Origin of the sequence: Delftia sp. HK171, assembly GCF_001886655.1 — a bacterium.
In the GTDB taxonomy this organism is placed as follows: domain Bacteria; phylum Pseudomonadota; class Gammaproteobacteria; order Burkholderiales; family Burkholderiaceae_C; genus Comamonas; species Comamonas acidovorans.
This window is the reverse complement of record NZ_CP018101.1, coordinates 4158113-4213084: the sequence shown is the minus strand read 5'-3', so window position 1 is coordinate 4213084 and position 54972 is coordinate 4158113. Positions and strand designations below refer to the sequence as shown.

Genomic DNA, 54972 nt, shown 5'->3' with positions numbered 1-54972 from the left:
CCCGGCCTGCGATCCAATCTCGCGCATGGGGCTGAGCCTTCTCGTCAAATTGCTCTCATTTATGAAGATCTGCTGTCGCCACCCGGATGCGCCTGCGGCATTGCCTTTCGGCTTGCCCGTGGGCCATGCCGTGTGGTGCATGCCGCGCTGCGGAGGGCGGGCGTGAGCGAACAGGCGCTGTACGATCTGGCCCCCGTTCTGGAGCTGATGCTGCTGGGCCTGTTGCTGGCGCTGGGCCCCCTGGCCTGGGTGTGGCTGCGCAACCGCAGCAGCGGCTCGCTCAAGCGACTGCAGGCGCTGTCGGTGCTCACGCTGTTCCTGACCTTCGATCTGGTGCTGTTCGGCGCCTTCACCCGCCTGACCGATTCCGGCCTGGGCTGCCCCGATTGGCCGGGCTGCTATGGCAGTGCCAGCCCCATGGGCGCCCGCGCGCAGATTGCCGAGGCGCAGGCCGCCATGCCCACCGGGCCGGTGACGCATGGCAAGGCATGGATAGAGATGGTCCACCGCTATCTGGCAACCACCGTGGGCGTGCTCATCATCGCCATGACCATCATGGCCTGGCGGCGCGCGCGGCGCCTGGGCAGGGCGGGTGGCGCAGGGGCCGAGCGTACAGGGGCGGAGGGCACAGGCGGTGCCCTGAGTCCGTGGTGGCCCACGCTGGCGCTGTTCTGGGTCTGCCTGCAGGGCGCCTTTGGCGCCTGGACCGTGACCATGAAGCTTTTTCCGGCCATCGTGACCCTGCACCTGCTGGGCGGCACGGGGCTGCTGGCCTTGCTGTGCGTGCCCGCCGTGGGGCTGAGCCGTGCTGCGCGTCAGCAAGGGGCGACCGTGATTTCACCCGCGCTGCGCGCGGGGCTGTGGCTGGGTCTTGCGCTGCTAGTGCTGCAGGTGGCGCTGGGCGGCTGGGTCAGCACCAACTATGCGGTGCTGGCCTGCAGCAGTTTCCCGACCTGCCAGGGCAGCTGGTGGCCGGCCATGGATTTTTCGCAGGCGCTGCAGATCTGGCGTCCGTTGGGCATGCTGCAGGACGGCAGCAACATCAGCTTTGCGGGCCTCACGGCCATCCACTATCTGCACCGCCTGGCGGCCTATGTGGTGGTGGCTGCGCTGGCCGGGCTGTGGTGGCGTTTGGGTGAAGTGCCCGCACTGGCGTCGCAGCGCCGCGTGCTGGGTGCGTTTTTGGTGCTGCAGGTGCTGACAGGCCTGTCGAACGTGGTGCTCGATTGGCCGCTGGTGGCCGCGGTGCTGCATACGGGCGGCGCAGCTGCGCTGGTGACCGTGATTGTTTGGTGCCTGGCGGCCAGCCGCCCGGGCGCACTGCGGGACGGTCTGCCGGTTGCCCGTGGAGAGATTGCATGAGTAAACAAGCTTCCCTGAGTGTCGAGCCCTCGCGCTGGACACAGTTCTATGCCCTGACCAAGCCGCGTGTGGTGCAGCTGATCGTGTTCTGCGCACTGATCGGCATGGTGCTGGCCGTGCCCGGCTGGCCCAACGCCGACCAGTGGCTGCACATGGCGCTGGCCTGCCTGGGCATCTGGCTGGTGGCGGGCGCGGCGGCCGCCTTCAACTGCCTGGTGGAGCGCCATATCGATGCGCGCATGAAGCGCACCTCCTGGCGGCCCACGGCGCGCGGCGAGCTGAGCAGCCAGCAGGCGCTGGCCTTCTCGGCCATCCTGTGCACGCTGGGCGCGCTGGTGCTGCTGCTGTGCACCAACCCGCTGACCATGTGGCTGACGCTGGCCACCTTCGTGGGCTATGCCGTGATCTACACGGTGATCCTTAAGCCTGCCACGCCGCAGAACATCGTGATCGGCGGTGCCTCCGGTGCCATGCCGCCCGTGCTGGGCTGGGCCGCGATGACGGGCCAGGTCGGTCCCGAGGCGCTGATCCTGTTCCTCATCATCTTCCTGTGGACACCACCCCATTTCTGGGCGCTAGCGCTGTACCGCGTGGAAGACTACCGCCAGTCCGGCCTGCCCATGCTGCCCGTGACGCATGGCAGCGAGTACACGCGGCTGCAGATCCTGCTGTACACGGTGATCCTGTTTGCGGCCTGCATGCTGCCCTTCATGTACGGCATGAGTTCCTGGCTGTACCTGGTGGTGGCCGTGGTGCTGAGCGTGGGCTTCTGTGCCTATGCCTTTGCACTGTGGCGCAATTACTCGGACCAGCTGTCGCGCAAGACCTTCCGCTTCTCGCTGATCCACCTGAGCGTGCTGTTCCTGGCGCTGCTGATCGATCACTACCTCTGGCTGGGCTGATGGGGCTGATGGCCTGAGGGCCATGGCCGCGCAACGAAAAACCGGGCCCTTGAGGCCCGGTTTGTCTTGGTGCTTGCCGCCTTACTTGATCTGCCGCTTTTCCAGCTTGCGCGCCAGCGTGCGCCGGTGCATGCCCAGGCGACGGGCAGCTTCGGAGATGTTGAAATCGCTCTCGGCCAGGGTTTCGTGGATGTGTTCCCACTCCAGCGTCTTGATGGAGGTGGGGTTGCGTGACAGTTCCACGTCGGTGCGGCCTTCGAGGCGGCCGAAGGCGGCCTCGATATCGTCGGTGTTGGAGGGCTTGGCCAGATAGTGGCATGCGCCTAGCTTGACCGCCTCCACGGCCGTGGCAATGCTGGCATAGCCTGTGAGCACGACGATCAGCGCCTCGGGGCTGTGCTGGTGCAGCATCTGCACGCAGCTCAGGCCCGACGCGTTGCCCGCCAGCTTGAGGTCCATGACGGCGTATTGCGGCGAGTGCGTCTGCAGCAGCTCGCGCACTTCCTCGGCGCTGGCGGCCTGCAGCACGCGGTAGCCGCGCCGCTCGAACGAGCGCGTCAGCGTGCGCGCAAAGGTCGCATCGTCTTCAACCAGCAGCAGGAGGCGGGAGCTGTCCATGGGCGATTCGGGTTCCTGTGGGCGCCGCTTCAGGCGCCGGGTTCAATGGCAATCGATGACAGGGGCAGGCGGATCTCCACCTCACTGCCCCGCGGCGGGGTGTTCCTCACCTGAACGCGTCCGCCCAGCGAGCGCGCCACGTTGAGCACCAGGAAGAGGCCCAGCCCCCGGCCCGGGCGCTCCGTCTTGGTGGAGATATGGCGCTGGCCCAGCTGTTCCAGCACGGCGGGTGCAAAGCCCGGTCCCTTGTCGCGCACGGTGATGCACAGCATGCCGGTGCGCACGGCCAGGTGCAGCGCCACATGGCGGGGGGAGGCTTCGGCCGCATTGTCGAGCACATTGCAAACCATTTGCTGCAACGCGGTATCGGAAAGAATGGGGAAGTCCTCGTCGGCCTGGACATAGTCGAAATGCTCCACGGCGTGGCGTGACTGCCAGTGCGCGACCACGCCGTCCATGAAGGCGCGCAGCGTGGTGGCCTGTGGCGCATCGGCGCGGGTCTCGCCGGCCGACATGAGCACACTGGAGACGATGGACTTGCAGCGCAGCAGCTGCTGCTGCATTTCCTGCAGGTCGGCCAGCAGGTCGGGGTCTTGCGTGATGGCGGGCATGCGCTGCCAGTCGCCCAGGATGACGGACATGGTGGACAGCGGCGTGCCCAGCTCGTGCGCCGCGCCCGTGGCCAGCAGGCCCATGCGCACGATGTGCTCCTCTTCGCTGGCACGCTGGCGCATGTTGGCCAGCCGTGCGTCACGCCGGCGCAGGTTGGAGACGATGCGGCGCAGGAAGACCACCAGCAGCACCGTGGTCAGCCCGAAGCTGATCAGAATGCCGCTCACGTACAGGCCGGGCAGCCCGTCGGGACCTGCAGCGCCAATGGGCAGGGGCCAGTGCACGATGGCCAGCACCAGGGTGCACAGCGAGGTGCTGGCAACAATGATCCAGGCGTGCACGGGCCTGAGCAGCACGGCGCCCAGAATGCCCTGCAGCAGGAACAGATAGATGAAGGGATTGCTGGCGCCGCCGCTCAAATACAGCTGTATGGCCAGTGCCAGCACGTCGGCCAGCAGGGCCAGGAACAGGTTGCGCGCCGAGATCTGGCGGCGGTGGCTGCGGTACCAGTAGATGTAGCCAAGATTGGTGAAGACGCTGGCCATCAGCACCAGGGCCATGGCCGGCAGCGGCAGGGTGATGCCGAAGCCGTAGTGCACCAGGGAGATGGTGATCACCTGCCCGACCACGGCGAACCAGCGCAGCTGTATCAGCAGCTGCATGTTCTGGCGTTCGGTGGTGCGCTCGACGCGGAACAGGGACTCTGAAGGCGAATTCACGCGGGCGATTGTGCGCTACCGCAGGCAGCCGTGGCGCGGCAGGGTCTTGTAGAGTACTGGCGTAAAAAAGGCCACCGATGTCATCGGTGGCCTTGTTGCCTGCAGCGACGGCTTTACGGCTTTACGGCTCTACGGCTTTACGGCTTGCTGCTTGCCTGCCGGTCATTGCGCCTGACCAGCCAGGCCGCGCCGACCACCATCAGCGCCAGCCCGTACCAGGTCAGCGCATAGACCAGATGGCTGTTGGGGAAGCGGATCACGGTCATGCCTGGGCGCGGCCAGGTGCCGTCTGCCACGGGCTGGCCCGGCAGGCCTGCGTCGATGAAGTAGGGGGCTGCATGGTCCAGGCCCTGGGCCTGAGCAATGGCCGCCACATCGCGCGAGAACCAGCGCTGCTGCGCGGGATCGTTCTCGCGCAGGAAGCCGCCGCGCGGCTCGCTGATGCGCAGCAGGCCGGCCACCGTCACCGGGTCCTGGGGCGCCTGTGCGGGCTGATCCTGCCAGCGCGCGCGCTGCGCTGTGGGAATGAAGCCCCGGTTCACCAGCACCTGGTTGCCGTCCTCCATCTGCAGCGGCGTCAGCACCCAGAAGCCGGCGCCCAATTCGGTCACGGCCTGGGTCAGCACGGTCTTGCCGGCCAGCCAGTGGCCGCTGGCCTGCACGGCGCGGTACTCGTGGTCGGCGGCCGTGATCTGCGGCCATTCGGCGGGCGGGGGCAGGGCAGCGGGCGCGGCGTGCACGCGCTGGTCCACGCGCTCTATCAAGTCCAGCTTCCAGGCACGGCGCTGGACCTGCCAGCTGCCCAGGAAGATGAAACCCAAAAACAAGGCGATGCCCACCGAGATGAGCATCGCCTGAGCGAGTGGGCCACGCCGGCGCGATGCGCCGGCGTGGCTGGAGGGCCCGGAGTTTCCGGATGCGGTCAAGGCGTGACCGAGGCCGGAGCCGTCTGCGCGGCAGGGTCGGCCGGCATGGTGTGCTGGGGCATCATGTTGGTGTTCATGTGGAACATGACCCACAGGGTGCCCGCAATGCCGATGGCCACGAAGACCACGGTGAAGATGGTGGACAGCAGGGTCCAGCCGCCTTCGATCTTGCCGTTCATGTGCAGGAAGAAGACCATGTGGACCAGGATCTGCACCACGGCGAAGCCGCCGAGCACCATCACGGCCGTTGCACGGTCCGAGATGACATTGCTCATCACCAGCCAGAACGGGATGGCCGTCAGGATGATCGAGAGCACGAAGCCCCACATATAGCCCGAGAACGTGCTGTGCGGGCCTGCGTCGTGGTGGTGATCGTCATGGCCGTGATGGTCGTGGTGACCGTGGCCATGGCCGGCGTGGATGTCGTGTGCAGCCATTTACAGCACCCCCATCAGGTAAACAAAAGTGAAGACGCCGATCCAGACCACGTCCAAGAAGTGCCAGAACATCGACAGGCACATCAGGCGGCGGTTGTTCTCGTGCGTCAGGCCGTGCTTGTTGATCTGGATCATCAGCGTGACCAGCCAGATCAGGCCGAAGCTCACGTGCAGGCCGTGGGTGCCCACCAGCGTGAAGAACGAGGACAGGAAGGCGCTGCGCTGCGGGCCTGCGCCCTCGTGCAGCAGGTGGGAGAACTCATAGAGTTCCAGGCCCAGGAAGCACAGGCCGAACAGGCCGGTGATGGCCAGCCACAGCTGGGTGCCGCCCAGCTTGCCCTGCTGCTTTTGCAGCATGGCGAAGCCGAAGGTGATGGACGACAGCAGCAGGAAGGCCGTGTTCATCGCCACCAGGGGCAGGTCGAACAGCTGGGCGCCCGTGGGGCCTGCAGCGTAGTTGCGGCCCAGCACGCCATAGGTGGCGAACAGCGCTGCAAAGATCAGGCAGTCGCTCATCAGGTAGAGCCAGAAGCCCAGAGCGGTGCCGTTTTCGGGATGGGGCTCCTCGGCGAGGTGGTACTCGCGCGGGGCCAGGGCGGCAGCGCCGCCTGCGGTGTAACGGGTATCAGACATGACGTGCCAGCTGTTGTGTGCGCAGTTCTTCCGTGGCCGCGACTTCTGCGGCGGGGATGTAGTAGTCGCGCTTGTAGTTGAACGTGTGGATGATCGACGCCAGCACGGTGGCGGCGAACGACGCAATGGCCAGGGGCCACATGTGCCAGATCATCGCGAAGCCGAAGACCGTGGACAGCGCTGCGATCACGACGCCGGCGCCGGTGTTGGACGGCATGTGGAGGGGCTTGAAGCCGGTCAGCGGACGCTGGTAGCCGTGCTTCTTCATGTCCCACCAGGCATCGATCTCATGCACCACGGGCGTGAAGGCGAAGTTGTACTGGGGAGGGGGCGAGGAGGTGGCCCACTCCAGCGTGCGGCCTTCCCATGGGTCGCCGGTCACGTCACGCAGCTGGTCGCGCTTGAAGTAGCTGACCACCAGCTGGATCAGGAAGCTGCCGATGCCCAGTGCCACCAGACCGGCGCCCAGGGCGGCGATCACGAACCAGATCTGCAGCGAGGGGTCCTCGAAGTGGTTGGCACGGCGTGTCACGCCCATCAGGCCCAGCACGTACAGCGGTGTGAAGGCGACCCAGAAGCCGACCAGCCAGAACCAGAACGAGCACTTGCCCCAGAACTCGTCGAGCTTGTAGCCGAAGGCCTTGGGGAACCAGAAGTTGATGCCGGCGAACACACCGAACACCACGCCGCCGATGATCACGTTGTGGAAGTGGGCGATCAGGAACAGGCTGTTGTGCAGCACGAAGTCGGCCGGGGGAACGGCCAGCAGCACGCCGGTCATGCCGCCGATGGCGAACGTGCACATGAAGCCCACGGTCCACAGCATCGGCACCGTGAAGCGGATGCGGCCGCGATACATGGTGAACAGCCAGTTGAAGATCTTGGCGCCCGTCGGGATCGAGATGATCATCGTCGTGATGCCGAAGAAGGTGTTCACGCTGGCGCCGGAGCCCATGGTGAAGAAGTGGTGCAGCCAGACCAGGTAGGACAGGATGGTGATACACACCGTCGCGTACACCATGGAGGTGTAGCCGAACAGGCGCTTGCGGCTGAAGGTGGAGACGATCTCCGAGAAGATGCCGAAGCAGGGCAGGATCAGGATGTAGACCTCGGGGTGGCCCCAGATCCAGATCAGGTTCACGTACAGCATGGGGTTGCCGCCCAGCTCGTTCGTGAAGAAGTTCGTGCCGACGTAGCGGTCCAGCGACATCAGCACCAGGGCTGCGGTCAGGATGGGGAACGAGGCCACGATCAGCGCGTTGGTGCACAGGGCGGTCCAGGTGAAGACGGGCATCTTCATCAGGTTCATGCCGGGTGCGCGCATCTTGATGATGGTCACGATCAGGTTGATGCCTGACAGCGTGGTGCCGACGCCGGCCACCTGCAATCCCCAGATGTAGTAGTCAAGCCCGACCCCGGGGTTCTGCGCCCCCAGGTTGGACAGTGCCAGCCAGCCGGAGGTGGAGAACTCGCCCAGGAACAGCGAGATCATCACCAGCACGGCGCCGCCTGTGGTCATCCAGAAGCTGAAGTTGTTCAGGAACGGGAAGGACACGTCGCGGGCGCCGATCTGCAGCGGCACCAGATAGTTCATCAGGCCGGTCACGAAGGGCATGGCCACGAAGAAGATCATGATCACGCCGTGGGCCGTGAAGATCTGGTCGTAGTGGTGCGGAGGCAGGTAGCCCAGGTTGTCGCCGAAGGCCATGGCCTGCTGCAGGCGCATCATCAGCGCGTCGGCAAAGCCGCGCAGCAGCATGACCAGACCGAGGATCATGTACATGATGCCGATCTTCTTGTGGTCGATGCTGCACAGCCAGTCGCGCCACAGCGGGCCCCACAGGCGGAACTTGGTGAGCAGGCCCAGCACGGCAAGGCCGCCGAGCACCACGGCGATGAAGGTCGCCAGCACGATGGGCTCATGCGCCATCGGGATGGAGTCCCAAGTGATGCGTCCCAGCAGCCAGTGGGCCTGTGCCGGGGAGGTATGTTCAGACATATCGAGTCTCTTAGGTCGTGATGGGAGCGGGCGGCGGTCTGGCCGTCGTCCGCGTCCGCTAACTGCTTATTGCTGCGCAGCGGCTGCGGAGCCGTCGCGCTGGTCCAGGAAGGCCACGACGCGGTCGGCGTTTTGCACCGTGCACACATCCTGGGGCAGGTTCATGCCCACGGCCTTGAGATAGGCTTCGCCGCCGGCAGCGTCGATGGCCATCATGTGATGCATGCACATCTTGCCTTCTTCGACACAGCGGTTGAGCACCTTGTCGTACAGGCCTTCGTCCACCGTGGCGAAGCGCTCGACCGGGTTGCGCTCGCTGGGCTTGACCAGGTTCAGGTAGGTATCGCGCGTCAGGGCCTTGCCTTCGGACTTGGCCTTGGCAACCCACTGATCGAACTCTTCGTTGCTCAGGCCATGGAACTTGAACGTCATGCCCGAGAAGCCGGCGCCGCTGTAGTGCGATGCCAGGCCGTGGAACACGCCGGGCTTGTTGATCACGGCGTTCAGCTCGGTCTGCATGCCGGGCATGGCATAGATCATGCCGGCCAGGTCAGGCACGTAGAAGGAGTTCATCGTCGAGGTGGCGGTCAGCTTGAAGTGGATGGGACGATCCACGGGAGCGGCCAGCTCGTTGACGGTGGCGATGCCTTTTTCAGGGATGAAGAACAGCCACTTCCAGTCCATGGCCACGACCTGCACCTCCAGCGGCTTGACATCGGTGCTCAGCGGCTTGGTGGCCGAGACGCGGTCCAGCGGACGGTAGGGGTCCAGCTTGTGGGTGCTGATCCAGGTGATGGCGCCCAGCGCGATGATGATCATCAGCGGCACGGACCAGATCACCAGCTCCAGCGTGGTGGAGTGGTGCCATTCGGGGTCGTAGTGGGCCTCGGTGTTCGACTGGCGGTATTTCCAGGCGAAAAGCAGCGTGAGGATGATCACCGGGATGATGATGATCAGCATCAGCAAGGTGGCCGTGACCACCAAGTTGCCTTGCTGCGCGGCGATGTCGCCGGCGGGGTTGAGCACGACGGCTTTGCTGCAGCCAGTGAGACTGGCTGTCAAAGCGGCCGCGGTGAGCCACGCAGGCCCACGGAGTTCCTTGATTTTTAGCATGCTAGGGGCGCAACAAGAGCGCGTTTACATAGAAACGCGGATTACAAGATCCGGGCAAATGTATTACGAAGTATAAATTTGTCCATTGGACATTTTGTCCAACGTCAAGGAGAAGCCGGGAACTTTCTGCTACCTGGGCGGGTGCACGGCAGGCGCCTGGCGGTCCGGAGGCCGCATTTTCGCGTCGCGCGCAGCAGGACAAACACCGAGGCCGGTCGAGGTGGAAACCGCCTTGCGCCAGATCAAGCGAGGGCGTAGAACAGAGCTGTCAGTGAGACGAGACAAGGAGCATCCATCTATGAGCGGCCTCGACACAACTGCAAGCTTCCCCGGCGGAAGCTATGAGAGCAAAGAATCTCTGTCCCGCGCCGACACCCACGAAGATGTCACGCCCAACGAAATCGCCGTCGGCGTGATCATCGGGCGATCCTCGGAGTACTTCGACTTCTTCGTGTTCGGCATCGCCTGCGTGCTGGTCTTCCCGGCACTGCTGTTTCCCTACCTTTCCAAGCTCGACGGCACGCTGATGTCGTTCGCCATCTTCTCGCTGGCTTTCGTAGCCCGGCCGCTGGGCACGGCGCTGTCCATGGCGGTGCAGCGGCGCTGGGGGCGGGCGACCAAGCTGACGCTGGCGCTGTTTCTGCTGGGCGTGTGCACCGTGGGCATGGCCTTCCTGCCCAGCTACCAGCAGGCGGGGGTGAATGCCATCATCGTGCTGGCGCTGCTGCGCATAGGCCAGGGCATTGCGCTGGGCGGCTCGTGGGACGGCCTGCCGTCGCTGCTGGCCATGTCGGCGCCCAAGAACCGGCGGGGCTGGTATTCGATGATGGGCCAGTTGGGCGCGCCGCTGGGCTTCGTGCTCGCGGCAGGGCTGTTTGCCTTCATCTACGCCCATGTGGGAGCCGACGAGTTCCTCAGCTGGGGCTGGCGCTATCCCTTCTGCGTGGCCTTTGCCATCAACGTCGTGGCACTGTTTGCCCGGCTGCGCCTGGTCGTGGGGCAGTCCTACACCGAACTGCTGCAGCAGCGTGAGCTGGAGCCCATGGGCGTGCTGCCGCTGATGCGCGACGAGGGACGCAACGTGGTGATCGGCGCGTTTGCCGCCCTGGCCAGCTTTGCGCTGTTCCACCTGGTGACCATCTTCCCGCTTTCCTGGATCTCGCTGTATTCGGACCAGTCGGTGACCCATGTGCTCGGGGTGCAGATCGTGGGCGCCTTCTGTGCGGCTGCCGCCATCATGGTCTCGGGTTGGCTGGCCGACCGTGTGGGCCGGCGCAACACGCTGGGCACAATGGCCTGCCTGATCGGCATCTTCAGCTTCCTTGCGCCCTGGCTGTTGGGCAGCGGAACGATGGGGAACAACGTGTTCATCATCGTCGGCTTCATCCTGCTGGGCCTGTCCTATGGCCAGGCGGCCGGCACGGTGACGTCCAACTTCCCCTCACGCTATCGCTACACGGGTGCCGCGTTGTCCTCGGACATGGCCTGGCTGGTGGGCGCGGCATTCGCTCCGCTGGTGGCCCTGGGCGTGTCCTCGCGCTTCGGACTGGTGGCGCTGGGGATCTATCTGCTGTCGGGTGCGCTGTGCACGCTGGCGGCGCTGGGCATCAACCGCGCCATCGAGACGCGCGACTGAACGGGTTCTTGCAAGCCAAAGGCCGGCTCTGCCGGCCTTTTTCGTTGTGACTTCGCCTCAGGGGTTTTCACCGTAGCGCTGCTTGAAGTCGAATTCGAGCCTGTCGCAGTCCTGCACCGATTCAAACTGCTGCGTCTTGCGCTCGGCCTCTGGCCGCGCGGTTTCCTTGCGGCAGATCTTGATGGTTTCGCGCTCCACCCAGCGCGCCTCGCCTTCGGGCGTGGATAGCAACTGGCCAGCCAGCATGAGCACAGCGAAGAAGGCCACGGGCAGGCCGATGAGCCAGGGCACGATGCGGCTTTTTGGCGGCTTGGGCGATTTCGGCGGTGTTGGCGGTTTGGCCGGATCGGATCCGTTGGCGCTGGCAGCGGGGGGCGGTTCGCTGGAATGGGGCTCGGGTGTCTGTGGTTGCGCCATGGTGTGCTTGCTGTGGTTCCGGCTGGCGATTATCCAGGGCGCCCATCGCGCGCTGTCTGAGCGGGATCAGGGAACGGCGAGATCGCCTGTGCTAGCCATCTCCCCCATCTCCTGCACCAGCCATTTCTCCAGCGCAAGAATGTCGGCCCTGCGGCCCGGATGGGGCGCCACCCACAGCTGCAGGCGCCGCGGACCGGCCAGTCGCGCGCCGCTGTTGCGCGCGCATGTCAGCGATCCGGTCAGTGACGGGTTGGAGATCGTGCTCAAGGGCGGGCAGATGGGAGGAGACGCCTTCTTTGGCCAGGTGCGTGATGGAGGCCAGGCAGGGCTCGCTGCCGCAACCATGGGGCAAACCTATAATGCGCGTTGGTCCCGACGGGACACCCTCCCACCAGGGACAGCGCCCCGCGTGCGCGCTCCGAACTCCTAGACACCATGAGCACACCCACTTTCACCGTTGCCGACATTCGCAAGAGCTTTCTGGACTTTTTCGCATCCAAGGGCCACACCATCGTGGAGTCGAGCCCCCTGGTGCCCGGCAACGATCCGACGCTGATGTTCACCAACTCGGGCATGGTCCAGTTCAAGGACGTGTTCCTGGGCACCGACAAGCGCCCCTACAAGCGCGCCACCTCGGTGCAGACCTGCCTGCGCGCAGGCGGCAAGCACAACGATCTGGAAAACGTGGGCTACACGGCCCGCCACCACACCTTCTTCGAGATGCTGGGCAACTGGTCCTTCGGCGACTACTTCAAGCGCGAGTCGCTCAAGTGGGCCTGGGAGCTGCTGACCGAGGTCTACAAGCTGCCCAAGGAACGCCTGCTGGCCACGGTCTACGCCGAGGACGACGAGGCCTACGACATCTGGACCAAGGAAATCGGCCTGCCGCCCGAGCGCGTGATCCGCATCGGCGACAACAAGGGCGGCCGCTACAAGAGCGACAACTTCTGGATGATGGCCGACACCGGCCCCTGCGGCCCCTGCTCGGAAATCTTCTACGACCACGGCGCGCACGTGGCCGGCGGCCCTCCGGGCAGCCCTGACGAAGACGGCGACCGCTTCATCGAAATCTGGAACAACGTGTTCATGCAGTTCGACATGGACGAGCAGGGCAACGTCAAGCCGCTGCCCGCGCCCTGCGTGGACACCGGCATGGGCCTGGAGCGCCTGGCCGCCATCCTGCAGCATGTGCACAGCAACTACGAGATCGACCTGTTCCAGGCGCTGATCAAGGCTGCTGCGCGCGAGACGCACATCGCCGACATCGAGACCCCCTCGCTCAAGGTGATCGCCGACCACATCCGCGCCACCGCCTTCCTGGTGGCTGACGGCGTGATCCCCTCCAACGAAGGCCGCGGCTACGTGCAGCGCCGCATCGTGCGCCGCGCCATCCGCCACGGCTACAAGCTGGGCCAGAAGACCCCGTTCTTCCACAAGCTGGTCAAGGACCTGGTTGCCGTGATGGGCGATGCCTATCCCAAGATCCGCGAGCAGGAAGCGCGCATCACCGAAGTGCTGCGGGTCGAGGAAGAGCGCTTCTTCGAGACCCTGGCCAACGGCATGGAAATCCTGGACGCGGCGCTGGCCGGTGGCGCCAAGGTGCTGCCCGGCGACGTGGCCTTCAAGCTGCACGACACCTACGGCTTCCCCCTGGACCTGACCAACGACGTCTGCCGCGAGCGCGGCCTGAGCGTGGACGAGGCGGGCTTCCAGACCGCCATGGAAGAGCAGAAGAACAAGGCCCGCGCAGCAGGCAAGTTCAAGATGGACCGCGCCCTGGAATACACGGGCGATGCCAACGCCTTCACGGGCTACCAGAAGCTGGCCGAGGCCGCCAAGGTGGTGGCACTGTATGCCGAAGGCAGCGCCGTGCAGGAACTCAAGGCCGGCCAGAGCGGCGTGGTCGTGCTCGACACCACGCCTTTCTACGCCGAGTCCGGCGGCCAGGTGGGCGACCAGGGTGTGATCAGCACCACGGGCGCACGCTTTGCGGTCGAGGACACGCTCAAGATCAAGGCCGATGTGTTCGGCCACCATGGCGTGCTGGAGTCCGGCAGCCTCAAGGTGGGCGATGCCGTGCAGGCCGAGGTGGACACGCAGCTGCGTGCCGCCACCATGCGCAACCACTCGGTCACGCACATCATGCACAAGGCCCTGCGCGAAGTGCTGGGTGACCACGTGCAGCAAAAGGGCTCGCTGGTCAACGCCGAGCGCACGCGCTTCGACTTTGCCCATAACCAGCCCGTGACCGCTGAAGAGATCCGCGAGATCGAACGCCGCGTGAACGCCGAAATCCTGGCCAACACGCCCACCGATGCGCGCGTGATGGACATCGAATCGGCCAAGGCCACGGGCGCCATGATGCTGTTCGGCGAGAAGTACGGCGACTCCGTGCGCGTGCTGGACATCGGCAGCAGCCGCGAGCTGTGCGGCGGCACCCACGTGCAGCGCACGGGCGACATCGGCCTGTTCAAGGTGGTGGGCGAAGGCGGCGTGGCCGCTGGCGTGCGCCGCATCGAGGCGGTGACCGGCGAGAACGCGCTGGCCTACCTGCAATCGCTGGAATCCACGGTGGACCAGGCCGCCGCCGCGCTGAAGGCGCCGACGGCCGAACTGAACACCCGCATCGGCGGTGCGCTGGAGCAGATCCGCGCGCTGGAGAAGGAAGTGGCTGCGCTCAAGGGCAAGCTCGCTTCCAGCCAGGGCGACGAGCTGGCCGGCCAGGCCGTCGACGTCAAGGGCATCAAGGTGCTGGCCGCCAGGCTGGAAGGCGCCGACGCCAAGACCCTGCGCGACACCATGGACAAGCTCAAGGACAAGCTGGGCGCCGCAGCCATCGTGCTGGCCGCCGTCGATGGCGACAAGGTGCAACTGGCCGCAGGCGTGACCAAGGCCGAGACCTCGCGCATCAAGGCTGGCGATCTGGTGAACTTCGTGGCCAGCCAGGTCGGCGGCAAGGGCGGCGGCAAGCCCGACATGGCCATGGCCGGCGGCACGGACGCTTCGGGCCTGCCCGCGGCGCTGGCCGGTGTGCAGGCCTGGGTGGCAGAGCGCGTCTGACCCAGCTGCGCGGCAGATGATTCCTGCTGCCCCTTCTTCGGGACGCCCCGGTGGACTCCACCGGGGCGTCTTGCCGTGGGCGCTGCGTATGACCTACATGGCCTGGGTGATGGGCGTGCTGGCGCAATCGGCCGCTGCCGCCGCGCAAAGCGTGGTCTTCATCAACCCCGGCCGTTCCGACGAGCGCTACTGGACCACGGTCAGCGAGGCCATGCAGGACGCGGCCAATAGCCTGGGTATGCAGCTGCAGGTCCGCTATGCCCAGCGCGACCACCTGCGCCCCATCGAGATTGCGCGCCAGATTGCCGCCTTGCCCAAGGCGCAGCGGCCCCGCTACGTGATGTTTACCAACGACTACAGCGTGGCGCCGGAAATCCTGCGCACGCTGGAGGCCGCAGGCATCGACAGCTTCATGGCCTTCAGCGGCGTGCCAGAGACATTGCGCGGCCAGACCGGCGTGGCGCGGGAGCGCTATCGCCACTGGCTGGGCAGCCTGGAGCCGGGCGCCGAGGAGGCCGGCTACCTGACCGCCAAGTCACTGTTCGCCGCTGCGCGGGCATCGGGCCAGGCGCGTGCGGCCGATGGCCGGCTGCACATGGTGGCCATTGCCGGGGACCGCTCCACGCCCTCCTCGGTGGAGCGCAATGCCGGCATGCGCCGCGCGGCGGCCGAGGCCAGCGACGTGGTGCTGCAGCAGGAAGTCTTTGGCGAATGGCGCCGCGAACGCGCCGAGCAGCAGGCGGCCGTGCTGTTCCAGCGCTATCCCGAGGTGCGCCTGGTCTGGGCGGGCAACGACGAGATGGCCTTTGGCGCCATGCAGGCCTGGCGCGCGCGGGGCGGCTCGCCGGGGCGTGACGCCTTCTTCAGCGCCATCAATTCATCGGCCGCCGCCATGACGGCGCTGCGCACGGGCGAGCTGTCGGCACTGGCGGGCGGCCATTTCCTGACCGGCGCCTGGGCCCTGGTCATGCTCTACGACCATGCGCACGGCACCGATTTCGCCTCCGAAGGGCTGGAGCAGGTGCGGCCCATGTTCACGCTGCTTGACAAGTCCCAGATCGACCGCTACGAGCACAGGATCAGCGCGCCGCTGGCCCCTCTGGACTTTCGCAGCTACAGCAAGCACCTCAATCCCCGGCTGCGGCGCTACGGATTCGAGCTCAAGCACCTGCTGCGCTGAGCGCCTCCCATGCCCCGCTTCCGCTCGATTGCCTCTTTGCTGATCCTGCGCATCATGCTGCTGGCCGTGGCCTGCATGCTGGTGTTTGGCGGCGCCCACGCCTGGTGGGAGTACCGCAAGGGGCAGCAGGAGTTTCGCCGCTCCATGGAGACGCTGGTGGCCAACAGCATGATCTCGCTGTCCGCCGCGCTGTGGGACATCGAGCCGGCCCTGGTGCGCGAGCAGGTGCAGTGGCTGGGCAAGCTGCCCCTGGTGGGACATGTGCAGCTGCGCGTCACCTCCACGGGCGAGATGTACGAGGCGGGCGAGCCCAGGGATGGCCGCGCGCCCGCCGTGTCCATGCTCATTCCGGCACCGCGTCACAGCCAGTCCAGCCTGCCGCTGGGCGAACTGCAGGTCTGGGAGAACCAGGGCCACTACCTGGAGGTGCTGCGCGACTCCACGCTGCGCGTGCTGCTGGGCTATGCGCTGTTCACGGCCCTGGTCTGCCTGATGGTGGCCTGGGTAATGCGCAGGGAGCTGCGCCAGCCGCTGCAGCAGATTGCGGGCTTTGCGGCCAGCCTCAAGCCCAATGAGTTGTCGAGGCCCTTGGTGCTGGAGCGGGCGCGGCGCGGGCAGCGCGACGAGATCGACATGGTGGTGCAGGGCTTTGGCCAGTTGCAGCATGACCTGCGCGGCCACATCGAGCATCTGGACCTGCTGGTGGCCCAGCGCACGGCCCAGCTGGAGGAGCTGGTGGAAGAGGTCAAGCGCATGTCGCTGACCGATGCGCTGACCGGATGCCTCAACCGCCGCGCCATGGACGAGCGCCTGGCCTCCGAGGTCGCCCAGGGCCAGCGCCTGGGTGCGGCCCTGAGCGTGATGTTCGTGGACGTGGACCGCTTCAAGCAGGTCAATGACAGGCACGGCCATGCCGCAGGCGATGCCGTGCTGCGCGAGGTGGCGCTGCGTTGCCGGCACGCACTGGAACGGGAGCCTTCGGCGCAATGGATGGCGCGCTATGGCGGGGAGGAGTTCCTGATCGTGATGCCCGGTGTGGCTGCGGCCCAGGCCTGGGCGCTGGCCGGGCAGCTGCGCGAGGCCATACGCTCCACGCCCATACAGGTCCATGGCCTGGAGCTGGCGGCGACGGCCAGCTTTGGCGTGGCGCAACTGCAGGGCGCCGAGAGCGCTCAGGAACTGCTGCAGCGCGCCGATGCCATGCTCTACGAGGCCAAGCACGCCGGGCGCGACTGCGTGCGCGTGGCCGGCCTCGCCTGAACGGCACGGCGTCAGGGCCGCCTCAGAACAGTTCGATGTCGTTGCTGTTCACCTGGGGTGCCAGCAGCCCCTGGGTGATCAGATCACCGTAGTACCAGGTCTGGTTGCGGCCGTGCTCCTTGGCGTGGTAGAGGGCCTGGTCGGCATGGCCCAGCACCTCCACGGGTGCGCCCGTGCCCATGGCGGCAAAGCCCGTGCTCACGGTGATGCGGCCGACCTGGGGGAACTCGTAGCTCTCCACGTCGTGGCGCAGGCGCTCCAGCGCCTTGCGGGCATTGACCAGGCTGACCGAGCGCAGAAGCACCACGAATTCCTCGCCGCCGAAGCGGAACACACGGTCCTTGGCGTCGAAGCAGCTGCGCAGGATGTTGGCCACCAGGATCAGCACCTCGTCGCCATACAGGTGGCCAAAGCGGTCGTTGATGCGCTTGAAATGGTCGATGTCGATGGCGGCCAGCCACTGGCCGGGAACGTCTTCCGTGGCCACGCCCGGCATGGCCATCGGCGTCTCCTGCAGCGACAGGCGCAGGAATTGCTCGTCGAAGGTCTTGCGGTTGAGCAGGCCGGTCAGCGCATCGCGTTCGCTGTAGTCCAGCAGGCTCTGGTAGTTGTGATAGACGCCGAAGATGCCCTGGATCACATCGAGCCGGCTGGGCGAGAAGGCCGTGGACTGCGTGATCTCCAGGCAGTGGTAGGCCGTCTCCTGGCGCCACAGCGGCAGCCACAGCACGTGCTGGCCATCGGGCTGCACGGCCGAGGCGATGAGGGCGCGCTGCTGCAGCGCCTGCTGCAGTGCGGGCATGGAGGCCAGCTCCACGCTTTGCGGGTCATACAGGGCCTCGGCATCGGTGGACATGACCTGATCGCCCTGGCTCCAGGTGCGCGCACGAACACAGTGCCTGCCGTCGGGCATGGCGAACAGCTCCAGCGCCCGCACCTGCACCACGCCATTGAGCTTGAACAGGGTGGACAGCACCGAGATTTCCAATCGCAGATGGTCCCTGTGGGCCGTCATCTCGACCAGATTCTGTAGCAATGGCTGCATGCGAGGCCTTGTATTGGAAGAGGGCGCGACCGGCTCAGCGGCGCTCAAACACCAGATCCCACACACCGTGGCCCAGGCGGATGCCACGGTTTTCGAACTTGGTCAGCGGCCGGTAGTCGGGCTTGGCGGCATAGCCTTCGGCCGTGTTGGCCAGCAGGGGCTCCGCGCCCAGCACCTCCAGCATCTGCACCGCATAGGGCTCCCAGTCGGTGGCGCAGTGGATGTAGCCACCGGGACGCAGCCGGCGCGCCAGCTTGGCCACCAGAGGCTCCTGGATCAGGCGGCGCTTGTTGTGCTTTTTCTTGTGCCAGGGATCGGGGAAGAAGATGTGTATGCCGTCCAGGCTGGCCTCGGGCAGCATGTTGTCGATGACTTCGACGGCGTCGTGCTGCAGGATGCGGATGTTGGTGATGTCCTGCTCGCCAATGCGCTTGAGCAGGGCGCCCACGCCGGGCTCGTGCACCTCGCAGCACAGGAAGTTGTCATCGGGGCGCACGCGCGCGATGTGCGCCGTGGCCTCGCCCATGCCGAAGCCGATCTCCAGGATCAGGGGGGCCTGGCGGCCATAGGTGGCCGAGGCGTCCAGCGGCGCGGCCTGGTAGTTCAGCACGAAGCGCGGACCCAGCTCCTCGAAGGCCTTGGCCTGGCCTGTCGTGGTGCGGCCGGCGCGGCGCACATAGCTCTTGATGGTCTTGGGATGGGCCACGCCCTCGGGCGGCTGGCCGGTACGGGCCGCCGCAGGTGTGGAGGGCGAAGAGGAATCGTGCGGCGCACCGGGGGCAGCGGACATGGTGTTCGGGGTATCGCCGTCCATGGACTGCTCGGCTTGGGGGAAGAAATTGGGTTCACGGGCTCAATTGTATGTATGGCGCCAGCCCCTGACCCAGAACTGCAGCGCTTCGCCCAATGCGGCCTGGGGTGATGGCTGGGGCAGTCCCAGGTGGGCGGCTGCGGTGCGCAGCGCGGTCACGGGGGCGCTCAGGTCCAGTGCGGGGGCGCCGTGCTGCTTGGAAAGCTTTTCGCCGTCGGGCATGAGTACCAGCGGCGTGTGCAGGTACTGCGGGTGACCTATGCCCAGGGCGCGCTGCAGCAGCATCTGGCGGGGCGTATTGTCGGCGAGGTCGGCGCCGCGCACCACATGGGTGATGCCCTGCAGGCCGTCATCGACGACCACGGCCAACTGGTAGGCCCACAGGCCGTCGGCCCGGCGCAGGACAAAGTCGCCCACGCCGTGGATCACATCCTGCTGCTGGGCGCCCAAGCGGCGGTCCTGCCAGTGCAGCACGGGGTCGTGGCGGGTGAAGCGGTCCAGCGCAAAGCGCCAGGCCCGGGCGCTCTTGCCGTGCAGGCCGTCGCGGCAGGTGCCGGGGTAGGGCCGCTCCACATGGCGCTCATGGGCCCAGCCCAGGTTTTCCCAGGCTGCCTCGATGTCCTTGCGCGTGCAGCCGCAGGGATAGGCCAGGCCGCCGGCCTTGAGCCGCTCCAGTGCGCTTTCGTAGAAGGTGTGGCGGCGGGACTGCCAGTCAGGCTCTTCATCCGGCAGCAGGCCGCAGGTGGCAAGCTGGTTCAGGATGGCGGTGTCGGCACCGGGCTGGCAGCGCGGAGGGTCTATGTCCTCGATGCGCACCAGCCAGCGGCCGCCATGGGCGCGTGCATCCAGCCAGCTGGCCAGCGCCGCCACCAGGGAGCCTGCATGCAGCAGGCCCGTGGGTGAGGGCGCAAAGCGGCCGACATACGGGGATGGGGCGGGTGCGGAGCCGGTTTCGGCGGATTCAGGGGCGGCGGGAATCATCGGGGCCGGATGTTAAGGCCTTGCGCCGCCCCCTGCCAGGACCTGGTGGCCTGGTTCAGTCCGCAACCAACGCCAGGGCCATTTCCAGTCCCGAGACAAAGGCATCCTCCACGCGGCGGCCAATGCACCAGTCGCCGCACAGGCCCAGGCCCGCATCCTTGTTGCGCAAATGGCTGCGGCCCAGCGGCGACAGGGTCTGCGCATGGGGCCAGAGGTAGACGCTGGCATGGCGGGGAGGGATGCGGATGCGCGTGATCTCGCCAAAGGCCTTCTGCATCTTGGCCAGCACGCGCGGGGCGTCGTCGGCGCGGTGCTCCTGCGACCATTGGGGGCTGGCCAGCACGGTCCAGCGTTCGCTTTGGGAGCGGCCCGGCTTGGAGGATTCTCGTGCCACCCAGACCGCGCGCTCATGCGTGGTGCGGGCCGCGTTCCACTGCGGCCCCAGGGTGGACAGGCCGGCCTCGGTGGCCATGGGGTAGGACAGCGTCAGCGCCCAGCAGGGCGCCATTTCCACGGCCGCCATGCCCTGCACCAGCGACAGGGCCAGGGGCGTGGTCTGCAGCAGCTGGCGCGCCTGTGGAGCGGGCAGGGCGAGTATCACTTCATCGAAGCCTGCGCGGATCTGCGTGGTCGGCTCGGTCGTCTCCACATGCAGGCTCCAGCCCTGCGATCCGGGCTGGCGTTCGAGCTTGGTCACGCGCTGGCCCAGGTGCAGGCGGTCGGCATCCCACAGCGGCGCGGCCCAGGCCAGCGGCAGGGCCTGCATGTCGGGCGTAGCCACCCAATGGGCTTCGGTGGGTGCGGGGGCGGCGCTGGACTGGCGGCCCTGCGCATCCAGCACGCGCAGCGTGCTCACGCTCCAGGGGCGGCACAGGCCGGGCACGGTCTGCAGGGCCAGCTCGAAGCGCTTGTCGCGCACGGTGAAATACTGCGCGCCGATGTCGAAGGCGCCATGCGCGGCGTTGACAGAGCGCATGCGCCCGCCCACCTGGGGCAGCCGCTCGTAGACATGGACATCGTGGCCGGCCTGCATCAGCGTGCGTGCGCAGGCCAGGCCCGCCATGCCGGCGCCAATCACGGCAATGCGGCGTGCGCCGGCCTTGGGGCGCGCCTTGGAGGCTTCGGGGGGCTTGGTGGCCTTTTTCTTGACCGTGGACTTGGAGGCAGCGCGGGAAGCGTTCATGGAGCAGACCTTTGCGGGCAGTGGCAGATTCCGGGAAGCATGTCCTTTCCGGCCTGTTGCACCGCAGCGGCGTGGCAGGCCGGGACCTGTAACCACTCTACACCCGCGAAGACCGCCCGGCGGCGTGCGCCAGCTCAATGTCGGTGATGATTTTCCATGAGAGCGCGGCGCGTGGCGGGGCTCTCCAACTGTTGCAGCCACCACTGCAGCGCGCGCGGCGGGACCTGCTGCGGCGGGCAGGACCATGCGTAGTGCATGCGCACATTGCGCGAGGGGCGGGCGACCTGGCGCGTCACCAGCAGGCCGGCCTGCACATACACATCGGCCATGAAATGGGGCAGGAAGCCGCAGCCTATGCCGCGCACCTGGGCCTCGATCTTGGCCTGCATGGAGTCCACGGTGAAGATGTCCTGGCCGCTGAGCAGGCCCATGCTGGCGCTGTCGCGCAGGCCTGAATCGGCCACGGCGATGATGCGGTGCTGCAGTAAGGTGGCGTCGGTGATGGGCTCGGGCGCCGTGGCCAGCGGATGGTGGGGCGCCACAGCAAAGACAAAGTCCAGCTCGCCCAGCTCGCAGGCCTGCAGGCCCGCCACGTTGCTGGAGTTGACCGCCACGCCGATGGCCAGGTCGGCCCGGCCCGAGGTCAGCGTCTCCAGCGTGCCGGTGAGGATGCCGTCGCGCAGCTTCAGCCGTGTGGGTGGCTGCATGGCGTAGAAGGCCTCGACCAGCTCCAGCATCGGCGTGCGTGCCACGGCACCATCGACCACGATGGTCAGGTGCGGCTCCCAGCCCGTGGCCACGCGGCGCACGCGGTGGGCCACGGTGTCGATCTCATGCAGCAGGCGCACCCCCTCGCGCAGCAGCTCCCGGCCGGCCTCGGTGGGCTGGGCGTGGCGCGAGCGGCGGTCGAACAGCAGCACGTCCAGCGCATCTTCGATCTGGCGCACACGGTAGGTCAGGGCACTGGGCACCAGGCCCAGCTGGCGTGCAGCGGCGGCAAAGCTGCCGGCCTCGGCAATGGCCTGGAGCATGGCCAGGCTGTCGGGGGTGAGCACGTCACGGGGGCTGGGCATGGGGCGTTATGGCTTCAAAAGCTTTGAATGATGCCATCAATCCTGCTGCGCCTTGCCTGCGGCAGCGGCTTCTACAGTGGAGCCATCGACGCAAGAGTTTCGAAGATCTGACACGTTGGAAAGGGACAAAAACATGATCGCCCTGCGCAAATCCCGGGAACGCGGCCATGCCGACCATGGCTGGCTGCGCTCGCACCACAGCTTCTCGTTTGCGGGCTACCACGACCCGCGCCACATGGGCTTTGGCAACCTGCGCGTGATCAACGAGGACCACATCGCCCCGGGCACGGGCTTCGGCTCCCATGGCCACAAGGACATGGAGATCATCAGCTACGTGCTCGAAGGCCGGCTCTCGCACAAGGACAGCATGGGCAACGAGCAGACCATCTCGCCCGGCGAGGTGCAGCGCATGAGCGCCGGCTCGGGCGTGGTCCACAGCGAGCACAACCATGCGCCGGGCCAGACCACGCATTTCCTGCAGATCTGGCTGCTGCCCAGCGAGACGGGCATAGCGCCCGGCTATGCGCAAAAAGCCTTTGCCGACGATGAAAAGCGCGGCCGGCTGCGCCTGGTGGCCTCGCCCGATGGCGCCGAGGGCTCGGTCACCGTCCATGCCGATGCCCGGCTGTATGCCGGGCTGTTCGACGGCGATGAGCAGGCCGAGCTGGAACTGCCCGCCGGCCGCAAGACCTATGTGCACCTGGTGCGCGGCGCGCTGAGCGTCAATGGGCAACGGCTGACAACGGGCGATGCGGCCCTTGTGGAGAATGAACCGCGACTGCGCCTGCACGACGGGGAACAGTCCGAGGTCCTGGTCTTCGATCTGCAAGCCTGAGAGCGTGCACAGCACGCTCTGAAGATTCACGAGGAGTACCCATCATGTTGAACCGTCTGAGCAACCCGCTGGCGCTGGCCGGCCGCATCCTGATCGCGCTGATGTTCGTGCCTGCGGGCTTTCAGAAAATCGGAGGCTTCGCCGGGACTGTGGGCTATGCCGCATCGGTAGGCATGCCCATGCCGCAGATCGGCGTGGCCATTGCCCTGGTGGTGGAGATCGTCGGCGGCCTGGCCTTGCTGCTGGGCTGGTGCACGCGCTGGGCGGCCCTGGTGCTGGCGTTCTTCACGCTGGTGGCCAGCTTCTTCTTTCACACCTACTGGAGCGTGCCGGCCGACGCGGCCATGATGCAGCAGCTGCTGTTCTGGAAGAACATCGCCGTGACTGGCGGCCTGCTGGGCTTTGCCGCCCACGGTGCCGGTGGCTGGAGCGTGGATGCGCGCCGCCATTGAGTGGTTCGGGCAGCGTTGGCCATGCCCTGATTTTTGTTAGGCTACTGCCTTGAGTGGGCCCCGCAGCAGCGCTGCGGGGCCCTTTGGCGTGGATGGATTGATGAATGCGGCGCTGGCTGGCCTGTGGCTGCGCAGGGCGTCCTAGGATTGGATTTCTTGTATGGCAGATATCGTGGTGGTCTACCACTCGGGTTACGGACACACCCAGCGCATGGCCCAGGCCGTGGCCGACGGCGCAGGCGCGCGCATGCTGTCGATCGACAGCGACGGCCAGCTGCCTGCGGGTGGCTGGGAGTTGCTGGCGGCGGCAGACGCCATCGTCTTTGGATCGCCCACCTACATGGGCGGGCCGAGCTGGCAGTTCAAGCGCTTTGCCGATGCCTCTTCCAAGCCGTGGTTCGTGCAGGCCTGGAAGGACAAGCTGTTCGCCGGCTTCACCAACAGTGCCAGCGTCAACGGCAACAAGCAGACCACGCTGGACTATCTGTTCCAGCTGGCCATGCAGCATGGCGGCCTGTGGGTGGGCAGTGGCATGCTGCCGTCCAACGCGCGCGCCGCGCAGCGCAATGACCTCAACTGGATAGGCGCCTTCAGCGGTGCCATGGCGCAATCGGCCTCGGATGCCTCGGCCGCCGAGATGCTGCCGGGCGACCTGGAGACGGCGCGTGTGTTCGGCGAGCGCGTGGCGCAGCAGGCGCTGCGGCTGATGCGCCAGGCCGGCGCGGCTTGATCGGCCGTCCCCACTGAACCTCACGCCCCCAGCCGGTCCAGCAGGCTGTACCAGGCCACTCCCGCCGCTATGTACAACCGTTGCAGCCCATGCAGCGGTATCGGCTGAACCGGCGTTACCGGAAAAGGGCAGGCCAGCGCATTTCCGCCGGCCATCAGCGCTGCCGCCTCCCGCCCCAGCACGGTGGCCATGGCAATGCCGCGGCCGTTGTAGCCCAGGGCCATGGTGATGCCGGGGGAAGGCTGGTGCAGATGGGGCATGAAGTCGCGTGTGACGGCGATGCGCCCGGCCCAGCGGTACTCGTATTGGAGGGGGCCCAGGCCGGGAAACATCAGCTCCACGGCGCGTTCCAGGTGGGCATAGTCGCCTGCGCCCTGCGGGTCCGCAAAATGTCCGCGCCCGCCCATGAGCAGACGGCCTTGTGCGTCCTTGCGAAAGTACAGCAGCAGGCGCTGCGAGGTCGAGCCTGTCTCGCCCCCGGGCAGGATGTGCGCGCCCGCCTTGCCCAGGGGCTGCGTGGCCACGATGAAGCTGTTGGCTGCCAGCACCGTGCGCGCCAGACCAGGCCACAGGCCATCGGTGTAGCCGTTGGTGCCCAGCAGCACCTGCCTGGCCTGTATGCGGTGACCCTGGGCCGTGGTGGCGACCCAGTGGTCCGTGCCCTGGCGCTCCAGTGCCAGCACGGGCGATTCGCTGTGAACCTGCACGCCCAGGGCCTGTGCGGCGCGCACCAGTCCACGCACGTAGGCCAGGGGCTGTATGGCGCCGGCGCGTCCATCCAGCCAGCCGCCGGCAAAGGCGGGCGTGCCTGTGCGTGCTGCCGTGGCAGCGCGGTCCAGCAGTTCCACGCGCACGCCACGCCGTTCCCACTGCCGGGCGCGTGCGTGCATGCCGTCCACCGCCTGCTGGGTGTATCCGACCTGCAGCCAGCCGGCACGCACGGGCGCGCAGTCGATGCCGTGCCGTTCGATCAACCCGTACACAAGGTCGGCCGAGCGGGAGACGGCGTCGATCAGCCGCTCGCCACGAGCGGCGCCGTGGATGCGCTGCAGTTCGTCGGGGTCGTACTTGAGGGTGGGGTTCACCTGGCCGCCGTTGCGGCCCGACGCACCCCAGCCGGGAGCATGGGCGTCAAGCACGTACACGCTGGCGCCGCTTTCGGCTAAATGCAGTGCTGCCGACAGGCCGGTATATCCCGCGCCGATCACCAGCACGTCGGTGGTGGTCAGCGGTGCCGCCAGCGGTGGCGTGGGCGGTGCGGCGGGCGCAGTGGCTGCCCACAGCGATGGCGCTGACGGGTGCGACAGCACGGGGCGTACCGACGAAGACGATGCGAAGGAGGCGGAGGCTGCCGTCGTCATGCCGCACCTTCTGACGGCGCACAGTGCTGCTGCAGCACGCGCCGCAGGAAGTCCTGCGTGCGTGCATGGCGCGGTGCGCCCAGCACCTGGGCCGAAGGGCCTTCCTCCACGATGGTGCCGCCATGCAGAAAGCACACGCGGTCGGCCACCTCGCGAGCAAAGGCCATCTCGTGCGTGACCACGATCATCGTCATGCCTTCTTCGGCCAGCTGGCGCATCACGCCCAGCACGTCGCCCACCAGTTCGGGGTCCAGGGCCGAAGTGGGTTCGTCGAACAGCATGGCCTCGGGCTTCATGGCCAGGGCGCGGGCAATGGCCACCCGCTGCTGCTGCCCGCCCGACAGCTGTGCGGGCCAGGCCTGTGCCTTGTCTGCCAGGCCTACCTTGCGCAGCAGCTCCAATGCCTCGGCATGGGCCTGGCCGGGAGCCTGGCCCTTCACATGGATGGGGCCTTCCATCACGTTCTGCACCACGGTGCGGTGCGGGAAGAGGTTGAAGCGCTGGAACACCATGCCCATGCGGCTGCGCAGCGCGTGGATGGACGGCGCGCGTGTGTCCACGCGCTCACCGAAGGCGCGCACCTCGCCACCCTGGTACGACTCCAGGCCGTTGATGCAGCGCAGCACCGTGGACTTGCCTGATCCCGAAGGGCCGATCAGACACACCACTTCTCCACGTGCCACGCGCAGGTTGACGCCCCGCAGCACGCGATGCTCGCCGTAGGCCTTTTCCAGGTGATCGATCTCGATCATGGCGACTTCCTTCCCGCTCCAAAGCGCTTCTCCAGACGCCTGAGCCCCCATACCAGCGGCAGGCTCATGGCCAGGTAGAGCAGGGCGACCAGGGTGTAGACCGTCATGTTCTGGAAGGTGGACGCTGCGATCAGCTGGCCCTGGCGCGTCATCTCGGCCACGGTGATGGTGGAGACCAGGGACGAGTCCTTGAGCATCATCACCAGGGTGTTGCCGTAGGGCGGCAGCGCAATGCGGAATGCCTGCGGCAGCACCACGCGGCGCATGAGCAGGGCGGGTCGCATGCCCATGGCCAATGCGGCTTCCCGCTGGCCTGGGTCCACCGCCTCGATGCCGGCGCGGAAGTTCTCTGCCTGATAGGCCGAATAGGCAATGCCCAGGCCGATCACGCCGGCCTGGAATGCGGTGAGCTGGATGCCGACCTCGGGCAGCACGAAGTAGATGTAGAACAGCTGCACGATGATGGGCAGGCCCCGTATGACATTGACTACGGTCGATGCGGCCCACGAGACGGCGCGCACGGGTGAGAGCTTGCCCAGCGCCAGCACCAGTCCGATCGCGCTGGACAACAGGAACGACAGCGCGGTGACCTGCACCGTGACCACCGCTCCTTGCAGCAGGATGGGCAGAAACTCTCGCGCGTGCTGCACAAATGCTTGCATGGCGTACTTTTCTCGAAGGTGTCATTGCCGTGCATTGCGCGGCAAAGGGGGACGAGGCGCGAGGCGACCCGGCGGGCGTCCGATGTCCTCAGATGCCCCACTTCTTGACGATCTGGGCCAGGGTGCCGTCTGCCTTGATGGTGGCGATGGCCTTGTTCAGGCGGGCCAGGGTTTCGGTGTCACCCTTGCGCACCACCAGGCACACATCCCCCACGTTGGAGGGCTTGTAGCTTTCGGCCAGCTTCACGCCCTGGAAGCTGTGCTGGCGGATCTGGTAGGCAATGATGGGCTGGTCACCCAGCCCTGCCTTGATGCGGCCAAGCGCCAGATCGCGCGTCATATCGGCTACCGAGTCATAGCTGCGCACTTCCCTGAAGATGCCCTTTTTCTGCAGCAGGTCGTAGAACACCGTGCCCACCTGGGCACCGACGACCTCGCCCTTGAGATCGTCCAGTGATACATAGGCCTTGGCATCGTCAGCCTTGACGATCAGGCCCTCGCCGTAGGAGTAGACCGCATCGCTGAAATCCACCACCTGCTGGCGTGCGGCGGTCTTGAGCATGGCGGCCGAGATGATGTCGATCTTGCTGGATGTGAGCGAGGGGATCAGCGCCGCAAAGCTGGTCTGCTGCACATGGGCCTGGAAGCCTCCCGCCTTGGCCACGGCCTGCATGGTGTCGACCATCATGCCCTGGATGCTGTTGCTTTTGACGTCCAGAAAGGTGAACGGAATGCCTGTGGGCGTGGCGCCCACGTTGTAGCTGGCCGGGGCGCTGCCGCCTTGCGCTGCAGCCAGCGCGACGGCGCCGGCGGCACACATGCCCAGGGCGAGTTGGAGGACGCGGTGGACAAAACCTGGCATTACCTGACTCCTTGGCGTGAACGACGGAAGGAAACAGCAGGGACAGGTCACCTTGGGACAGCCCCTCGCCTGCAGCGGAGAATTCTCGGAACCGCGCCAATGATCAATGTGGATGAATCTTTAAGAAATAAGAGAAAACCACTAAGCAATTCAAAGAAATCGATATGCGATTCTTTGGAGGTGGATGCCTATACTTGCCGCCATGCAAGCAACGCCTCAACCCGCTTCGTCACCGATGGATGACGACACCAACCCACTGTTCAACCAGTCGCTGGAGAAGGGCCTGGCCGTGCTCTGCGCCTTCAGCGCGCAGCACCGGAGCATGACGCTGGCCGATGTGGCTGCCGCTGCGGGCATCAACAAAAGCTCGGCGCAACGCATGGTGTTCACGCTGGAGCAACTGGGCTATGTCCGCAAGCATCCGCAAACCCGGCGCTACCAGCTCGCGCCGCGCGTCATGCGCGTGGGCTACAACTACCTGGCGGCCAATCCGGTGATCGACCTGGCCAATCCGTATCTTTCGGAGCTGACCAAGATCACGACCGAGACCACCTGCCTGACCGAGCCCGACGGGCTGGAGATGGTCTACGTGGCACGCTTCATCAGCGCCCAGTTTGTGCCGGTGCACATGCCCATTGGCAGTCGCATCCCCATGTACTGCACTGCCTCGGGGCGTGCCTGGCTGAGCGCACTGCCCGATGAAGAAGCCCTGGCCCTGCTGCGCCAGAGCGAGCGGACCGCGCACACACGTTTCACCATCACGGACGAGGCCGCCATCTTCGATGAACTGGCCCAGGCGCGTCGGCGCGGCTATGCCGTCAACCGGGAGGAACTCTTTCTGGGCGACATGACGCTGGGCGCGCCCGTCATCGGTAGCCATGGCCGCCCCGTGGCTGCCGTGCACATCGTCGCGCCGACCAGCCGATGGACGGTGGAGGAAGCGCAAGCCCGCCTGGGCCCAGGGCTGCTGGCCTGCGCCCGCTCGCTCAGCAACTCGGTGCGTGCCCTGGGTTGAACAGCGGCCGATGCTGCGGCCGGTACGGCCGCATTGGTGTCGCACGCCGCAAGCGTGGCGTGCATGCCCAGGGGCTTCAAGTCAGGGCTGGGGGACCGGTCTATGGAGACGGAGTCTCCTGGGCCTGCGGATGCTCCAGCTGGGGTGCGGCCGACAGGTCCGCACCCACGGCCCGGCGCTCGTCAAAGACGAAGCAGCCGCCGTCATAGAAGGCGCCGTCGGTTTCCTCGAAGTACTTGAGGATGCCGCCTTCCAGCTGGTAGACATGCTCCAGGCCCTCGTCCCGCATCAGGATGGCGGCCTTCTCGCAGCGTATGCCGCCCGTGCAGTAGCTGACCACGGTCTTGTCGGCCAGATCGGCCTTGTGGGCGCGCAGCGCGGGCGGGAACTCGGTGAACTTGGTGATGCGCCAGTCGATGGTGTCCTTGAAGGCGCCGGCATCGACCTCGAAGTCGTTGCGCGTGTCCAGCGTCACCACCTCGCGGCCCTCGTCATCGTGGCCCTGTTCCAGCCAGCGGCGCAGCGTGGCGGGGCTGACCGATGGCGCGCGGCCCTCTGCCGGGCGGATGGTGGGGTGGTCCATGCGGATGATCTCGCGCTTGACCTTGACCAGCATCTTGCGAAACGGCACGGTGTCTGACCAGCTTTCCTTGGGCGCCAGGTCGGCAAAGCGCTCATCGGCGCGCAACTGGTCAACGAAGCTGTGCACCGCCTGGGCGGGGCCGGCCAGGAAGAAGTTGATGCCTTCCTCGGCCAGGAGGATGGTGCCCTTGAGCGCCAGGGCCTGGGCGCGTTCGGCCAGGGTGTCGCGCAGCGCCGCTGCATCGGGCAGCGGCGTGAACTTGTAGCAGGAAATATTGAGGATGTCGGACACGGGCAGGCAGGCGGGTGCGGCACAGGCCGCGGGTTGGATCGGGGCGCCGGCGAGAGGCGGCCCGATCAGCCGCCCGACACCAGCAGGGCCTTGATTTTATTGGCCAGCTGGGCCACTGCCAGCGAAGCCGGTGCGCCGGGCATGGACTGCAGCAGCAACTGGCGGCGCATCACCGCCTCGCGCACGGCCGGGTCGGATGGAATATCGCCCAGGTGCGTGAGCCGCAATGGCTCGCCGGAGGCCGTGTTGACAAAGCGGTTGAGCACCTGCTGCAGCTGGCCCGTGATGGCGCGGCCATCTCCGGGGCGTGCTGCCTGGTTGATGGCCAGGCGGATCTGCTGGCGCTTTTGCTGGATGGCCAGCACCTTGATGGCCGCATAGGCATCGGTCAGCGAGGTGGGCTCGGGCGTGGCGATGACCAGCACCTCGGTGGCCATGGACACGGAGAACAGCACCACGTCCGAGATGCCTGCGCCGGTGTCCAGCAGCACGATGTCGTAGCGCGGGGCCAGTGTCTCGATGGTGTGCGTGAACTGCTGGCGGATCTCGGGCGTGAGCCGCGAGTACTCGATCATCCCGGAGCCGGCCAGCAGCACCGAGTAGCCACCGGGCGCGGGCAGGATGGCTTCCTCCAGCGAGGAACGGCCGGTGAATACATCGTGCAGCGTGACCTTGGGGTAGAGGTTGAGCACCACATCCAGGTTGGCCAGACCCAGGTCGGCGTCAAGCACCAGGACCTTGAGGCCATGGCGTGTCAGCGCTGCGGCCAGATTGGCCGAAACGAAGGTCTTGCCCACGCCGCCCTTGCCGCTGGTCACGGCGATGATGTGTCCGCGCGGCTTGGCGCGCACGGCATCGCTCATCGGAACGGCAGCGGGCAGGGAGGGGTGGGGAATGGCGTTGTCGCTTACCACCTGGCTATCAGCGGAGTCCATCTTCGGGGTCCACATCGGTTGCAATATCTGGATTCAGCCCATTGTCAAACGGGGACGGGGCATACAAAGGTCCGAAAAGCAGGCTTTTTTCCTCCGCGCTTACCGTACTGTCAGGTTGTTCTTCAATGTGCACGCGGTTGCGGCCGGCGGATTTGGCCAGGTACAACTGTTTGTCGGCACGCTCGGTCCACAGGGTTGTGGTGCTGCGTATCCACTGCAGCGCATAGGCGCCGCCGATGCTGATGGTGATCTGCAGTGTCAGCGTGGGTGAGATGACGACCGGCATGCGCTCGATGGCGCTGCGTATGCGTTCGGCCACGGAGACACCGAAGGTCGCAGGGCAGGCGGGCAGCACGATGGCGAATTCCTCTCCTCCGTAGCGGGCCAGCGTGTCCATGGGGCGCACGCAATTGGTCAGGGTACGGGCCACCGACTGCAGAACCCGGTCGCCCACGATATGGCCGTGCTGGTCGTTGATCTGCTTGAAATGGTCGATGTCTAGCATCAGCATCAGGGCCGCTTCGCCAGACCGCGCCACGCGGTCGATCTCGCGCTCGGCAATGGTGCGGAAATGGCGGCGGTTGGCCAGCCCCGTGAGCGGGTCGCGCAGCGACAGCGAGCACAGTTCATCGATCAGCGCCTGCAGATATCGCGTCGGCGAATCCGTGGGCAGATGGACCGCCCCACCAGCGTGGGTAACCAGCGCGTGGGCTGTGGCCAGGCGCAGGTCGCGCAGGTATACGGATTGGTGGGATGCGGGGGCAGTCACGGAGGGCTGAATGAAAAGCCAGTGAAGTGTATCAGTGTGTAGGCTCGATTGTCGCCGCGCCGGCATCGACTTTTGCACCATCGGAGGTAACAGATGTTGATCCTGGTGCAGGCACGAACGGCGGCAGGGCAAGAGCGGCGAGGAATTCCGCATCGGTGCGGTACAGCCGCAGGTGCGGTCCGCGGTGCAGGGCGCCCGCCCGCAGCAGCACCTGTTCGGCCGGCAGCTTCAGGCCCACCACATGCAGCACGCCGCTGCGCTTGGCCGCCAGCAGTTGCAGGCGCACGAAGGTCTCCACGCCCGTCACGTCGATGCGGTTGATGGGTTGGGCCAGCAGGCACAGATGGTGTGTCTCCGGGCGCAGCGCCCATTCGTCACCGATACGACGCTCCAGGGCCGAGGCCGAGCCGAAGTCCAGCTCGGCATCCATGCGCAGGGCCAGCAGGCCCGGCGCCAGCGGCGGCAGTTGCCAGAGGTTGCGGTCGCGCAGGCTGCCGTCGGGATGCTGGCCCACTTCGATGATGCGCGGATGCAGGCGCTGGTAGAGGAAGTAGCCCAGGCTCAGCACAATGCCCGCGAACACGCCCCAGTACATGCGCGGCGCCGTGACGATGGTCAGCAGCAGCGTGGCCAGCGCAATGCTGCCCTCCACGCGCGACACCTTGAACAACTGCAGCAGCACGCGCGGCTTGACCAGGTTGACCACGGCCGTGATCACGATGGCCGCCAGCGCTGCCTTTGGCACGTGGTACAGCGCCGGGATGAACCACAGCACCACGATGACCACCAGCAGGATGGAGAACACGTTGGACCAGCCCGTCTTGGCGCCGGCCAGCAGGTTCACTGCCGAGCGCGAGAACGAGGCGCTGGTGGCAAAGCTGCCGAACAGGCCCGCACTGATCTTGGACAGCCCCTGGGCGACCAGGTCCTGGTTCTCGTTCCAGCGCGTGCCGGCCTGCTGGTGCTCCACCTGGGCGCTGGAGGCCGTCTCCAGAAAGCTCACCAGCGAGATCACCAGCACCGGCATCACCAGGGCGCCGAACTCGTCCCAGCTCAGCAATCCCGGCAACTGGAAGCTGGGCAGGCCTGCCGGCAGGTGGCCGACCACGGCGCCACCGTCATCGGCAAAGTCCGTGGCCCAGCTGATCACGCCGGTCAGCGCAATGATGAAGATGGCGGAGGGAAAGGCCGCGCGCCAGCGCTTGGCCAGCACCAGCAGCGCGATGCTGGCAATGCCGTAGAGGATGGACTGCCAGTCGAAAAGCTGCAGCGAAGGCGTGTTCCAGACCGCGCTCCAGGTCGAACGCAATCCCAGCAGGGTGGGCAACTGCGAGGCCAGGATCAGCAGCGCTGCCGCCTGCGTGAAACCCGTGAGCACGGGCGAGGTCACCAGATTGAGCAGCCAGCCGGCGCGCATCAGGCCCAGCGACCACTGCACCAGGCCCGACAAAATCGCCATCCAGGCGGCCAGGGCCACCCAGTGCGCGGAGCCGGGTTCGGCCAGGCCCGTGAGGGAGGCGCCGATCAGCAGTGCACTTAAGGCCGTGGGCCCCACACCCAGGCGCGGCGAGCCGCTGAACATCACGGCCACCAGGGCAGGGACGATGGAGGCGTAAATGCCGGTGATCAGCGGCATGCCGGCAAGCGCCGCATAGGCCACGCCCTGGGGCAGAAGCATCAGACCAACGGTGAGACCTGCCCAGAACTCCCCGCGCAGCACGGCTGCCGAGGGTTTGGGCCATGCCAGGAAGGGAAACCAGCGCGCCAGGGAATGCATGGCCGCTATTGTCATGCTAACTGGATGGTGCCGGGATGTTCGGGCTTGTCCTACAGACGCTTGCGTCGGCGTCGTATGGGTTTGTCCCAGGGCCATAAATAAAGTCGAGGCCTGTGTTGACCGCCTCACAACTATTCAAGGAGTAACCGCATGACTTTCATCACCCAACGCTGCTGCCACATCCTCGCCGTGTCCGCCCTGGCCTTCGGCCTCGCCGCATGCGGCAAGACCGAAGACACTGCCGGCCAGAAGCTCGACTCCGCCGTCCAGCAGTCCCAGCAGGCCGCGCAAAGCGCAGGCCAGAAGATCGACAACGCCATGAGCAGCGCCGGCACCAAGATCGAGGAAGGCGCGATGAAGGCCGAAACGGCCACCAACAACGCCATGAGCCAGGCGGGCGCCGCGCTCGACGATGCAGGCATCACCGCCCAGATCAAGGCCGACCTGATCAAGGAACCCGATATCTCCGCCCTCAAGATCGACGTGGACACCAAGGCCGGCGCCGTCACGCTGACCGGCTCGGTGCCCAGCGATGCGCTCAAGATGCGCGCCGGCGACATTGCCAAGGCCGTCAAGGGCGTGAACAACGTCAGCAACATGCTGGAGATCAAGGCCAGCTGATCGCAGCCACCGGCTTTGCTCCCCCACTGAAAACCAGGCGCTTTGTCCGCCTGGTTTTTTTATGCCTGAACGCCGTGGCCCAGCGCATAAGATGCGCTGCATGAGCACACCCGACCTGCAGATCAGCACCCATCTCATCCACCATCCCTACCAGCCGCCCGAAGGCTTTGTCGCACCGCAGCCGCCAGTGCACAAGGCCTCGACGGTGATCTTCGAGAACGTGGCGGCCATGCGCCGCCGCCAGTGGCTGGACAAGAGCAGCTACACCTACGGCCTGCACGGCACGCCCACCACGTTCTTGCTGGAAGAGCGCCTGAGCGCGCTGGAAGGCGGCCTGCAATGCCTGCTGGTGCCCAGCGGCCTGGCAGCCATCGCCACCACCTCCCTGGCCCTGCTGCGCACCGGCGACGAGATGCTGCTGCCCGACAACGCCTACGGTCCCAACAAGACCCTGAGCGAGGGCGAGCTGGCCCATTTCGGCGTGCGCCACCAGTGCTATGACGCCATGGATGTTGCCGACCTGGAAGCCAAAATCACGCCCAAGACGCGTTTGGTCTGGCTGGAGGCGCCGGGCTCGGTGACCATGGAGTTTCCTGACCTCATCGCCATGGTGCGCCTGTGCCGCGCGCGCGGCATCACCACCGTGCTGGACAACACCTGGGGCGCGGGCCTGGCCTTCAATCCCTTCGACCTGCTGGGCGACGGCTCGCACAGCCTGGGCGTGGACGCCACCGTCCATGCGCTGACCAAGTACCCCAGCGGCGGTGGCGATGTGCTCATGGGCAGCATCATCACGCGCGACCAGGCGCTGCACATGCGCATCAAGCTGGCCCATATGCGCCTGGGCCTGGGCGTGGGCGGCAACGACACCGAGGCCGTGCTGCGCTCCCTGCCCAGCATCGCGCTGCGCTACCACGCCCAGGACCGCGCCGCGCGCGAGCTGGCGCGCTGGCTGCAGCAGCAGCCGACCGTGGTCCAGGTGCTGCATCCCGCGCTGGAAGGCGCTCCAGGCCACGAGAACTGGAAGGCCCTGTGCGGCGCAGCCGCAGGCGGCGAGGGCGTGGCGGCCGGCCTGTTCAGCGTGGTCATCGACCCGCGCCACGGCCAGCAGGCCGTGGACCGCTTCTGCGACAGCCTGCGCCTGTTCAAGATCGGCTACAGCTGGGGCGGCCCCATCAGCCTGGTCGTGCCCTATGAGCTGCCGTCCATGCGCAGCTGCCCCACGCCCCAGCTGCGCAGCGGCACCGTGGTGCGCTTTGCCATCGGCCTGGAGGCCGTGCAGGACCTGCGTGCCGACCTGGAGCAGGCCCTGGCCGCTGCGTTCGCATAGTTGAGCGCCAGGCGCCGGTGACATGCGCCTGTCACCGGCAGCACCGATGCTCGTTGGCTTCATACCATCCCACGGGGGCCTCCAGGCCCTGGTCCAGCATGAAGCACAAAGAGAGCATCACCAATATCCTGCAGCACGCGAAAACCGCGTCCAATGGGCCCGGCATCGTGGCCAGCCGCCGCCATTTCGTGCGCGGCATGGGCGCATCGGCCCTGGCGCTGCCACTGGCCGGCTGCGGCGGCTCCGATGGCGACAGCAGCATTCCCGTCGAGTTCCGCCACGGCGTGGCCAGCGGCGACCCGTTGAGCGACCGCGTCATCCTCTGGACCCGCGTGACGCCACCGCAGGGCCATTCCAGCGATATCGAGGTGGAGTGGGAGCTGGCCTCGGACGCCGACTTCAAGACCATCGTGGTGTCGGGCAAGGCCATGGCGCGCGCCACCCAGGACTTCACCTTCAAGGCCGACGCCACGGGCCTCAAGCCGGCCACGCGCTACCACTACCGCTTTCGCTGCCAGGGCATGACCAGCGCCACGGGCCGTACGCGCACCCTGCCCGTGGGCGCGGTGCAGCAGGTCAAGCTGGCCGTGTTCTCCTGCGCCAACTACCCGGCGGGCTACTTCAACGTCTACGCGCATGCCGCGCGCCAGGGCGACCTGGATGCTACCGTGCACCTGGGCGACTACATCTATGAATACGCACGCGGAGGCTATGCCAATGGCAAGGCCGAAGCCATGCAGCGCCAGAGCCTGCCGGCCAACGAAATCGTCAGCCTGGCCGACTACCGCCAGCGCCATGCCCAGTACAAGAGCGATGCCGACCTGCAGGCCCTGCATGCGGCGGCGCCCATGATCGCTGTCTGGGATGACCACGAAATCTCCAACGACACCTGGATGCACGGCGCCGAAAACCACCAGCCGGCCACCGAGGGCGATTTCGAACTGCGCAAGGTGGCAGCGCTCAAGGCCTATCACGAGTGGATGCCCACGCGCAACGCGCAGCCGGAGATCATCTACCGCAGCTTCGCCTTCGGCGACCTGCTGGCGCTGCACATGCTGGACACGCGCGTCATCGGCCGCGACAAACAACTGGACTACGCCGACTACTTCACCGCCCAGGGCCTGGACGCGGCACGCTTCACCTCCGACATGGCCAATCCTGCGCGCCAGCTCATGGGCGCCACCCAGACCCAGTGGCTGGGCCAGCAGCTGGCGGCCTCGCAGGCTACCTGGCAGGTGCTGGGCCAGCAGGTCCTGATGGGGCGCATGGAGCTGCCGGCGCCCTTGCTGATGGACATCCTCAGCCCCGGCAGCGGTGTCTCGCTGCCGGCCTACGCGGCGCTGCTGGGCAAGGCGCAGGCGAACCCGGCCAGCCTGACGGCGGCGGAAAAGGCCATCCTGGCCCAGCCCAGCATTCCCTACAACCTCGATGCCTGGGACGGCTATGCCGTGGCACGCGAGACCGTGCTGGCCACGGCGCGCAGCCTGGGCAAGAACCTGGTCGTGCTGGCCGGTGACACCCACAATGCCTGGGCCAGCGAATTGCGTGACCGCAGCGGGCAGGCCGTGGGCGTGGAGTTCGCGACCTCGTCCGTCAGCTCGCCGGGTTTCGAGGAATACCTGTCGGGCCAGGACCCTGCCCAGTTGCGTGGTGCGCTGCTGCAATTCATCTCCACGCTCAAGTACTGCGATACCTCGCGCCGTGGCTACATGATCGTCACGGCCACGCCGCAGGCCTGTCAGGCCGAGTGGATCTACGTGGACACCGTGTTCAGCCGCCAATACCAGGCTGTGCGCGATGCGGCCTGGAAGGTGCTGCCCGGCCAGCCGGGCAAGCTGGTTCAGGCCTGAGTGCAGACTCGGGTGCAGACCTGGGGGTCTGGGCGGGCCTCGGTAGTTTCCGCCATGGCAGCAGTGCCATGGCTGCGATAACTTTGGACTCGCTGATCCAGGAGGTCCAGGCATGCAGGCATCCCCCGCTCCCGAGAAAGCTTCCGACAACCCGGCCGGCATGCTGCAGGTGCAACTGCTGCGCATGGCCGATCCCTGGCGCTGGCTGGCCCTGGGCTGGCGCGATCTGCGGCGTGCGCCCCGCGTGGCGCTGTTCTACGGCCTGTGCTTCTGGGCCATGGCCCTGCTGATCGGCTGGGTGTTCCGCGCCAGCCCGGAATACAGCATGGCCATGGCCAGCGGCTGCCTGCTTATCGGCCCCTTCCTGGCCATGGGCCTGTACGACACCAGCCGCAGGCTGGAGCGGGGCTTGCCGCCCCAACTGAGCAGCTCGCTGACCTGCTGGGACACGCAGATGGGCAGCATGGGCATGCTGGTCATGGTGCTGCTGGTGCTGGAGATGCTCTGGGCGCGCGCCTCCATGGTGGTCTTTGCCGTGTTCTTCGATACCGGCATGCCGACCACGGCCGGCATGCTGCAGGCCGTGGCGCGGCCCGAGAACTGGGAATTCCTGGCCATTTACCTGCTGGTCGGCGGCGCCTTCGCGGCCCTGGTGTTCGCCAGCATGGTGGTGGCGCTGCCGGCCATGCTGGACCGGGGCAGCGATGCACTCACGGCCTGCATCACCAGCATGCGCGTGGTCGGCCTGAACCTGGCCGTCATGCTGCAGTGGGCCGCGATCATCACCGTACTGGTGGCGGTTTCCCTGTGGTGGCATGGCGCGGGCCTGCTGCTGGTGGGGCCTTTGCTGGGCTGTGCCAGTTGGCATGCATACCGTTGCAGCGTGGGCGATTCCGCCGTGCCTGCGTCCACCATATCCTGAGGTTTTCCTGGCAGGCCCCGTCTTGCGGCTACAGTGGGGCTTGCAACAACAGAGGAGTCCACCTGTGGCGACACCCAATTACGCCTATGAAAAACGCCAGCGCGAACTGGCCAAGAAGCAGAAGAAGCTAGAGAAGGAGAAGGCCAAGGCCGAAAAAAGACCCGACGACCATGAGGGCGACGGCTCAGAAGGTAATGCGCAGGCATCTCCTGCAGCAGCCCGTCCCGGCGAGGAAGGCCGCGGCAACTGACACTCTGCCTGCCCTGAGCTCAGGGCAGCAGCTTGCTGAGCTGGGGCCAGACGTTGTCCAGCATGCGCGGCTGGGCCTTGGCCGTGGGGTGGATGCGGTCGGCCTGGAACCACTGGGCCGAATCGGCCGCATCACCGATGCCGGCCAGCAGGAAGGGCACCAGCGGCACCTTCTGCTCCTGCGCCACCTTGGCAAACAACTGCTCGAACTGGCGCGTATAGCCGCTGCCATAGTTGGGCGGCACCTGCATGCCCACCAGCAGCACCTTGGCTCCGGCATCCCGGGCCGCGCGGACCATGGCGTCCAGATTGCCCTGCGTGCTTTGCAGCGGCAGACCCCGCAGCGCATCGTTGCCACCCAATTCGATCACCACCACCGATGGCTTGTGCTGCTTGAGCAAGGCAGGCAGGCGAGAGCGGCCGCCCGAGGTGGTCTCGCCACTCACGCTGGCGTTGACCAGCGGCACATTCTTTGGGCTCTCCTGCAGGCGCTTTTGCAGCAGTGCCACCCAGCCCGTGCCACGGGCCAGTCCGTATTCGGCACTCAGCGAGTCGCCCAGCACCAGCAGCGGACCAGTCTCGGCTGCCCACGCGGACGTGGCCGTCCAAGTACCCAGCAGGCCGAAGGCCAAGCCGGCCGATATAAAGTGGCGGCGTCGGCGCATTGCGCGCAGCTTGTCTTGCATCGTCTTCCCATCCTCCATGTCACAAAGCACTGCCCAGCCCCTGATCGAAGTCGAGCATGTCTTCAAGTCGGTCAGCGATTCGACCGGAACACTGGATATTCTGCGGGATATCGATCTGCGTTTTGCCGCAAGGGAAACCGTGGCCATCGTCGGTGCCTCGGGTTCGGGCAAAAGCACGCTGCTGTCCATTCTTGCCGGCCTGGATACGCCTACGCGCGGCACGGTGCGGCTGCAGGGCCAGGACATGTTCGCGCTGGATGAGGATGCACGCGCCGCCGTGCGCGCGCAAAAGCTCGGCTTTGTCTTCCAGAGCTTCCAGCTGCTGGGCAATCTGACGGCGCTGGAGAACGTGATGCTGCCGCTGGAGCTGGCGGGCAGCCGCGACGCCCGCCGCCGCGCCACCGAAATGCTGGAGCGCGTGGGGCTGGGCCAGCGCCTGGGCCACTATCCCAAGCTGCTGTCGGGCGGTGAGCAGCAGCGTGTGGCGCTGGCCCGCGCCTTCGTGGTCGAGCCCGCCGTGCTGCTGTCCGACGAGCCCACGGGCAGCCTGGACTTTGCGACCGGTGAAACCATCATGGAGTTGATGTTCGCGCTCAACCGCGAGCGCGGCACGACGCTGGTCATGGTCACCCATGACCGAGCCATCGCCGCGCGCTGCGAACGCCGCGTGACCATCGAGGCCGGCCGCGTCGCCAGCATCGAAGAGGGGCAGGCGCTGGCGGCCTGATCGGACGCCAGCAAGGGGTGGCGCTCAGGCCGCCACGGCCTCACGGCGCCCGGCTGCCTCGCAGGCAGCTGCCGTGAAGATCACGTCGGTCGAGGAGTTCAGCGCGGTTTCGGCCGAGTCCTGGATCACGCCGATCACAAAGCCCACGCCCACCACCTGCATGGCCAGATCGTTGGAGATGCCGAACAGGCTGCAGGCCAGCGGAATCAGCAGCAACGAGCCGCCGGCCACGCCCGAGGCGCCGCAGGCGCAGACTGCGGACACCACGCACAGCAAGATGGCGGTCAGCAGATCGACCTCGATGCCCAGCGTGTGGGCCGCAGCCAGCGAGAGCACGCTGATGGTGACGGCGGCGCCGGCCATGTTGATGGTGGCGCCCAGCGGGATGGAGACGCTGTAGGTGTCCTCATCCAGGCCCAGGCGCTTGGCCAGCGCCAGGTTCACGGGGATGTTGGCGGCCGAGCTGCGCGTGAAGAAGGCCGTCACCGCGCTCTCGCGCAGGCAGGTCAGCACCAGCGGATAGGGGTTGCGGCGCGTCTGTGTCCAGACGATGAGCGGGTTCACCACCAGGGCCACGAAGAGCATGCAGCCCAGCAGCACGGCCAGCAGGTGCGCGTAGTCCAGCAGCTTTTCCAGGCCCGACTGGGCAAAGGTGCCCGCCACCAGGCCGAAGATGCCCAGCGGCGCCAGCCGGATCACGCCCTGGATCACGCGGGTGATGGCCTGTCCCAGGTCCTGCATCACGGTGCGCGTGGACTCCGAGGCATGGCGCAGGGCCATGCCCATGGCCAGTGCCCAGGCGAGGATGCCGATGTAGTTGGCATTCATCAGCGCACGCACGGGGTTGTCGAAGGCGCTTTGCACCAGGGCCATCAGCACTTCGCCAATGCGCCCGGGCGCGCCCTGGGCCGGGGCGGCATCCTTGAACTGGATGGTGGAAGGGAAGGCCATGCTGGCCGCCACGGCGACCACGGCCGCCGCAAAGGTGCCCAGCACATACAGCCACAGGATGGGGCGGATCTGCGTGGCCTGGCCAGGCCGGTGGTTGCTGGTGGCCGAGACCACCAGCAGCAGCACCAGCACGGGCGCCACGGCCTTGAGGGCGGAGATGAACAGCGTGCCCAGCAGGGACACGGACTGGGCGGCCTCGGGCCAGAGCCAGGCCAGCAGGCCGCCAGCGACCAGGCTGATGGCGATCTGGCCGACCAGGCTGGTGCGGGCAAGCCGGGCGAAGAGGGCTTTGAGCATGATGGTTGGCAAAGAAAAGGAAAAAACTCAAGCGATGGAAAAATGCAAAGCGGCATGCCCGTGGCTACGGTGCATGCCGCAATGTGCAGGGCTGCTGGAAGGCGGCCAAGCCGCGCAGTGTAGCGGCTACGTAAAAACCACAGGAGCCGTTGCGCGCAGACGGGCTTCGCAAGGCGGGGCCCGGGGCACCGCTCAATTGGCGGGATAATTGCGCCCCATGTCGTCCCCCAAAGTTCTCTTCGGCTTCCACGCCGTCGGCGTGCGCATGAAGACCGCGCCCCAATCCATCATCGAGGTCTACTACGAGGCCACGCGCCGCGATGCGCGCATGCGCCAGTTCCTCGACCGTGCCAAGTCGGCCGGCGTCCGGCTGATCGAGGCCGACGGCGAACGCCTTGCCAAGCTGGCCGGCAGCCATGGCCACCAGGGCGTGGCCGCGCGCGTGGAGGCGGTGGCCCAGGTGCATTCGCTGGACGAATTGCTGGAGCAGCTGGAGGCAGACGGCATCAGCAAGCCGCTGCTGCTGGTGCTGGACGGCGTGACCGATCCGCACAACCTGGGGGCCTGCCTGCGCGTGGCCGATGGCGCCGGCGCCCATGCGGTGATTGCGCCCAAGGACCATGCGGTGGGCGTGAACGCCACCGTGGCCAAGGTGGCCAGCGGCGCGGCCGAGACCGTGCCCTATTTCATGGTCACCAACCTGGCGCGCACGCTCAATGAGCTCAAGGAGCGCGACATCTGGATCATCGGCACCAGCGACGATGCGCCCAAGACCCTGTACGAGGTGGACCTCACGGGCCCCACGGCCCTGGTGCTGGGCGCCGAAGGCGACGGCATGCGCCAGCTCACGCGCAAGACCTGCGACGAGCTGATCGGCATCCCCATGATGGGTGCCGTCTCCAGCCTCAACGTGTCCGTGGCCAGCGGCGTGTGCCTGTACGAAGCGCTGCGCCAGCGCGGCCAGGGCACCACGCCTGCCGTGTCTGCCGCCCCGGCTGACCAGATCTAGGCCGGCGCGCCGCTGGCGCCCGCACTTGCACCTTCGCCCGTGCCCAGTTCCACCACGCTCTCGAAGCCGCCCCAGAACATGCGCTTGGCGTCGAAGGGCATGGTGGCCGGGTCCATGGAGGCAATGCGCGGGTCCTTCATGACGGCGGCATTGATGCGATCGCGCTCCGCGCGCGACGCATAGATGATCCATGAGAAGAACACGATCTCGCCTTCCTTGAGCTGCACGGCCTGTGGAAACGAGGTCAGCTTGCCCATGGGCACGTCATCGCCCGCGCATTCCCAGTACTGCAGCGCGCCGTATTCCATCCATACCTTGCCTGCGGCCTGCGCCACCTCGCGGTAGGCCTGCAGGTTGGCCCGGGGAACGGGCAGCACGAATCCGTCGATGTAGTGCATGGCTCTCTCCTGGTGAAATCCGGCTTCAGAGCCGGGCTGCGAGCTCGGCCAGCTGGTCAGTGCACTGGCCCCAGCCGGTGTGAAAACCCATGGCTTCGTGCTGGGCGCGGTCGGCAGCACTCCAATGGCGCACCCGGGCGGTATAGCGGGTCTGGCTGCCTTCGGGGTCAAAGCTGACGATGCCCGTCATGAAGGGCTTGTCGGCAGGCACCCAGCCTTGGGTGAATGCGTCGGTGAAGACCAGGCGGCGGTTGGGAATGACTTCCAGATAGACGCCGCGCCCGGGCATCTCCTGCCCCTCGGGGCTGCGCATGATGATGAGGCTGTGGCCGCCGGGCCGCACATCGTTGTCCACCCGGGCCACGCTCCAGGGGCTGGGCGCAAACCATTGCTGGATCAGCGCCGGCTCGGTCCAGCAGCGGTAGAGCCTGTCGGCGGAAATGTTCAGCAGGCGCGTGAGCACCAGGTCGTTGGCGTGTTCGGGAATGTCTTGTGCTGTCATGGCGCTTCTCATTGCATGGAATGCAGGCCGATTCGGTTGCCCTCGGTGTCCACCACGACGGCGCAGTGCCCGTGGGGGCCTATGGAGAATTTGGCCTGCTCGATGCGCCCGCCTGCGGCCTCGACGCGGCCCTGTTCGATGGCGCAGTCCTCGCAGCCGAAATAGACCAGGGTGCCGCCGCCGCCGGAAGGTGCGCCGTCCATCCGCACCAGCATTCCGCCCGCGCCGGGGCCTGTCATGTCCATCGGAAAGGACAGCATCTCCTGGCTGTCGGAGCCATCGGGCGCGGGCAGATGCTCCAGCTTGCCCTGGAAGACGGTTTCATAGAACCGGCGCGCACGCGCCATGTCCTGCACATGGATCTCGAACCAGACGACTGGGTTGGCGTTCATGAAGACTCCTTCTTGGGTGACAGAGGCAATGTGGCGGCCGGCCTTGTTCAGGCCTCGCCCCTGACGTTGACCATCCAGGGCGTATTGAAGCGGTCCGTCACCATGCCAAAGCCCGGCGACCAGAACGTGGCCTGGAAGGGCATGGTCACCTTGCCGCCTTCAGCCAGTGCGTTGAAGATGCGGCCGCCTTCGGTGGCGTCGTCCACGCCGATCGAGATCCACATGCCCTGGGCCTGCTGGTAGCCACCGCCACCGCAGTTGTCGGTGGCGTCCGAGGCCATCAGCGCCTGGTCCTTGATCTGCAGGTGGGCATGCATGATGAGCCCCTTGGCGGAATCGGGCATCTGCTCCATGCCCGGTGTCTCGCCAAAGGTGCTCTGGTGCACGATGGTGCCGCCGAACAGCTTGGCGTAGAAGGCAAAGGCCTCGGCGCAGTTGCCGTTGAAGTTCAGATAGGGGATGAATTGCATGGAATGCTCCTGAAGTGGTTGGTGGCGAGGGGAGGGGGAGAGGAGTGGGAGGATGGGCGCAGGAGGCCTCAGCGGCCGTCATGCGCGCGCTCAAGAGCGGCGATGTCCAGCTTTTGCATGCCCAGCAGGGCCTGCATCACGCGCTGGGCGGCGGCCATGTCGGGGCCCCCCATCCAGCCCGCCATCTGGGCCGGAACGATTTGCCAAGACAGGCCATGGCGGTCCTTGAGCCAGCCGCATTGACGCGCCGCCGGGTCGCCGCCCTCGGACAGGGCGCCCCAGTAGTGATCTATCTCGTCCTGCGTATCGCAACTGACCATCAGCGAGACGGCCTCGTTGAAGCGGAACATCGGGCCGCCGTTGAGCGCCAGAAAGGGCTGGCCGTCCAGCTCGAATTGCACTGTCATCACGCTGCCGGCCGGCCTGCCGTGGATGTCGTGGCCGGCTTCGCCATAGCGGGCAATGGCCGTGATGCGGGAATCGGGAAAGACTTCCGTATAAAAGCGCGCCGCCTGCTCGCCCTGGTTGTCAAACCAGAGGCAGGGCTGGATGCGGCCGGTGTGCAAAGCCATGCTTGTCTCCTTGGTGACGGTGAAAACCGTTTTTGCCGTTCGATGCCGGCTTTTTATCGATTTCTGCCCGGCGTGTGTACGCCGTTCACATATGCTAGGGACTAAAATGGACGCTGTCCACATCAGGCGCTGTCAGCTTCGGTGTCAAGCTGTAAATCGGCGGGGCAGGGCTGTCGTCCCTTGCGTGTGACGTGGTCATGCAGAAAGAAAAAGGAACTAAAACAGTGACGCAGCGACGTGTCAGGCGTGAGTCATATCACCACGGCGACCTGCGCCAGGCCCTGGTCGAGGCTGGCCTGGCACTGGCGCGCGAAGGCGGTCCCCAGGCCATCGTGCTGCGCGAGGCCACGCGGCGGGCCGGCGTGGCGCCGAATGCGGCCTATCGTCACTTTGCCAACCGCCAGGCACTGTTTGATGCCGTGCGCGCTGCGGCCCTGGGCGCACTGGCCGCGGCCATCGAGGCCGAAATGGTCCAGGCCCGTGCCCTGCCCGATGCGCTGCAGCGCTCACGCGCCTTGCTGGCTGCCGTGGGCCGGGGCTACCTGGGCTTTGCCCAGACGGAGACCGGCTGGTTCCGCACGGCCTTTGCCTCCGTCGAGTACGACGTGGACCTGGCGCCCGACACCACGCGTGCGGCGGCCATGGGCCTGAACCCGTTCGAGCTGCTGGGCTACGCGTTGGACAGCATGGCCGAGGCCGGCGTGCTGCCACCCGAGCGCCGTCCCCAGGCCGAGTTCCTGGCCTGGTCGGCGGTGCACGGCATGGCCTTGCTGGTGATCGACGGCCCGCTGCGCCGTGCCACACCCGAGCAGCGGCGTGCGCTGGCGCTGCGCCTGCTGGAGATGGTGGAAAAAGGCATTTGATGCGCCCTGGGGCGGCGCTGCCGCACAATGGCCTGCTTTTTTTCCTTCGCCCTCCGATGCCCGACGAACCTTCCCCCACTTCGCTGCCTGCGGCTGCCGCCGAACTGCCCGGCCAGGGTGAGCTGCACGAGCTGCGCGAGCGCATCGCGCATGCAGCGCACATCGCCGTGCTCACGGGCGCAGGCGTCAGTGCCGAGTCCGGCGTGCCCACGTTCCGCGATGACAAGAACAGCTACTGGGCACAGTTCAACCCACAGGACATGGCCAGCGAGGCGGGCTTTCGCGCCCATCCGCAGCGCGTGTGGCAGTGGTATGCGCACCGGCGCGAGGCCGTGGCGGCAGTGCAGCCCAATGCAGGCCACCATGCGCTGGCGCAGTGGGCCTTGCAGCACCCGGGCCGCATGACCCTGGTCACGCAGAACGTGGATGGCCTGCACCAGCGCGCGGGCAGCCCCGGCGTGCTGTGCCTGCATGGCGAGTTGATGCGCGACCGCTGGCTCGAGCGGCCCCGCGCCTGCTGCGACCTGGCCGGGCAGAACCCTGGCGAGCCTCCGCAGTGCCCTGTTTGCGGCAACCTGGTGCGCCCGGGCGTGGTCTGGTTCGGCGAGTCCCTGCCCATGGGCGTATGGCAGGCCGCAGAGGCTGCCGTGCAGCGCTGCGAGGTGCTGCTGGTGGTAGGCACCTCGGGCGCCGTTTATCCGGCAGCGGGGCTGGCCCGAATCGCGCGCCGGGCAGGCGCGCACGTGGCCGTCATCAATCCGGCGCCTTCCGAGCTGGATGACGCAGCGCACCAGTGCCTGCGCGGCCCATCGGCCCAGATCCTGCCCGCGCTGCTGGCGGGCTGAGAGGCCCCGGGCCAGGGCGGGCAGGCTGCCCCGGCCTGCGCAGGTCAGTCCCTTGCGCCTTCTTCCTGACTGGCCTGGTTGAGGTCGGCCACGTCCTGAGCCGACAGCTGCAGGCGCGTGGCCTGCACCAGTTGCTGCAACTGGGCCAGCGAGGTCGCGCTTGCGATGGGCGAGGTCACAAACGGGCGCTGCATCTGCCAGGCCAGGGCCACGCACGCGGGCTGGCTGTTCAGGCGCGCAGCCACGGCGTCCAGGGCCTGCACAATGCGCAGGCCGCGCGGGTTCAGGTAGGTGGCCACGGTCTTGCCACCGCGCGCACTCTTGGCTGCGTCTTCGCTGCTGCGGTACTTGCCCGTCAGAAAACCCGCTGCCAGCGCATAGAAGTTGATGATGCCCACCTGTTCGGCCGCGCACAGCGGCGCCAGATCGCGCTCCAGCACGGCGCGGTCGTACAGGTTGTACAGCGGCTGCAGGCTCTCGTAGCGCGGCAGGCCCAGCTCGGCGCTGGTGCGCAGGGCCTCGGCCAGGCGCGGCGCGCTGTGGTTGGAGGCGCTGATCGCCCGCACCTTGCCTGCGGCGATCAGGTCGGCAAAGGCGCCCAGGGTATCGGCCAGCGGCACGCTGGCGTCGTCGTCATGCGACTGGTACAGGTCGATGTAGTCCGTCTGCAGGCGCTGCAGCGAGGCATCCACGGCCTGGCGGATGTACTCGGGGCGCAGGCCCACCCGGCCCTCGCCCATGTCCTTGCCGACCTTGGTGGCCAGCACGATGTCGGCGCGCCGTCCGCTGCGCCTGAGCCATTTGCCGATCACGGTCTCCGACTCGCCGCCCGCATGGCCCGGCGCCCAGCGCGAGTACACGTCGGCCGTGTCGATGAAGTTCATGCCGGCATCCAGCCAGGCGTCAAGCAGCGAGAACGACGTGGCCTCGTCCACGGTCCAGCCGAAGACATTGCCGCCAAAGCACAGCGGCGAGACCTGCAGGCCGCTGCGGCCCAGGGAACGAAGGGAAGGGGCTTGCGCCATGTACGGCTCCTTTTGACGAAAAAACCAGGGTAGTCCTCAGGACCTCTCAGATCCAGCCCAGCGCACCCAGCAGCGCGCCCGCGCCCAGCAGCCACAGCAGGTGGATGCGCGTGCGCCACACCAGCAGGGCGCAGGCCAGGGTCAGCAGCCACAGGCGCCAGTCCTGGGCCGGGCGGCCGCTGGCGCTGCCCAGCAGCCAGCCCGTGGCCAGCAGCAGCCCGATGACCAGCGGCCCCATGCCCTGCTTGAAGGCACGTACGCCGCGCCGGTTCTTGTTGCGCTGGCCCCAGCGCGAGGCCTGCCAGGCCAGCACGGAGCTTGGCAGCAGGATGCCGACCATGCAGATGGTCACGCCCAGCGCACCAAAGGTCCATGCCAGCGGCCCGGTGCCCCCGCCCGCGTTCAGGCCCAGGTTCCAGCCCAGCAGGGCGATGAAGAGCACATTGGGCCCGGGCGCCGCCTGGGCGATGGCGATGGAGCTGCCGAACTGCGCCTCGCTGAGCCAGCCGTGGCCATCGACCAGGAAGCGGTGCATGTCGGGCGCCGTGGCAATGGCACCGCCCACGGCCATCAGCGACAGCGTCAGGAAATACAGCAGCAACTGAAGCCAGTCGGCGGGCTGCAGGTTCAGGGCGATCTGGTGGGCGGCGTTCATGGGGCGAGCTTTCTCCAGGTCAGCACGCAGCCGGCACCGCCGACGACCAGCAGCACCCAGGCCAGCGGCACGCGCAGCACGGCCATGGCAATGAACGAGGCCAGCGCCAGGGCCGCGCTGCACCAGCGCCCCAGCGGGTGGCGGCTCAGCGTGCTGGTCAGCTTCAGCCCCATGCCCGCCACCAGGCCGGCCGCGACGGCGCCCATGCCGCGCAGCGCCCCGGCCATGGCGGGGTGGTCGGCCAGCTGCGAATAGATCACGGTCAGCGTCAGCACCAGCAGCATGGGAAAGCACAGCATCCCGCACACGGCGACCACGGCTCCACGCCAGCCGAAGTAGCGCTCGCCAATGGTGATGGACAGGTTGACCACATTGGGCCCGGGCATGATCTGGGCCACGGCCCAGTCCTCCACGAACTCGTCGTTGGTCAGCCAGCGCTTTTTCTCGACCAGCTCGCGCTGCACCACGGCCAGCACGCCGCCAAAGCCCTGCAGGGCCAGCCAGGTGAAGGACCAGAACAGGTCGCGCAGGTTGGCGGGGGCGGGGCGCTGTGCAGGCGCATCGGCGGTGTCGTGTGGCGGGGAAGCCTGGGGCGGCGATGCGGGCATGTTCTGGCTTGTGTCTGGGCCGCCCGGGCAGGGCCCGGGGACGGCATCGCTGTTGTCATGGGGTGGAACCGTGCGGGCCGATCCTGTCTCCGTGTCTGCCTCGGGGTGGCACGCACGGAATATTAATCCTGCGCAGCGGCCTCGTCGGCAGTGGCCCCATCGGCAACGGCGATGGGGGCATTGCAAGCGCAGATGGCTTGCTGCCGGCATGCACCCAGGCCTGCCCGCCGGCCTGCCTGAACAGGAGTAGATTCTCTCCACCCACACAACCCGAGGATCTCCGGCATGGACATGGATTGGAGCAAGGCGCTGCAGGAAAGCCTGGTCTGGCTGGCGGCGGCCTCAGTGATCACCGTCGTGGCTTTCGCGGCCGTGGCGCTGCTGGTGGTTCGATTCACCCGCTGGGGTCGGCAGTTCTGGCAGCTGGCCGGCCCGTTCCTGCACCCCAGAAACAGCTGGTGGCCGCTGCTGGTGTTCACGCTGCTGCTGGTGCTGGCCCTGGTCTCGGTGCGCATGAACGTGCTGTTTTCCTACTGGTACAACGGGTTCTACAGCGCGCTGCAGGAGCTGGACCAGAAGGGCTTTTGGCGATTTCTGGGCATCTTCGCGGTGCTGGCCACCATCCACATCCTGCGCGAGCTGTTCAATTTCTATGTGAACCAGGCGTTTCGCATTCGCTGGCGGGTCTGGCTCAACGAGCGCGTGACCACCGACTGGATGCGCGGCGACGCCTACTACCGCAGCCACTTCCTGGACGAGCCGGTGGACAACCCCGACCAGCGCATCGAGCTGGATGTGAACACCTTTGTCTCGAACTCGCTGACCCTGGCGCTGGGCGCCGTCAGCGCCGTGGTCTCGCTGGTGGCGTTCACGGGCATTCTCTGGGGGCTGTCCGCGCCCATTGCCGTGGCGGGCGTGGAGGTTCCGCGGGCCATGGTGTTTGCGGTCTACGTCTACGTGATCATCGCCACGCTGATCGCCTTTCGCCTGGGCCAGCCGCTGATCCGGCTGAACTTCCTGAACGAGAGGCTGACCGCCAACTTCCGCTATGCCCTGGTGCGCGTGCGTGAATATGCGGAGAACATCGCCTTCTACCAGGGCGCGGCCATCGAGCGCAACACGCTTTTGACGCGATTCTCGGCGTTGATCGCCAATGTCTGGGCGCTGGTCTACCGCAGCCTGAAGTTCGACGGCTTCAACCTCACCGTCAACCAGGTGGCCGTGGTCTTTCCCTTTCTGCTGCAGGCGCCGCGCTTTTTCAGCGGTGCCATCAAGCTCGGTGATGTGATGCAGACCTCGCAGGCCTTTGGGCAGGTGCAGGATGCGCTGTCCTTCTTCCGAACCTCCTACGACACCTTCGCCCAGTACCGCGCTGCGCTGGACCGCCTGTGCGGCTTTCTGGATGCCAATGCCCAGACCCGCGAACTGCCCCAGGTCGTCCACAGAGAGCAGCCCGGCGCCCTGGACATCGAGGACCTGCAGGTCAGCCGCCCTGATGGCCACCACCTGCTCAGCGGCCTGCAACTGAAGCTCATTCCCGGCCAGGCGTTGCTGATCAAGGGGCCCTCGGGCAGCGGCAAGACCACCTTGCTGCGGTCCATTGCCGGCCTGTGGCCGCATGCCGAAGGCACGGTGGGCCGCCCGGGCGGCCACCAGGCGCTGTTCCTGTCTCAGCGCCCGTATCTGCCGCTGGGTGACCTGCGCACGGCCATTGCCTATCCCGCCGATGCCTCGCCGCAGGACGACGAGCGGCTGCAGCAGGCGCTGCGCCAGGTCAGCCTGGCCCACCTGGCCGACAAGCTGGATGTCAACCAGGATTGGTCCCGCATCCTGTCGATTGGCGAGCAGCAGCGCCTGGCCTTTGCCCGCGTGCTGTTCAACCGGCCCGCCATCGTCTTTCTCGATGAATCCACCTCGGCCATGGACGAGGGCCTGGAGCATGCGCTGTACACCCTGCTGCGCGAGCAGATGCGCTCGACCATGCTGGTGAGCGTGGGCCACCGCAGCACGCTGGCGGGTTTCCATACCCACGCGCTGGCGGTCGATGGCAATGGCGGGTGGACGCTGTCGGAAGGAAGCGCACCGCAGAGCGCGCCCCGGGCTTGATCCGCGTGCGGCCCTGGGCCGCGCGAGATCAATCGTCCATGGGCAAGGGATCGCAGTTGCCCAGGTCGGACGGCGGCTGCTCGCGCAACTGGCTTACCGCGTCGCGCAGGGCGGTGCGCAGGCCCTCTTCCAGCACGGGGTGGTAGAAGGGCGTGCGCAGCAGCTCGTGCACGGTCAGTTGCTGCTGCACGGCCAGGGCCAGCAGATGGGCCAGATGCTCGCCGCCCGGTGCGCACATTTCCGCGCCCAGCAGCAGGCCGCTGGCCGGGTCCGCATAGACGTGAAGCAGGCCCGCGTTGCGCTGCGCAGCGCGCGCACGCCCCTGGTGCGCGAAATCCACGCGGCCCACCACGAAGTCCTGCCCCAGCAGCGCCTTCATGGGCTGGCCCACGACGGCCGCGTTGGGCGAGCTGAAGACAATGGACAGCGGCGTGCGCCGCTCAAAGCAGGCCACGTTCTCTGCCATGGCGTTGGTGCCGGCGATATGGCCTTCGTCCACGGCCTCATGCAACAAGGGGCGGTCGCCATTGGCATCGCCCGCGAGGAACAGCGGCAGCTCGCCGACCTGCAGTGTCTCGCGGCTCACGGGCGGCTGCCCATGCTCGTCCAGCTCAAGCCCCAGCGTCTCCAGCCCCAGGCCTTCGAGCTGCGGGCGCCGACCCATGGCGGCCACCACGTGGTCCACGACAATGCGGGTGTCGCCGGCACGCACGACGATGCTGCTGTCCGGGCCCTTGCCCAACTGCACTTCATGGTCGGTGATCACCACCATCTCTTTCTCAAGCAGATGCCGCAATGCGTCGGTGACATTCGGGTCGGACAGGCCGGCAAGCTTCGGGCCGCGTCCCAGTGCGGTGACCTCCAGTCCCAGCCGTGCCAGCGCCTGTGCAATCTCCACGCCCAGCGGACCCAGGCCGACGACGGCCACGCGCGGGCCCAGCGTCTTGCGTTCGAACAAGGTGTCGGTGGTCAGGATGCGCTTGCCAAAGCGCTTCCATTCCTCCAGCACCACGGGGCTGGAGCCCGGAGCGAGGATGAGCTTGCGCGCAGCCAGCACCTTGCCGTTGACCTCGATCCGATTGGCTGCCAGCAGCCTGGCACGCCCGTCGATGGCCCGCCAGCCCAGGCCCTCCGTGGCCTTGATCGTGCTTGCCACGAACTCGTCGCGCAGCTTGCGCACGCGGCGCAAAACGGCGGGCAGGTCCAGCTGCAGCCCGCTCGCACCGCGTATGCCGAAGGTATCGAAGTGATGGCGTGCATGGAAGGCGTTGGCCGCCTCGATCAGCAACTTGGACGGCATGCATCCCACCCGCGCACAGGTCGTTCCCCAGGGCCCGTCGTTGACGATGGCGAAATGCTCCGTGTGCTTGCGCACCTCGCGCAATGCCGACAGTCCGGCCGAGCCGGCACCGACGATGATCACGTCGAGGGCGGTGGTGGGTGGGTTTTTCATGCTGTCTGATTCCTTTGACTGTGGCACCAGGTCCCGTGGAGGTCTCCGCTGCCGGTGGATGTGCCGAAAGGTGTGCCGACGGGAGTGCCGACGGGATTGCCGACAGATGGTCGAGATGACTGCCTCGCCTGCCATGGGACATGCGTGCCAGTCTGCATGCTGGCGCTCGCGGCAGTCGTAGGCGAAGGGCCGAAACCGCTGCTGGACATTCAGGGCCCGGCCCGTGCCGCGCAGGGGCTAGCCGGATGCCCAGTGTTGCCATGCCGCGTCCGTGCGGCTGCCTGATGCGCCGAAATCCGCTTCCCGCGCAAAGCGCCTGAGAGATGTCTCGGTAACCCTCAAATGGCTGACACGGCACAAGCGGCTTTGCGCCGTCTGCAGCCAGCGGCGCAGGGACCAATCAAGCTGCGCCACCACCCCGCCGTGCACCTGTGCGCTATGCAGGCGCAGGCGGCCATCGAGGATGAAGGCCTTCACCGTCCGGGCGGACAACTGCAGGTCCTCGCAGACCTGCCGCAGCCCGACGCCCTCGCGGACCCGGGTGCTCAGGCCGCGCCTGTGCATCTGGCAGCGAACGGAGCGCTCGCTGCGGTCCAGCCGGCGGCAGATCACCTGCACGGGCAGGACGCCGGCCCAGCGTTCGAGTGCAAGCAGTTCTGCGGGACTCCAGCGGCGGCGAATTGCGCCATTCGGCCATGCGCTGTCGGATGTCAGGCAGTGTGTGATTGCCATGGAAAGCTCCCATTCATATGGCGCTGCGCTGTGGCATGGCCTGAATCCCGGATGCCGATGAGACAATTATTGATGGGGGCTTCTCGTGCAAGCTTTTGATTTTGTTGATTGTTTTTGTTGTTTTGATTGCTGCTCGGATGGACGGCTCCATACCGCGATGCCTATCGTGGGGCCGGGATGCGGATCACGGAAATAGCGTCTGCACCGGCGGGCATATGCAAGCCCCATGCGGATTTCCTGTTCGGCGCCCGATTTCCATGAACGACTTCTTTGCTTTTTCAGGAGAACCCTTCATGCGCCTTCAGCCAAAGCATTTGAATTTTTCCGTTGCGTGCCTTGCGTTGCTGGCACTGCCGGCCGCGCAGGCCCTGCCCATGCAGGACGTGGGCACGTAGGCAGGCCCGCAGTGCGTGGGCCTGGACATCAACAACAGCGGCCATGTCGTGGGCGCCTGTGCAGAGAGCGACGGCTCTTCCGCAGGCTTCGTGTCACTGGCGCCGGGCAGTGCGGCAGACCTTGTGCGCCTGTCGCCGGGGCGCAACTGCAACGCGGCGGCCATCACCAACAGCGGCCAGGTGGTGGGCAGCTGCCTGGACGGCAATTCGGTGTCCGTGGGCGTGTTCTGGAATGCGGCCACGCCGGCCACGGTGCAGACACTGCAGCAGCTGACGCTCGATGTGCGCAGCATGCCCACGGCATTCAACCAGGGCGGCTATGTGGCAGGCGTCAGCCTGAGCGGCAGCAACACGGCCCGCCCTGTCATGTGGCGCAACAATGAAACCACGGCACGCGCGCTGCCGGCGGGCCTGCTGGGCCTGAACAGCACCAACTGCGTGCCGTCCGATGTGGACAATTTCGTGGTGGGCGGCAACATGCCGGGCATCGTGGGCAACTGTCCCGACAACAGCGGGCATCCGCGTCCTGTCTATTGGTCTGCCGCAGTCCTGGGCGGCTATATGGCCACGGCCCTGAACCTGCCTCTCAATGCCGTCTTCTGCCGCGCAAAGACCGTCGTCAATACCCGCATCATGGGCTACTGCGATTTCGGTGCCCAAGGTGGACGCACCGTCGTCTGGCTCAACTCGTCCTCCAGTCCGCAGGTGCTGTCCATATCGTCCCCGCCCGCGCGAAACAGCGGCGTCGATCTCAACATCCTCGGCGAGGTGATTGGGCACTACCAGTTGGCAGACGGGCGCAGCATGCCCTATTACTGGAACAGCCAGACCGGTGTCATCCGCGATATTCCTCCGCTGCCTGGCGGCATGAATGCACGTGTGGTGGATATCGGTGACAACGGAACAGTGGCAGGCCACAGCGAACTGGCCGATGGAAGTTCGCACGCCATCACCTGGACCCCCTTGGGCGGCACCGTGGACCAGGGAACCCTCGCAGGCGGCGAGAACAGTGCGGCCTCGGCACTGAGCCAGGATGGCTGCTACATGACAGGAAGGAGCGAAGTCGCGCAATTGGCCACGCATGCCTTCGTGCAGAACCTGTGCACGCCATGAAGGCGGAGCCTCATCTCACACCGTGCATAAAGGAAATACCATGAAGATGCGATATCCAAGACCCGCAACCACACTGGCAATTGTTGTGTGCGGGCTCTGGGCCCCTGCAGTGCAAGCGAATGGCATTTCATTCGAGGATTTTTCCTCCTCCAATGCGGCACAGGCTTTTTTTGGCTCATATAGTATGTTGCCCCTGATGATGGCGCGAACGAGCGAGTTGTCGAAATTGATGGAAATGATGACTGCGAATACAGGTAAAACCGAACTAATGCCACTTCAGATGATTGCGAAATGAATATGAGCATGTTTGCGGTATGAATGCGCCTGTGGTGAATATAGGCGATACCGCAATGGTGGCTTGCTACAGCGAACTGGGCGATGAGAGCTTTCGCGCCATCATCTGGGCGTCCACAGACAACGCGTGCTGTGTGCAGAATCTGTGGACTCCTGCTCGTCAGTATCAATTCGAAAACGATGAGAAAAGGGGCTGAAATGAGAGTTCGATATGAAAAATCATTGTCCACTATGGTGGTATTTATTGTTTTAATGTCCTCCTCAGCGCTGCATGCGAAGAATATTTATTTTTCGGAAGATGGTCTAATGAATTTGGAAAATAGCAGCCTGCATGCGAATGATGGTTCAGTTAAATCTATCATTTGTGGAACTATTTTGCTATTGGAAATTGACGAGCTGCTAGTTGGTTATTGCCTGAGGTAGTCCTTTGGGAAATTTCATTAATCGGACCTTGAGAACAGGCTGTGCTAACTATTTAATTTCACGTGACTCGTTGTCCCGGCTTGCGATTTTGCATTGAGGGTATTCGATGGGTGATCACCAGCATCAAATCAGTCTGGCAATGTCATGCGGCCCAGCCTTCCGCCATGGCTGGGCGCCCGTTCCGGCGCAGGGGCATGGTCGCGCATCAGCTTCCCCATCAGCCCTCGCAGGATTGCCAACGTCGGCGCCTCGCTGCGCTGACGCAGCGTGACCAACCCGAAGCGGGCAGTGCTGCGCATGGGCGGGTCCATGGGCAGTTCGGCCAGGTCCGGGGCGACGGCGCGCACGGCCAGCAGCACGGTGTCGCTGTTGCGCGCAACGTCCACGAGGCTGGGCAACTCCTCGCACTGCAGTGTGACGAACCGCGCCGGGTGGGCCGTGGCGCCATAGGTCTCCACCAGCAGCCAGGCCACCTGGTCGCTCAGCGGGGTGG

At 66.4% G+C, this 54972-nt stretch carries 58 protein-coding genes (1 of these 58 running past the window's edge); 23 read left to right on the top strand and 35 right to left on the bottom strand.

Annotated elements, in window-relative coordinates; translation table 11 throughout:
* The first annotated feature begins 162 nt into the window (after window positions 1–162).
* A complete protein-coding gene (locus BO996_RS18950; RefSeq protein ID WP_071957155.1) occupies window positions 163–1362 on the top strand; it encodes a COX15/CtaA family protein in 1200 nt (399 codons plus the stop codon).
* The gene (gene cyoE / locus BO996_RS18945) at window positions 1359–2264 is read left to right on the top strand and encodes a heme o synthase (RefSeq protein WP_012205889.1); all 906 of its coding nucleotides are present in this window, start codon (window positions 1359–1361) and stop codon (window positions 2262–2264) included. Before BO996_RS18950 ends, cyoE begins: the two co-directional genes overlap by 4 nt.
* Window positions 2265–2345: 81 nt before the next feature.
* Here cyoE and BO996_RS18940 read toward each other — a convergent pair whose 3' ends face one another.
* The 7 genes from BO996_RS18940 to cyoA all read right to left on the bottom strand — a co-directional run bounded on the left by BO996_RS18940 (window position 2346) and on the right by cyoA (window position 9321).
* Window positions 2346–2882: a response regulator transcription factor gene (locus BO996_RS18940; RefSeq protein WP_013802156.1), complete on the bottom strand. Its 537-nt coding sequence runs from the start codon at window positions 2880–2882 to the stop codon at window positions 2346–2348.
* 29 nt (window positions 2883–2911) lie between these two features.
* Window positions 2912–4213: an ATP-binding protein gene (locus tag BO996_RS18935; protein WP_013802157.1), complete on the bottom strand. Its 1302-nt coding sequence runs from the start codon at window positions 4211–4213 to the stop codon at window positions 2912–2914.
* Window positions 4214–4350: 137 nt separating this feature from the next.
* On the bottom strand, window positions 4351–5064 hold the full coding sequence (locus BO996_RS18930) for an SURF1 family protein (protein ID WP_071956099.1): 714 nt from the start codon (window positions 5062–5064) through the stop codon (window positions 4351–4353).
* 71 nt (window positions 5065–5135) lie between these two features.
* Window positions 5136–5576 (bottom strand): cytochrome o ubiquinol oxidase subunit IV, encoded by a 441-nt coding sequence (gene cyoD / locus BO996_RS18925; RefSeq protein WP_012205885.1) that lies wholly within the window; start codon window positions 5574–5576, stop codon window positions 5136–5138.
* On the bottom strand, window positions 5577–6209 hold the full coding sequence (cyoC, locus tag BO996_RS18920) for a cytochrome o ubiquinol oxidase subunit III (protein WP_012205884.1): 633 nt from the start codon (window positions 6207–6209) through the stop codon (window positions 5577–5579).
* Complete coding sequence (gene cyoB / locus BO996_RS18915) at window positions 6202–8208, bottom strand: cytochrome o ubiquinol oxidase subunit I (protein WP_071956098.1); 2007 nt, start codon at window positions 8206–8208, stop codon at window positions 6202–6204. The genes cyoC and cyoB overlap by 8 nt, the downstream gene beginning before the upstream one ends.
* Before the next feature lie 66 nt (window positions 8209–8274).
* Complete coding sequence (cyoA, locus tag BO996_RS18910; protein WP_012205882.1) at window positions 8275–9321, bottom strand: ubiquinol oxidase subunit II; 1047 nt, start codon at window positions 9319–9321, stop codon at window positions 8275–8277.
* Between the two features lie 298 nt (window positions 9322–9619).
* On the opposite strand from cyoA, the gene BO996_RS18905 reads away from it, so the two are divergent.
* Window positions 9620–10957, top strand: a complete 1338-nt coding sequence (locus BO996_RS18905) for an MFS transporter (RefSeq protein WP_013802160.1) — start codon at window positions 9620–9622, stop codon at window positions 10955–10957.
* Window positions 10958–11014: 57 nt separating this feature from the next.
* Here the strand turns inward: BO996_RS18905 and BO996_RS18900 are convergent, their stop codons facing one another.
* A complete protein-coding gene (locus tag BO996_RS18900) occupies window positions 11015–11248 on the bottom strand; it encodes a hypothetical protein (RefSeq protein ID WP_017403895.1) in 234 nt (77 codons plus the stop codon).
* 192 nt (window positions 11249–11440) lie between these two features.
* On the bottom strand, window positions 11441–11641 hold the full coding sequence (locus BO996_RS18895) for a hypothetical protein (RefSeq protein ID WP_071956096.1): 201 nt from the start codon (window positions 11639–11641) through the stop codon (window positions 11441–11443).
* Between the two features lie 168 nt (window positions 11642–11809).
* Between BO996_RS18895 and alaS the strand changes: the two genes are divergently transcribed.
* From alaS to BO996_RS18880, 3 genes are all read left to right on the top strand, one after another.
* A complete protein-coding gene (gene alaS, locus BO996_RS18890) occupies window positions 11810–14434 on the top strand; it encodes an alanine--tRNA ligase (RefSeq protein ID WP_034394377.1) in 2625 nt (874 codons plus the stop codon).
* Window positions 14435–14522: 88 nt separating this feature from the next.
* Window positions 14523–15614 carry an ABC transporter substrate-binding protein gene (locus tag BO996_RS18885; RefSeq protein WP_071956095.1) on the top strand — a complete coding sequence of 364 codons (1092 nt, stop codon included), beginning with the start codon at window positions 14523–14525 and terminating at the stop codon, window positions 15612–15614.
* Between the two features lie 9 nt (window positions 15615–15623).
* Complete coding sequence (locus BO996_RS18880) at window positions 15624–16874, top strand: GGDEF domain-containing protein (RefSeq protein WP_071956094.1); 1251 nt, start codon at window positions 15624–15626, stop codon at window positions 16872–16874.
* Between the two features lie 22 nt (window positions 16875–16896).
* Here the strand turns inward: BO996_RS18880 and BO996_RS18875 are convergent, their stop codons facing one another.
* The 5 genes from BO996_RS18875 to BO996_RS18855 form a co-directional block, all read right to left on the bottom strand.
* Complete coding sequence (locus BO996_RS18875; protein ID WP_071956093.1) at window positions 16897–17919, bottom strand: GGDEF domain-containing protein; 1023 nt, start codon at window positions 17917–17919, stop codon at window positions 16897–16899.
* A gap of 34 nt (window positions 17920–17953) precedes the next feature.
* The gene (gene trmB / locus BO996_RS18870; RefSeq protein ID WP_071956092.1) at window positions 17954–18733 is read right to left on the bottom strand and encodes a tRNA (guanosine(46)-N7)-methyltransferase TrmB; all 780 of its coding nucleotides are present in this window, start codon (window positions 18731–18733) and stop codon (window positions 17954–17956) included.
* 39 nt (window positions 18734–18772) lie between these two features.
* Window positions 18773–19711, bottom strand: coding sequence for a tRNA glutamyl-Q(34) synthetase GluQRS (gluQRS, locus tag BO996_RS18865; RefSeq protein ID WP_071956091.1), 939 nt, complete (start codon window positions 19709–19711; stop codon window positions 18773–18775).
* A 55-nt stretch (window positions 19712–19766) separates the two neighbouring features.
* Complete coding sequence (locus BO996_RS18860) at window positions 19767–20894, bottom strand: NAD(P)/FAD-dependent oxidoreductase (RefSeq protein ID WP_071956090.1); 1128 nt, start codon at window positions 20892–20894, stop codon at window positions 19767–19769.
* Between the two features lie 134 nt (window positions 20895–21028).
* Window positions 21029–21967 carry a LysR family transcriptional regulator gene (locus BO996_RS18855; protein ID WP_034394359.1) on the bottom strand — a complete coding sequence of 313 codons (939 nt, stop codon included), beginning with the start codon at window positions 21965–21967 and terminating at the stop codon, window positions 21029–21031.
* A gap of 133 nt (window positions 21968–22100) precedes the next feature.
* Between BO996_RS18855 and BO996_RS18850 the strand changes: the two genes are divergently transcribed.
* The 3 genes from BO996_RS18850 to BO996_RS18840 all read left to right on the top strand — a co-directional run bounded on the left by BO996_RS18850 (window position 22101) and on the right by BO996_RS18840 (window position 23984).
* A complete protein-coding gene (locus BO996_RS18850; protein WP_071956089.1) occupies window positions 22101–22802 on the top strand; it encodes a pirin family protein in 702 nt (233 codons plus the stop codon).
* A 44-nt stretch (window positions 22803–22846) separates the two neighbouring features.
* Window positions 22847–23254 (top strand): DoxX family protein, encoded by a 408-nt coding sequence (locus BO996_RS18845; protein WP_012205870.1) that lies wholly within the window; start codon window positions 22847–22849, stop codon window positions 23252–23254.
* A 160-nt stretch (window positions 23255–23414) separates the two neighbouring features.
* Window positions 23415–23984 carry a flavodoxin family protein gene (locus BO996_RS18840; RefSeq protein ID WP_034394353.1) on the top strand — a complete coding sequence of 190 codons (570 nt, stop codon included), beginning with the start codon at window positions 23415–23417 and terminating at the stop codon, window positions 23982–23984.
* A gap of 20 nt (window positions 23985–24004) precedes the next feature.
* On the opposite strand, the gene BO996_RS18835 is transcribed toward BO996_RS18840, so the two are convergent.
* From BO996_RS18835 to BO996_RS18820, 4 genes are all read right to left on the bottom strand, one after another.
* A complete protein-coding gene (locus tag BO996_RS18835) occupies window positions 24005–25345 on the bottom strand; it encodes an NAD(P)/FAD-dependent oxidoreductase (RefSeq protein ID WP_071956088.1) in 1341 nt (446 codons plus the stop codon).
* The gene (locus BO996_RS18830; protein ID WP_071956087.1) at window positions 25342–26097 is read right to left on the bottom strand and encodes an amino acid ABC transporter ATP-binding protein; all 756 of its coding nucleotides are present in this window, start codon (window positions 26095–26097) and stop codon (window positions 25342–25344) included. The genes BO996_RS18835 and BO996_RS18830 overlap by 4 nt, the downstream gene beginning before the upstream one ends.
* Complete coding sequence (gene ehuD / locus BO996_RS18825; RefSeq protein ID WP_016451664.1) at window positions 26094–26759, bottom strand: ectoine/hydroxyectoine ABC transporter permease subunit EhuD; 666 nt, start codon at window positions 26757–26759, stop codon at window positions 26094–26096. Before ehuD ends, BO996_RS18830 begins: the two co-directional genes overlap by 4 nt.
* 88 nt (window positions 26760–26847) lie before the next feature.
* Window positions 26848–27621, bottom strand: coding sequence for an ABC transporter substrate-binding protein (locus BO996_RS18820; protein ID WP_071956086.1), 774 nt, complete (start codon window positions 27619–27621; stop codon window positions 26848–26850).
* 235 nt (window positions 27622–27856) lie between these two features.
* Between BO996_RS18820 and BO996_RS18815 the strand changes: the two genes are divergently transcribed.
* Window positions 27857–28636, top strand: coding sequence for an IclR family transcriptional regulator (locus BO996_RS18815; RefSeq protein WP_071956085.1), 780 nt, complete (start codon window positions 27857–27859; stop codon window positions 28634–28636).
* Window positions 28637–28736: 100 nt separating this feature from the next.
* Here BO996_RS18815 and BO996_RS18810 read toward each other — a convergent pair whose 3' ends face one another.
* From BO996_RS18810 to BO996_RS18795, 4 genes are all read right to left on the bottom strand, one after another.
* Window positions 28737–29510: a sulfurtransferase gene (locus BO996_RS18810; protein ID WP_071956084.1), complete on the bottom strand. Its 774-nt coding sequence runs from the start codon at window positions 29508–29510 to the stop codon at window positions 28737–28739.
* A 65-nt stretch (window positions 29511–29575) separates the two neighbouring features.
* The gene (locus BO996_RS18805; RefSeq protein WP_013802173.1) at window positions 29576–30445 is read right to left on the bottom strand and encodes a MinD/ParA family protein; all 870 of its coding nucleotides are present in this window, start codon (window positions 30443–30445) and stop codon (window positions 29576–29578) included.
* Window positions 30432–31295, bottom strand: a complete 864-nt coding sequence (locus BO996_RS18800) for a GGDEF domain-containing protein (RefSeq protein ID WP_013802174.1) — start codon at window positions 31293–31295, stop codon at window positions 30432–30434. The genes BO996_RS18805 and BO996_RS18800 overlap by 14 nt, the downstream gene beginning before the upstream one ends.
* Window positions 31246–32991: a SulP family inorganic anion transporter gene (locus BO996_RS18795; RefSeq protein WP_013802175.1), complete on the bottom strand. Its 1746-nt coding sequence runs from the start codon at window positions 32989–32991 to the stop codon at window positions 31246–31248. Before BO996_RS18795 ends, BO996_RS18800 begins: the two co-directional genes overlap by 50 nt.
* Before the next feature lie 150 nt (window positions 32992–33141).
* On the opposite strand from BO996_RS18795, the gene BO996_RS18790 reads away from it, so the two are divergent.
* From BO996_RS18790 to BO996_RS18770, 5 genes are all read left to right on the top strand, one after another.
* Window positions 33142–33612, top strand: a complete 471-nt coding sequence (locus BO996_RS18790; protein ID WP_013802176.1) for a BON domain-containing protein — start codon at window positions 33142–33144, stop codon at window positions 33610–33612.
* Between the two features lie 100 nt (window positions 33613–33712).
* Entirely contained in the window at window positions 33713–34942 is a 1230-nt protein-coding gene (locus BO996_RS18785) for a PLP-dependent transferase (protein ID WP_071957154.1), read from the top strand.
* A 98-nt stretch (window positions 34943–35040) separates the two neighbouring features.
* Complete coding sequence (locus BO996_RS18780) at window positions 35041–36792, top strand: alkaline phosphatase D family protein (RefSeq protein ID WP_071956083.1); 1752 nt, start codon at window positions 35041–35043, stop codon at window positions 36790–36792.
* Window positions 36793–36904: 112 nt separating this feature from the next.
* Entirely contained in the window at window positions 36905–37714 is an 810-nt protein-coding gene (locus BO996_RS18775; RefSeq protein WP_071956082.1) for a DUF2189 domain-containing protein, read from the top strand.
* A gap of 64 nt (window positions 37715–37778) precedes the next feature.
* Window positions 37779–37964, top strand: a complete 186-nt coding sequence (locus tag BO996_RS18770; protein WP_071956081.1) for a hypothetical protein — start codon at window positions 37779–37781, stop codon at window positions 37962–37964.
* 19 nt (window positions 37965–37983) lie between these two features.
* Here BO996_RS18770 and BO996_RS18765 read toward each other — a convergent pair whose 3' ends face one another.
* Complete coding sequence (locus tag BO996_RS18765; protein WP_043782090.1) at window positions 37984–38649, bottom strand: arylesterase; 666 nt, start codon at window positions 38647–38649, stop codon at window positions 37984–37986.
* 16 nt (window positions 38650–38665) lie between these two features.
* Between BO996_RS18765 and BO996_RS18760 the strand changes: the two genes are divergently transcribed.
* Entirely contained in the window at window positions 38666–39376 is a 711-nt protein-coding gene (locus BO996_RS18760; protein WP_071956080.1) for an ABC transporter ATP-binding protein, read from the top strand.
* Between the two features lie 24 nt (window positions 39377–39400).
* Here BO996_RS18760 and sstT read toward each other — a convergent pair whose 3' ends face one another.
* Window positions 39401–40624 carry a serine/threonine transporter SstT gene (gene sstT, locus BO996_RS18755; protein ID WP_013802183.1) on the bottom strand — a complete coding sequence of 408 codons (1224 nt, stop codon included), beginning with the start codon at window positions 40622–40624 and terminating at the stop codon, window positions 39401–39403.
* 217 nt (window positions 40625–40841) lie between these two features.
* Between sstT and rlmB the strand changes: the two genes are divergently transcribed.
* Window positions 40842–41633 carry a 23S rRNA (guanosine(2251)-2'-O)-methyltransferase RlmB gene (gene rlmB / locus BO996_RS18750; RefSeq protein ID WP_012205857.1) on the top strand — a complete coding sequence of 264 codons (792 nt, stop codon included), beginning with the start codon at window positions 40842–40844 and terminating at the stop codon, window positions 41631–41633.
* Here the strand turns inward: rlmB and BO996_RS18745 are convergent.
* The 5 genes from BO996_RS18745 to BO996_RS18725 all read right to left on the bottom strand — a co-directional run bounded on the left by BO996_RS18745 (window position 41630) and on the right by BO996_RS18725 (window position 43967).
* Window positions 41630–42031: a DUF1428 domain-containing protein gene (locus BO996_RS18745; protein WP_034394298.1), complete on the bottom strand. Its 402-nt coding sequence runs from the start codon at window positions 42029–42031 to the stop codon at window positions 41630–41632. The two genes, rlmB and BO996_RS18745, sit on opposite strands and share 4 nt — an antisense overlap.
* Before the next feature lie 25 nt (window positions 42032–42056).
* The gene (locus tag BO996_RS18740; protein ID WP_071956079.1) at window positions 42057–42533 is read right to left on the bottom strand and encodes an SRPBCC family protein; all 477 of its coding nucleotides are present in this window, start codon (window positions 42531–42533) and stop codon (window positions 42057–42059) included.
* A gap of 8 nt (window positions 42534–42541) precedes the next feature.
* Complete coding sequence (locus BO996_RS18735) at window positions 42542–42925, bottom strand: VOC family protein (protein WP_013802186.1); 384 nt, start codon at window positions 42923–42925, stop codon at window positions 42542–42544.
* Between the two features lie 47 nt (window positions 42926–42972).
* Window positions 42973–43395 carry a VOC family protein gene (locus BO996_RS18730; protein ID WP_071956078.1) on the bottom strand — a complete coding sequence of 141 codons (423 nt, stop codon included), beginning with the start codon at window positions 43393–43395 and terminating at the stop codon, window positions 42973–42975.
* Window positions 43396–43463: 68 nt separating this feature from the next.
* Complete coding sequence (locus BO996_RS18725; RefSeq protein ID WP_013802188.1) at window positions 43464–43967, bottom strand: VOC family protein; 504 nt, start codon at window positions 43965–43967, stop codon at window positions 43464–43466.
* A 224-nt stretch (window positions 43968–44191) separates the two neighbouring features.
* Here BO996_RS18725 and BO996_RS18720 point away from each other — a divergent pair, with 224 nt between their 5' ends.
* Complete coding sequence (locus BO996_RS18720) at window positions 44192–44830, top strand: TetR/AcrR family transcriptional regulator (protein WP_071956077.1); 639 nt, start codon at window positions 44192–44194, stop codon at window positions 44828–44830.
* Window positions 44830–45675, top strand: coding sequence for an SIR2 family NAD-dependent protein deacylase (locus tag BO996_RS18715; protein ID WP_043796117.1), 846 nt, complete (start codon window positions 44830–44832; stop codon window positions 45673–45675). The genes BO996_RS18720 and BO996_RS18715 overlap by 1 nt, the downstream gene beginning before the upstream one ends.
* A gap of 44 nt (window positions 45676–45719) precedes the next feature.
* On the opposite strand, the gene BO996_RS18710 is transcribed toward BO996_RS18715, so the two are convergent.
* The 3 genes from BO996_RS18710 to BO996_RS18700 are packed head-to-tail and all read right to left on the bottom strand — an operon-like array spanning window position 45720 to window position 47963.
* Window positions 45720–46700 (bottom strand): aldo/keto reductase, encoded by a 981-nt coding sequence (locus tag BO996_RS18710; RefSeq protein WP_071956076.1) that lies wholly within the window; start codon window positions 46698–46700, stop codon window positions 45720–45722.
* Between the two features lie 46 nt (window positions 46701–46746).
* Entirely contained in the window at window positions 46747–47355 is a 609-nt protein-coding gene (locus tag BO996_RS18705) for a chromate transporter (RefSeq protein ID WP_071956075.1), read from the bottom strand.
* Window positions 47352–47963 carry a chromate transporter gene (locus tag BO996_RS18700; RefSeq protein ID WP_013802193.1) on the bottom strand — a complete coding sequence of 204 codons (612 nt, stop codon included), beginning with the start codon at window positions 47961–47963 and terminating at the stop codon, window positions 47352–47354. The genes BO996_RS18705 and BO996_RS18700 overlap by 4 nt, the downstream gene beginning before the upstream one ends.
* A gap of 285 nt (window positions 47964–48248) precedes the next feature.
* On the opposite strand from BO996_RS18700, the gene BO996_RS18695 reads away from it, so the two are divergent.
* Window positions 48249–50069, top strand: a complete 1821-nt coding sequence (locus BO996_RS18695; RefSeq protein WP_071956074.1) for an ABC transporter ATP-binding protein/permease — start codon at window positions 48249–48251, stop codon at window positions 50067–50069.
* Between the two features lie 28 nt (window positions 50070–50097).
* Here BO996_RS18695 and BO996_RS18690 read toward each other — a convergent pair whose 3' ends face one another.
* Entirely contained in the window at window positions 50098–51522 is a 1425-nt protein-coding gene (locus tag BO996_RS18690; RefSeq protein WP_071956073.1) for a dihydrolipoyl dehydrogenase, read from the bottom strand.
* A 237-nt stretch (window positions 51523–51759) separates the two neighbouring features.
* Entirely contained in the window at window positions 51760–52254 is a 495-nt protein-coding gene (locus BO996_RS18685) for a hypothetical protein (RefSeq protein ID WP_071956072.1), read from the bottom strand.
* 257 nt (window positions 52255–52511) lie between these two features.
* Between BO996_RS18685 and BO996_RS29820 the strand changes: the two genes are divergently transcribed.
* From BO996_RS29820 to BO996_RS29235, 3 genes are read left to right on the top strand one after another with little or no spacing between them, the layout of a single operon-like run.
* On the top strand, window positions 52512–52649 hold the full coding sequence (locus BO996_RS29820) for a hypothetical protein (RefSeq protein ID WP_232240373.1): 138 nt from the start codon (window positions 52512–52514) through the stop codon (window positions 52647–52649).
* Window positions 52650–52664: 15 nt separating this feature from the next.
* Window positions 52665–53762: an HAF repeat-containing protein gene (locus tag BO996_RS18680; RefSeq protein ID WP_232240372.1), complete on the top strand. Its 1098-nt coding sequence runs from the start codon at window positions 52665–52667 to the stop codon at window positions 53760–53762.
* Between the two features lie 40 nt (window positions 53763–53802).
* Entirely contained in the window at window positions 53803–54057 is a 255-nt protein-coding gene (locus BO996_RS29235; RefSeq protein WP_156897986.1) for a hypothetical protein, read from the top strand.
* Window positions 54058–54607: 550 nt separating this feature from the next.
* Here the strand turns inward: BO996_RS29235 and BO996_RS18675 are convergent.
* Window positions 54608–54972, bottom strand: partial view of a LysR family transcriptional regulator gene (locus BO996_RS18675; protein WP_071956071.1) — the end only. It continues 586 nt past the right edge of the window; 365 of the gene's 951 nt are visible here — the last part of the coding sequence; the start codon falls outside the window, past its right edge — the gene reads right to left on this strand; it ends in the stop codon at window positions 54608–54610.

Coding starts and splice junctions, on each gene's coding strand:
- BO996_RS18850 (WP_071956089.1), top strand. CDS start 22,101: ATGATCGCCCTGCGCAAATCCCGGGAACGCGGCCATGCCGACCATGGC.
- BO996_RS18790 (WP_013802176.1), top strand. CDS start 33,142: ATGACTTTCATCACCCAACGCTGCTGCCACATCCTCGCCGTGTCCGCC.
- cyoB (WP_071956098.1), bottom strand. CDS start 8,208: ATGTCTGAACATACCTCCCCGGCACAGGCCCACTGGCTGCTGGGACGC.
- BO996_RS18820 (WP_071956086.1), bottom strand. CDS start 27,621: ATGCCAGGTTTTGTCCACCGCGTCCTCCAACTCGCCCTGGGCATGTGT.
- cyoD (WP_012205885.1), bottom strand. CDS start 5,576: ATGGCTGCACACGACATCCACGCCGGCCATGGCCACGGTCACCACGAC.
- BO996_RS18880 (WP_071956094.1), top strand. CDS start 15,624: ATGCCCCGCTTCCGCTCGATTGCCTCTTTGCTGATCCTGCGCATCATG.
- BO996_RS18930 (WP_071956099.1), bottom strand. CDS start 5,064: ATGCTCATCTCGGTGGGCATCGCCTTGTTTTTGGGTTTCATCTTCCTG.
- BO996_RS18815 (WP_071956085.1), top strand. CDS start 27,857: ATGGATGACGACACCAACCCACTGTTCAACCAGTCGCTGGAGAAGGGC.
- BO996_RS18715 (WP_043796117.1), top strand. CDS start 44,830: ATGCGCCCTGGGGCGGCGCTGCCGCACAATGGCCTGCTTTTTTTCCTT.
- BO996_RS18795 (WP_013802175.1), bottom strand. CDS start 32,991: ATGCATTCCCTGGCGCGCTGGTTTCCCTTCCTGGCATGGCCCAAACCC.
- BO996_RS18800 (WP_013802174.1), bottom strand. CDS start 31,295: ATGGTGCAAAAGTCGATGCCGGCGCGGCGACAATCGAGCCTACACACT.
- trmB (WP_071956092.1), bottom strand. CDS start 18,733: ATGGACGGCGATACCCCGAACACCATGTCCGCTGCCCCCGGTGCGCCG.
- BO996_RS18740 (WP_071956079.1), bottom strand. CDS start 42,533: ATGACAGCACAAGACATTCCCGAACACGCCAACGACCTGGTGCTCACG.
- cyoC (WP_012205884.1), bottom strand. CDS start 6,209: ATGTCTGATACCCGTTACACCGCAGGCGGCGCTGCCGCCCTGGCCCCG.
- BO996_RS18730 (WP_071956078.1), bottom strand. CDS start 43,395: ATGCAATTCATCCCCTATCTGAACTTCAACGGCAACTGCGCCGAGGCC.
- BO996_RS18885 (WP_071956095.1), top strand. CDS start 14,523: ATGACCTACATGGCCTGGGTGATGGGCGTGCTGGCGCAATCGGCCGCT.
- BO996_RS18785 (WP_071957154.1), top strand. CDS start 33,713: ATGAGCACACCCGACCTGCAGATCAGCACCCATCTCATCCACCATCCC.
- BO996_RS18725 (WP_013802188.1), bottom strand. CDS start 43,967: ATGGCTTTGCACACCGGCCGCATCCAGCCCTGCCTCTGGTTTGACAAC.
- BO996_RS18860 (WP_071956090.1), bottom strand. CDS start 20,894: ATGAACGCTTCCCGCGCTGCCTCCAAGTCCACGGTCAAGAAAAAGGCC.
- BO996_RS18835 (WP_071956088.1), bottom strand. CDS start 25,345: ATGACGACGGCAGCCTCCGCCTCCTTCGCATCGTCTTCGTCGGTACGC.
- gluQRS (WP_071956091.1), bottom strand. CDS start 19,711: ATGATTCCCGCCGCCCCTGAATCCGCCGAAACCGGCTCCGCACCCGCC.
- BO996_RS18765 (WP_043782090.1), bottom strand. CDS start 38,649: ATGCAAGACAAGCTGCGCGCAATGCGCCGACGCCGCCACTTTATATCG.
- BO996_RS18940 (WP_013802156.1), bottom strand. CDS start 2,882: ATGGACAGCTCCCGCCTCCTGCTGCTGGTTGAAGACGATGCGACCTTT.
- BO996_RS18760 (WP_071956080.1), top strand. CDS start 38,666: ATGTCACAAAGCACTGCCCAGCCCCTGATCGAAGTCGAGCATGTCTTC.
- BO996_RS18705 (WP_071956075.1), bottom strand. CDS start 47,355: ATGAACGCCGCCCACCAGATCGCCCTGAACCTGCAGCCCGCCGACTGG.
- BO996_RS18745 (WP_034394298.1), bottom strand. CDS start 42,031: ATGCACTACATCGACGGATTCGTGCTGCCCGTTCCCCGGGCCAACCTG.
- alaS (WP_034394377.1), top strand. CDS start 11,810: ATGAGCACACCCACTTTCACCGTTGCCGACATTCGCAAGAGCTTTCTG.
- cyoE (WP_012205889.1), top strand. CDS start 1,359: ATGAGTAAACAAGCTTCCCTGAGTGTCGAGCCCTCGCGCTGGACACAG.
- BO996_RS18735 (WP_013802186.1), bottom strand. CDS start 42,925: ATGAACGCCAACCCAGTCGTCTGGTTCGAGATCCATGTGCAGGACATG.
- BO996_RS18780 (WP_071956083.1), top strand. CDS start 35,041: ATGAAGCACAAAGAGAGCATCACCAATATCCTGCAGCACGCGAAAACC.
- BO996_RS29820 (WP_232240373.1), top strand. CDS start 52,512: ATGAACGACTTCTTTGCTTTTTCAGGAGAACCCTTCATGCGCCTTCAG.
- BO996_RS18830 (WP_071956087.1), bottom strand. CDS start 26,097: ATGATCGAGATCGATCACCTGGAAAAGGCCTACGGCGAGCATCGCGTG.
- BO996_RS18695 (WP_071956074.1), top strand. CDS start 48,249: ATGGACATGGATTGGAGCAAGGCGCTGCAGGAAAGCCTGGTCTGGCTG.
- BO996_RS18805 (WP_013802173.1), bottom strand. CDS start 30,445: ATGGACTCCGCTGATAGCCAGGTGGTAAGCGACAACGCCATTCCCCAC.
- BO996_RS18905 (WP_013802160.1), top strand. CDS start 9,620: ATGAGCGGCCTCGACACAACTGCAAGCTTCCCCGGCGGAAGCTATGAG.
- ehuD (WP_016451664.1), bottom strand. CDS start 26,759: ATGCAAGCATTTGTGCAGCACGCGCGAGAGTTTCTGCCCATCCTGCTG.
- BO996_RS18840 (WP_034394353.1), top strand. CDS start 23,415: ATGGCAGATATCGTGGTGGTCTACCACTCGGGTTACGGACACACCCAG.
- BO996_RS18775 (WP_071956082.1), top strand. CDS start 36,905: ATGCAGGCATCCCCCGCTCCCGAGAAAGCTTCCGACAACCCGGCCGGC.
- BO996_RS18845 (WP_012205870.1), top strand. CDS start 22,847: ATGTTGAACCGTCTGAGCAACCCGCTGGCGCTGGCCGGCCGCATCCTG.
- rlmB (WP_012205857.1), top strand. CDS start 40,842: ATGTCGTCCCCCAAAGTTCTCTTCGGCTTCCACGCCGTCGGCGTGCGC.
- BO996_RS18875 (WP_071956093.1), bottom strand. CDS start 17,919: ATGCAGCCATTGCTACAGAATCTGGTCGAGATGACGGCCCACAGGGAC.
- BO996_RS29235 (WP_156897986.1), top strand. CDS start 53,803: ATGAAGATGCGATATCCAAGACCCGCAACCACACTGGCAATTGTTGTG.
- cyoA (WP_012205882.1), bottom strand. CDS start 9,321: ATGCTAAAAATCAAGGAACTCCGTGGGCCTGCGTGGCTCACCGCGGCC.
- BO996_RS18690 (WP_071956073.1), bottom strand. CDS start 51,522: ATGAAAAACCCACCCACCACCGCCCTCGACGTGATCATCGTCGGTGCC.
- BO996_RS18700 (WP_013802193.1), bottom strand. CDS start 47,963: ATGCCCGCATCGCCGCCCCAGGCTTCCCCGCCACACGACACCGCCGAT.
- BO996_RS18710 (WP_071956076.1), bottom strand. CDS start 46,700: ATGGCGCAAGCCCCTTCCCTTCGTTCCCTGGGCCGCAGCGGCCTGCAG.
- BO996_RS18685 (WP_071956072.1), bottom strand. CDS start 52,254: ATGGCAATCACACACTGCCTGACATCCGACAGCGCATGGCCGAATGGC.
- BO996_RS18855 (WP_034394359.1), bottom strand. CDS start 21,967: ATGCCCAGCCCCCGTGACGTGCTCACCCCCGACAGCCTGGCCATGCTC.
- sstT (WP_013802183.1), bottom strand. CDS start 40,624: ATGCTCAAAGCCCTCTTCGCCCGGCTTGCCCGCACCAGCCTGGTCGGC.